Genomic DNA, 44,370 nt, shown 5'->3' on the forward strand with positions numbered 1-44,370 from the left:
CTGCGTGTCTTTTCACGTCTGGAGACGACCATAGCAGGGCGCCAGGCGGTTAGCCCACTACGCCCTGACGACACGCCGGGGCGCGGCAACACCGCTTCAAACACCCCCCACCACCGCGGTGGTGGCCGATCACCCGCCGACCTTCCGGCCTGGTGGTCACCGCGACGGCTGGCCATCTTCGGCGCCGTCCCCGAAGGCTCGCGGCGTGCCCGCTCGCAGGTCGCCTGGCGGCGCGCGGTTCAGGAGCACCCCGATGCCGCCGTGCTGCGTACCGACGCCTACGACAACCTGTCGGCCGTCGTGTGGCTGCTTATGCGGCACGCCGACTGGTCGACGATGACGACCAGGCCCACGTGGGCGGTGCTGATGGAGCGCACCCGGCTGTCGAAGTCGAGCGTCGCCAAGTGGCTGGCCTGGCTGCGTGAGCGCGGTCTGCTGGGCACGGTGGTCAGCGGCTCGACCGTCCGCTACCGCAAGGGCACCGCCTGCGGCTCGATCAACGACGGCCTGGGCAACATCGCCGCCGAGTATGTCCTGGCGATCCCCACCACCCTCGACCCCGCCCCCAACGACGCTCCCAGCGCCGCACAGCCCGCGCCCGCCACCCCCGCCGAGCCCGTGGAGGTCGTCGGCCAGCCCGCCGCGCTGGCCCTTGTGGATATAACTCGGACCCCCTCAGAGTTTCCCTCCGGAGGAGGGGAACTCTCGCCACGCAGGCGTGCGCGCGAGGCCACGGGCCCTGTTGATCATGGGCTGGCCGCCGCAACGAGGGCAGCGAAGCAACATTCCAAGATCATCAAGGATCGGGCGCTGGTCGTCGCCGAGGACGTGCGGGCCCGCAGCCTCGATCTGCGGCGGCTGTCGGCCAAGCACGTCCGGCACCTCATCACCGAGTTCGTGCTGGCCGGATGGACCGCCGCCGACGTCGTGCACGCCATCGACCACACCCCGGACGGCCAGCCCAGGCCGTTCGCTGGATCCGCCAAGCACCCCGCGGGCTGGTTCCGCCACCGCCTGGCCGCCTGGCGCGACGCCGACAGCACGCCGATCCCGTCCCGATCCCAGCACCTGGCGGCCGCCGCCGCCCGCCGCGACATCGAGCGCCAGGCCCTCACCGACCAGCGCGCCACCCTGCGGGCCGCCCGCGTCGACGCCGACGCCGGGCCCGCCGCCAGAGCCCGCGCCCTGCTGGCCGCCACGCAGGCCCGCCTCGCCGCCAAGACCGCCCGTACCGATGTCAACGCCGCACCGGCGGATGCCGAGCGCGCCATGCTCGCCGCCGCCGTCGAACGCCAGGCCCTCACCCGCACCGAGGCCTCCCGCCAGGACCCGCCCCCGCCGTCAGCCGAGCGTGGTGTCCGACGCGGCCAGCTTTACGTCGTAAAGGAGCCCGCACCGGACACCACCACGACGTCGGCCCCCGCCGGTATGGCCGGTCGGCAGGAACGGGCCGCGGCCGCCAGTGAGCCGGAGAGCGCCTTCTACGCCTCGCTCGGCGTGGAGGCCCGCGCCATGGTCGACGGGGCGCTCAGCGAGCGGGAGATCGCCGCACAGCGCCGTTGGCTGGCCCGCACCCAGAACGCCCGCACCATCGCGGCCGACCTGTCCGCCCCCCGCCCGGCCGTAGAGCGCGGCAACGGCGACCCGGACGCCGATCGCGAGCGCGCCTGGTTGGTCCAGATGATGGCCGCTCGCACCCCTCAGGAGGAGACGCGATGATCGTCCCCGCGTTCCGTCGTGCGAAGGCCTTCGGTGGCCACCGCGACGAAACCACCCCGTCGACCATGACCGGCGCAGCAGCGGACGGCGCGCGATGAGCGCGGCATCGGCCAGCCCGGCCTGCCCCGTCTGCGGCGGACCGATCGAACAGGCCCGCACCGGCCGCCCCGCCCGCTACTGCGGCACCCCGTGCCGTCAGGCCGCCCACCGCGCCCGCCGCCGCACCGCCGAGGCCGCCGCGCACGCGGCGTGGCTGCGCGGCCGCCTGGCCGCCGACCTGGCCCGCGCCCGCCAGCTGGCCGCCGAGCTCGCCACGGCGCTGGCCGACATCCCCGCGGGCGTCGACGGCGGCCAGGCCGACATCGAGCCGCCGACCGGCTGGGAAAGCGAGCTCGGCGAGCTGGCCCACCGCCTGGCCACGCTGGCCACCACCGTCAGGACCAGCGCCCGCGACCACCAGGCCGTCACCGCCGACTGGCAGCACGCCGCCCGCACCGCCGGGATACGTCACGTGCCGGCGACCACCGCGGCGGACGACGAAACCCCCGCCGCCAGCCAGAGCACGAGCGACAACACCGCCGCCAGCGACGGCCTGGCCGCCGAGCTGCCCGGCCGGGCCTGGGACGACACCGACGTGTGCCTGGTGCGCGTCGACGGCCAGTGGCACCTGTACGGCCCCGACGGCGAGATCAACGTCGACGGCTTCGGCCTGTTCGGCCACATCCGCGCCGCCGACCAGCACGGCGCCCAGCAAGCCGCAGCCGACGCCGTCACCGCGCTCACCGGCCGCCAGGTGACCAGCTGGGACCGCGACGCCTGGAGCCGCTCCATCTACGGCGAGTCCTCCTGGTACGCCTGCCTGGCCGACTGAGCCCGGTGCACGCCCGAACTCAAGAACGGCCGATGGCGGCGCTGGAAAAGCACGAGGGGTTCGCCGCTGCAACAGCGAACCCCTCACTAGTCCCTTGATTTCCTGCCCTGCCGGTGCAAATGGCATCAAAGGGGCCCCGACGTGGGGCGGAGCAACGAAACAACCCTGGTTGTACGCTGCTTAAGAGTCATTGTGTGGGGCCCTGAACAGCTGCCACAGGATGTCCGGGCATCTTTGAACGACACCGAACGCTGCCGAACACCTTCGTAACGCGGGCGAACAGCGGCGAACTGATCTGACCGGCAGAACATCGTGCAACCAGGGCTAAACCGGGGATAAAAGTAGTTACGACCGTTTTGACGGTTTTCGTGCTCTGGGCGCTTTGCGCGGCGTCGTACGTCATCATGGCTTTACGCGTGGTGACCCGAGGGCTGCAACCCTCCGATCCGCCCCCCGTAATCCCCTGCCCTGCCGGGCTGCAGAACGTCAAAGGAGACGCCCCCATGCTTGCTATGCCCTGCATCGGTCTTCCTCGTTTCGGCGACTCGCCGATGAGGCCGACCATCCTCATCATCATCCTGCTGAGCTTCTCGCTCGCGGCACACACCATGGCCATGACCACTGAGGTGATCGTCTTGCTGATCACCACCGTGATCGGCGCCGTGGTGCAGCTGTCCAAGCCCCAGCCCCAGCCCCAGCCCCTCCAGAAGGCCACGCCCGATGTCGGAGTATGAGGGGCGTAACACCCCGGCCACTCGGTCAGACATGTCCGTGGCGCGAAAGCGCTTCACCCGCCATCTTCGCGACGCCGTCGAGACGACGCCCATCTCCCTGGGGCAGGTTGCTCGACGAACGAACTCTTCGGTCCAAGAGATCACCGAGGTGCTGGAAGGAAATCGAGTCCCGAACAGGGACAACCTGATCCAGCTCCTTGACGCATGCGAGGTCGGGGACATTCGGAAGCAGTTTGTGCTGGACAGCTGGGACGTCTTCCTCAGGGCGGTAGCGAAAGAAGGCCGTAGAGAAGACCGCTCCGCAAGTGTTCGTGCCGTTGTCGGGACGTCGCTGGGCGGTCTGCATCGGCTGCGTGAGGACGTGGCCAGCTTCGACCTGAAACCAGACCCTCTCACGGCCAACACCAAGGAGGAGTTCCTGGCGTGTATGCAGGATTTCCATGTCTGGGCTGGTGAGCTGTCCTATCGGCAGATTGTCATCAACGCGGGCAAGACTGTGGGCGCCAGCACCCTGTGCGAGGCGCTGAAGGGCAAGCAGATGCCCTCGCTCAAGGTCGTGATCGCCTTCATCAAGGGCTGCGGCGGGAGCGAGGACGACCTGGTTCAGTGGACCACCGCTTGGCGGCGCATCCGTATGACCAGAACGGCCAGCAGCAACATCACTCAGCTGCGCGCCACCGACCAGCGACGGATCGGGTAGACGCACACTTCACAGAGTCCCGCCCACGCGGTGATGGCGGGACTCTGTGCACTGAGTGGGGATCACCGCGGTGGGAACGTTGACGGGGAGCACCCGCCGACATTCTGGACGCGACCGCGCGACCGCGCTCTCACAGCAGTGCGGCCAGGCCGCCCAAGGCGCCAACGAACACGCTCATGCCCACCAGCAGAGCGGCCGGCATGGACTTGCCCGCGCGGCGGGCGAGCATCACCGCCGTCCCGCTCAGCAGCAGAGACGCGACAACGACAACGGTCACCGAGAAAGCGGTAGGGGACTGCGACATCGAGCTTTTCTCCGAATCGAAAACAGGCGCCGGAGCTCATGTCGCCACGGCGCGAAAGGTGATGCCATCTATCTATCAAGTATTCGCTCAGTCACAGTCCGTAAGAGGCAAGGCGGAACGCGGCTCTCCCAACCCGGAACAACAAAAGAGCCCGGTAGGACGCGTGCATAGCCATTAAGAGCCAGGGCGCCGCAGCGTTCCGGCTTCGTTTCGCCAGGTGGGAGGCATCCTGCGGAACGGATCCGGAACGGAGGCGAAACGCCGCGCGGAAGGGCTGAGGCCGCTGGCGTCTCATGCCATCTGGTGTTCCGTGCTGTTCCGGATCCGTTCCGCTTCCATGATCAGGATGTGCGCGCGTCACAACTGTCGGTCACGTGGAGGAGAATCGTGACCTTGAGTTCTCACACCTATCCCTTCATTTCATTGGCGATTGGCGGTGGCCCGGTTTTATGTCTGGCCCTCTCCCCGAAGAAGACACCTGGGAAGCGTTCCGCGCTGACCTGCGTGAGGTGCAGCGCGTGGGCGTTAACCCCTCCTACGACAAACTGCGAGTGCTGTCGAAGGGCCTTCCGGTGCAACTCAGCAAGGCGACGTTGACCGCAGTTTTGAAGGGCACGAACCGTGTCGGTCCCCCCAAGTGGGACAAGGTGGTCAGCTACCTGAGAGCTGTCGACCGGTACCAGGAAGAGATGGGGCTCAGGCCGGTTGCGGGCTGTCTTGAGGAGTGGCGAGAGCGATACGTGGCTCTCCAGGCCCAGGACGCCCGGCGCAAGGCGGAACGCCTGCGCGCCCAGGCGCAGCCCACGGTCGAGGAGAAGGCACCCGTGACGGACTCTGTCGATCTCTCGGCAGTCCAGACTGTCCCGACGTCTCAGACCCACGTGGCCCCGACATACCGGCCGGAACCGACCTTCACCTTGTCGGCGGGTGTGGGCTTCTTCTTCCGGGAAGACGCAACGGACGACATGCCTTCGTATGCGTGGCTCGCTTCGCCCTACTCGAAGGGCCCCACCTTCGCTCTGGCGACCTCCCCCAACCCGCCTCCATCGCCAACCGTCGAATCAGCGGCTCCTGAAGGAGCACTCTCGAAGGCGGAGCTGCCGCACAACCTCGGGGTCCCGTCCAGCACGACGATTTCCGTCCCGGCTGATTGGGCCCAGTGGACCGACGCCAGTTGCGAGCTCGAGTTCTTCGAGCCCGGCGACAGGATTTTCCTCTCGGATTGGGACCCGAACGCCACCGACTCCTCCGGCGTTTGGGACGACCTCGTTCAGCCGGTGGAGAAGGAAGCCACCATGGCGGTATTGACCCGACAGGGTACGGGACACAGGACCGTCGACCGGATGACGGAGTGGTTCGGCCCCCGCGGGACGCAACTGGCCTACGACGCCGACGCCGACGATCCGCTGGCTACCTTCGAACTGGGGATCTTGCTGGTCAACTGGGGCTCGATCAGCGAAGGCGGGGAGCTGCTGAGACGCGCGGGCCAGCTCGACGAGCGTCTCGTCCTGGAGACGGGCCTTTTCCGTCCCAACGACCTGCTGTACGGGAAGGTCGTGCAACACGTCTTCTCTCGGGTCGCCTCCGAGTACGAGGCGGCCGGCCTCCTTCAGAAGGCTGACCGTTGGGACCGGATCGCCCGCTCCTACGCAGGCACCAAGGAGGCCATCGCCCTGCTGGCGGCGCCCAGCGGCCGCCACGCGTGCGTCGCCCAGCACGTCTCTCTCGATCCTGTCCAGGTGTCGTCCATCAAGAGCGTCTACTGGCGTTCCTACGCCCTGAACCCTGACGACACCAGGTTCACTCTTCGCGACAAGAACCTGCTGAACGACATGCTCGATGACGAGACCAAGGGCTCCGATCACGCCACAGTCGGCCTGCCCCGGACGGTTGTCGACTCTGTCCTGGACGACTTCCACGAGGTTCTGCGCAAGGGGTACCCCGTGCGTCTCCACGTGGCCGCCATGCCGACAGAGACGGTGATCCTCGTGCCTCAGATGGCATAGCTCACGCGTGCGCACGTCGACCGTCCACGATCGGTCGACGCAGTAGGCGTGTCCTGGGCCGTGGCGTACCGTCGCAGCCGTGAGCCTCGTTTCAGCCCGAGCAGGAGGAGCCCGCATGCTGTTCTGGCACAAGAAGGTGATCGACGGCGTGGTCGTCCGCAAATCGGAGCGACGCATCCTGTCCGCCCTGATCCTTGCTCCACCTGAGGGGCTCTCCTGGCTAAGAGTCCCCGGAAACATGGACAGCGTCGCCATGCTGGAGACGGCGGGTTGGATAGAGAGCGCTTGGAGAGAGCCTCAGGGCCTTAACGGTGTCCGCTATTACTGGCTGACCAGCTATGGCTACCCGCGGGCCCTGCAGGCCGTGGGCAAGGCCGGGCCGGCTGCCCCTGACGTGGAGGACCGCAAGGACGACGACGCATAGACACTGTCCGGTTACCGCCGCGCCTCTCCCGAGCCGCCCACCCCGCTGTGGCCAAGGAGGGGCAGGTGCTGCCACGATGGGCACCCCTCGGGCGCGTGGTCCACCGGGGAGCAACTGGCCGTCGCCCTGGTCCTGCGCGACCGCGCCCACCTGGACGCCGCAGGCTACACCGCCCAGGAAGCCGCCCAGCGCGTCCACGACGGCATGATCAGCCCGCCGGTGGACTTCAACGCCTGGCTGCAGGCCATCCGCTCCGCACTGGACACGAGCTCGTGACGACGACCGAGGAGGAACGAGCGACATGGCCAAGAAGCCGACCGACGCCGAGTAGGCCGACACCGCCGCCGACGCCCATCGCCCGCGCTCTGCAAGAGCGCCGCCCAGCCACCTGGCGCAGGGCCGTCATGAACGAGCTGACCGAGACCCAGCGCGGCCAGGACCTGGGACGCTCAACCTCGCTTGCCAAGCCCCGGCAGGCCGCCGGAGACCGTCCAGACACTCCTGCCCCTGGCTCGGGCCTCCCGCTCGCGCTTGGCCTTCCTGGCCTTGCGTTCAGCGTTGAGTTGAGCCTTGGCGCACGGCCCGGTGTGTCGTCGCCGTCGATTCCCATGCAGGGTAAGTCTGCCGGAATCCGCTCGTACCCTCACGCCGGAGCCGTAAGCATTCACCTTCAGCGCATTTCGAGTTCTGGTGATCGCGCTGTGTGATCGTCTCGGGGCATGCAGGAGTGTGGCTGCTGCCGAAGTATCAGGCCGTTGCCGGATCGGGCGGCATCCAAGGGGCGCCCATGAGCGCGTCGCGAAGGACGGTCATGACGTCCAGGCCGTGCTTGAGCGCGGTGGACAGATAGCCGCGTACGGCGTAGCGGTGCTCGGTGGCCTTCTCCGAGCGAAGCCTGCCGGAGATCTTCTGCTGGGTTTTCGCTGGTCGCAGGTCGCGCTCAGCCTGGTTGTTCGTGGGAGGAATGCGCAGGTCACGGGCGAAGCGCAGGACATCGTCGGCACGGTCGCGCAGCACCTCCAGCAGCACGCGGCCGACCGGTTGGGTGACGGTCTTGGCCGGGCCGGGCAGGCGCTTGACCTGCGACAGGCCGACGGCGACCCCGGGGGCGAGGAACGCAGGAACAGCCATTAGCGGTGAGAAGGATCTTGCTGCCTCAGGGCATGTTGGTCGGCTGGGGTGAGGGCATGAACGGCGCCAAGAGAAGGTTTGTGAGGCTCTGTTTGGCGTGTTCGTCGCCGTCGAGGTGCAGCGAGCTCGAGTCCAGTGCCGCTGCCAGGGTGATCTGGTGGTCGCAGATGGCGCGGAGGGTGTCGAGGTCGGTGGTGAGGGTGGCGTTGGGGGGCTTGGGTGCGCTGTCGCGGCTGATGTGGAGCGAGTCGTCGGTGACCTCGATGTAGTAGGTGTCGGCGTCGATGTGCAGTTCGTAGATGCCATGGAGGTGCGCGGCTTGGGTGAGGTCGAAGGCTGCTTTGATGCTGAGCAGGATGGAGTCGATGCCGAGGAGGCCGTCAGGGGTGGTCGGGGCTTGGCTGCCCCAGCGGCCGAGGTGGAGGAGGAGCGGTTCCAGTGCGCGGCCCCGGTCGGTGAGTTCGTAGAGGCGGACGCGGGTCGGGGGTGGCAGGTCGCGGCGTTGTACGACGCCGTGTTCTGTCAGGTCGCGTAGCCGCTGGGTGAGCACGTTCGGGCTGACGCCCGGCAGGCCGGCGTGCAGGTCGTTGAAGCGTTTGGGGCCCAGCAGCAGGTCGCGTACGACCAGCAGGGCCCAGCGTTCGCCGATGATGTCCAAGCCGCGGGCCACGCCGCACGGGTCTCCATAGCTGCGCATGCCGCTCATGGTCTTCAGGCTACCGCAGAAATCCTAATTCAGGAGCGCTACTTGTTTTCTAGGAGTTCCTCCTCTAGCTTGAAGCCTCATGAACCTCTCTGACACCCAGGCGGCTGGCCTGCCGCAGGGCGACGTGCGACTGCTGGACACCCCCACCGCGCAGCGCCTGCTCAACGACTCGACTCTGGTGGCGCGGCTGGCCTACACCGGCAAAGACGGCACGCCACGGCTGATCCCGGTCAACTTCCTGTGGAACAGCGACGAGGTCGTCATCGCCGCGTTCGCAAGCACCTACAAGGTCCGCGACCTGCATGCCCGCCCCGACGTGGCGATCACCATCGACACCGCCGACGGGGCCCCGCAAGTGCTGATGCTGCGCGGGAAGGTCACCCTGACCGAGGTCGAGGGCGTTCTGCCCGAGTACGCCGTCATGCAGCGCGCCGGACTGGGCGAGGAAGCGGGCGACACCTATGTGGCGGCGATCGACAAGCCCGGCCTGCGGATGGTCCGGATCGCGCTGCGCCCAGCCTGGGTCGGGGTCCTGGACTTCCAGGAACGCTTCCCGGGGCTGACGCCCGAACCCGTTCTCGCAGCTCTCGGTGCCGGCCAGTAGCCGGCGCTCCCTGGGGCTTGGCCCAGAGCGCACCGGCGAGTCCGTGTGCCGGCCCGGCAAGACGCCACGTTCAACGCACCGCGATGGAGGATGGAAGATGCGCAAGATCATTGTGTCGATGTGGACGACGCTCGACGGATTCGTCGCCGGTCCGCGAGACGAGATGGACTGGTTGCAGATCGACGACCAGATGCAGAGGTACGAACGGGAGCTGGTGGAGGGCGCCGGCAGTCTGCTGCTGGGGCGGATCACGCACGCCCACTTCGCCGGCCATTGGCCGCGGGCCGCACAGGACCCTGAGGAGACACAGGAGATGCGGGGGTACGCCCGACGGGTCGACATCATGGAGAAGATCGTCATCTCCGCTTCGGGGAACATCGCGGCGTGGCAGAACACCCGCAGACTCCAACGCGTCGACGCGGACGAGATCATCGAACTCAAGCGCGGCCACGGCGGGGACATCGTGGTCTACGGCAGTCTCGCAGTGATCCGGTCCCTGGTTGAGCTCGGGCTCGTCGATGAGTTCCATCTGCTGGTGCATCCCGTCTACCTGCGCGACGGCAAGGCTCCGTTTGAGGGAGGCCGACCACCGCAACGGCTGGAGCTGGTCTCCGCCGAGCCGTTCACCTCCGGGGTCGTCCTGATGAAGTACCGGCCGGTCGACCGCGCCCCCGCCACCTCCTGAATCCCGGCGCCGCTGGCGACACGGCATTGTCGGCGCGATCGGTCTGGGCGGCCATGCGCGCTGGCGGGGCCTACCAGGCGGACAACACAAGAATCTGATCTTGTCGATAATCGATCGTCTGTCGCCATCGTCAAGGTCATGGCGTCGTAGCAGGTCAAGATTGACGAACACCCGTGACGGGAATCTATGACGTGTCAGGTACGTTAGCCGTCATGAATCTCGGTTATGGGAGGGTCTCCACCCGCGATCAGAATCCCGGCAGCCAGCGTGACCGGCTCACCGCCGCTGGATGCGAACGCGTCTACATCGACACGGTCAGCGGAACGCGGGCCAGCCGACCCGAGTTCGACAAGGCCCTGGACGCGCTGCGCGCCGGTGACGTCCTGGTCTTCACCAAGCTCGACCGGCTCGGCCGGTCGGTGAAGATACTCAAGGACATCGCCGACCGCGTCCAGGCCGCCGGCGCCGGGCTGCGCGCCCTGGACCAGAACATCGACACCACCACCTCCGAGGGGCGGCTGTTCTTCCACATCCTGGCTGCGTTCGCCGAATGGGAGCACGACCTCATCGTCGAGCGGACACGCGACGGCCTGGAGGCCGCCCGGGCCCGCGGCCGGTCCGGGGGACGCAGGCGGAAATTGCGCGACTACCAGGTCGAGCGGGCTCGGGCGATGTACGCCGAAACTGATCAGGACGGCAAGCGCCGCTACACCGTCCAGCAGATCGCCGATGAGATCGGCGTCAAGCGCACCACCCTCAACGGCTACCTGCCTACCTCGTAGGGCAGCTCGACACCGTTTCCCTGGCCGGAGCCGCCACCCCATCGACGGTCACGGCTCGTCGGGGTCCTGGACGTCGGCCGCGCCGATGACCGGGTCGCGCAGCGGCCGCAGCCCGGCAGGCGGCTGGGAGGCAGTGAAGGCATAGCGTCCCAGGACGTTGAGATGGGCATGGCCGAGCGGGGAGAGCCGGGCGACGTCGGCGTCGTCAATCGGAGCGTCGTTGATCTTGTGGCCGATGGTGCGCAGATGGGTCACGATGGCGTCCAGGTAGCGAGAGTTCCACAGGGCGACGGCGTTCAAAACCAGACCCAGCGCGGCTAATTGATCTTCTTGTCCTTCGCGGTAGGCCTTGCGGATCCGGCCGCGGTCGCCGTGGCAGAGCTTGCGGGCCAGCCGGTGGCGGGACTCCTGCACGGTGAGCTGGCGGTTCATGGTGCGCAGGTAGGTGTCGTCGATCGGATCGACCATCGACAGCAGGTGCAGCGTCTTGTCGATGCGGCCGTACTCGGCGAACGCCTGGCCGAGCGGGGTGGGACGGCCATCGCGGCTGAACATGCGCAGCAGGTCGTAGGCGCGGACCTGATTGGTGATCAGGGAACCGGCGACGCGCAGCATGTCCGGCCACTGGGTGATGATCTTCTTGAGGGTCACCTTCTGCCGGGCGATGGCCTCCAAGGGGCCGTAGTCGCTCGCGGTGCCGTCGCTCAGGTCGGCCCGCCAGAAGCGCTGATCGCCCAGGTCGGCGAAGCGGGGCGCGAACCGGTAGCCCAGCAGCGCGAACACGCCGAAGACCATGTCGCTGTCGCTGGCCTGGTCAGCGGTGACGATCTCCGGTTTGGGCCCGGCATCCAGGTTGAGCATGGTGTCCAGGATGTACAGCGAGTCGCGCGGGGTGCCGGGCACCACCATCTGCCCGATCCCGGCTACTTGATCATTTACTGCGTTAAGCCAGGTCAGACCGCGTTTGTAGCCGTAGTATTTCGGGGAGGGGCCGGCGTTGATGGTGCGCACCGGTACGACGAATCGCAGCCCGTCCACTGAGGCGAGCAGGCCGCCGCCCCACAGGGAGACGATCGGCACCTTGGCCTGGTGCTCGATGAGGATGGCGTTGGCGGCGGCGTGGGTGGTGGCGCGCACGTAGAACTGGTCGACGTGGGCGAGGCGGCCGCGCGTCAGCGCGGGGATGTCGGCGTCGATCACCGGGGTCAGCCCGATGTTGCACGCCTCGCTCACCAGCAGGGCTGCCAGGCTGGCCGGCAGGTCGTCCATCTGGGTGGAGATGTCGGCCAGGTGGGTGTAGGCGTGCAGGAACCCGGTCCAGGCGTGCACTTCCAGCAGCAGCTGAGGCAGGTCGATCCGCGGCAGCATCGCCTTGCAGGTGGCGCGCAGCTTCTTGAGCGAATCGCTCTCGCCCAGGGCGCCCAGCTGCTGGACCGACAGCCGGGCCCGGCCGCTGGCCGGGGTGACGATCTGCACCCGGGCGTTCTGCCCGGCGGCCTCCAGCCGGGCGGCCATCTGCTGCCAGGCCGCGTCCAGTGCGGCGACCTTGCTGTTCAGATGCGTCTCGACCGGGTCGGCCAGGCTCAACCCGGCCAGCACCTCCTCGGCCACCGCCTCCCACGCCGCGCCGTCCAGCAACCGGGCCCTCGGATCCGACCAGCGATGCGAGGGGGTGGCGTAGATGTCGCGCCGGCCCAGCGCGCGCATCAACTGCTCCAGCACGCAAACGACGTATGCCTCACGATTCACCGCCCCTTGGGGCAGATCCGGCCCCGAGTACACCGTGCGCTTCCACGCCGGGGTCACCAACGTGGCGTCGATCTCTTTGGGGAGTAACGGCTTTTGCGTCACCCGGCGCCGCGCCAGCTCCGGCAACTTCTTCACCGCCGCCAAGATCTTTCGGCCTCCTGGGGCCGCGCCCAGCGCCGCCGACTCGCCCAGCAACGCCAGGAACGGTCGCACCGTGTTGTACCGAGCGGCCAGCGCCTGGCGCAGCGCCGCCTCGGCCGCCCCATCGTCTTCGGGCACCAGCTCTTCCACCTGCTCCAGCGCCACGCGAACCTGATCGCGGGACGCGACCTCTTCCACCGCCGCCCACAATGCCGCCACATCCAGATCGGCGCCGACCTCCTCCACCAGCTCCAGCTGCGTCACCAGTACCCGTCCGGCCCGCGCCAGCGTCCGCGAGGCGCGCTCCAGTTTGGGCAGCATCGCCAGCCGGTCACCGGCCGAGACCCGCCGGGCCGGGCTGAACAGACGCGTGGCCATCAGCAGGGCGAACAGATCCAGCGCGTCGTCGATCGCGACCGCCTCCAGATGCTGCAGCACCGCCACCAAGGTCGCGGTCTTCTTCGGGTCATCCATCCGGGCCAACGCCGGCGCCTTACTCCCCAGCCCGTAGCGGGCCAGCAACTTCATCCGGTTGACCGGCACCCCGGCCACCTTCACCCGGCCCACTCTCAGCCGCGCGATGTCCTCCACCCGCTCCAGCGCCCGCACCAACTCCGGCCCCGACGTCCGCCGCGGCGCCTGCCTCAGCCGCTCCAGCTCCGAGAACCGTGATCCGGCCGCCACCTCCAGCAACCCCGCCAGCTTGACCGGCAGCCCCGGATCGGCCCGCCGAGTCCGCTTGGCGACCGTGGCATGCAGCCGGGCATCGGCCTGCTCGCGCACCGCGGCCACCTGCCTGGCCAGCACGCTCACCCCCGGCAACAGCACCCGATGGCGTCGCAACCAGGCCACCGACCGATCGAACAACGCCGTCGGCCCCTCGGCGTGCGTCCAGGCCCGCCCGTGTAAGAAGGTGCGAAACTGCCGCGCCCACACCGGGTCCTCGAAGGTGTGGAAGCCGTAGGCGTCACGGATCTCCCAGGCGTGCTCGTAGGCCGTCATCTGCCGCTGGGTGTAGGCCTTGACACACGAAGGGTCGGCGATCTTCAACTGCTCGGCCAGATGGTCCACCACCACCCACGGCACCTCCAGCGGATCTTCCAGGAACAGACCCTTGTATCGCACCGTGGTGATCTGCAAGGCCAGCCCGAGCCGGTGACTATCGGCCCGCCGCAACGCGATCAGATTCCGGTCATCGGTGTCCAGGAAGAAGAACGTCTCCAAGTCCATTGACGACGGCACCTCAGCGAACGCCGAGTACGCGGTGACCTGATCATCGGTCAAGAACTCCACGGGCATGAGCGCCGACTGTAGAGATCACAGGTTGCCACAACATGATCCACCGTTGCACTCAAGATGTCCGGAACCCCACAGCAAGATCCTTCTCACCGCTAATGGCTGTTCCTGCGTTCCTCAACCCCGGACCCCACCACGGAACATCTTGGTGAACATCGCCAGGGTGCCCGCCGGGATCGCGTCCTTGCCTTGCCGGCGGGCGAGGTTGGCGGCGTGGATCAGGCCGCGCAGTGCCATCTGGAGCTGCCGGGGCCAGTGCGCGCCGGGGTAGGTCTCGGCGCAGTCCTCAAGATCGCGAAGCAGATGCGCCGCACACAGCTGGTGATCGCGCAGGCCGAGGTCGGCGGCGTCGTAGTTCTGGTAGCGATCGTGCACCACCACGCCGGTCACCTCCGCCAGCACGAACCGCTTGAAGGTGTCCAGGTCGCGTCCACCGAGCATGTACCAGGTCAGCAGCTGGTCGCAGGCCACCAGCAGGTACTTCTTGGCCTTCTTCGGCCCCACCCGGATCGGGGTCTCATCGCAGCACACCACATACGCCAGCGTGAGCAGCATCCGGATCCGTGCGTTCGCCGCGGCGACCGCAGTAGCGGCCCGGCCGATCAAGGAGTGCACGAACCCCGGCGAGGGCTCGGCGCCGGTCAGCGAGGCCACCAGCTCAGCCACCCGATGCACCGGAATCGCGTGCCCAACCAGCAGATACACACACCACGCCTGCAGATTGACCCCGAGACTGACCGGCGCGGTGGGCACCCCCGCCGGCCTGGGCGCGGTGTGCACGGTGCCGCACCGGCACGCCACCGTGTGCAGGCGATGCTCAAAACGCCGGGCCACCACCAGCGGAATCTCGATCTGCTGATGCCGGGCCGTGACTCCCAGATCGGCGGCAAGGCCGAGATCGGCCCCGCACCCACACGGCCCTTGCGGGAAGTACTCAATGATGTCGCCGTCGGCGACCTCATCCGACCAGGCCAGCGCCTTGCCCCGCGTGCCGGGCTGCTTCCCCGGCCGACGCTCACCCCTGCCGGAGGCACGGTCCTTCGGCTGCTTGCGGCCGGGAAGGTCGTCAACCGACGGCGGCATCCCGGAGTTGCCGCTGTTCCGCGAGACCAGCCGCTCCAGCATGGCCACCCGCTCACGCAGCGCGGCGTTCTCCGCCCGAAGCTCGGCCACCTCCGCCTTCAGGGCGGCATTCTCGGCCATGAGGGCGCGGGTCAGAGCGATCAGCTCCTCGCGCGACATCTCCTCCAGACCGGACACCCGAAGATCGAATCACCCTCGACAGGATTGATCAAACTCACAGACGGTCACACCAGCACGCCCACCGTCACCCAACGTGCAAGAGGTGAATGCTTACCCGGAGCCGTGTCGACGGTGCGGGATTCGCTCGTGGCGCTGCGCGGCTAGGGGTTCAGCGCAGCTCCGATGCCTAGAAGGACTGCACTAAAAGCGAGGAGAGCGAAAGCAGCCTTAATCAACAAGAACTTGCTTGACAGCTGCCGCTCGACTGTGGCCGCTCTTTCAATGGGGCCTACTCGGATACCCAAGCCAATTCTTCCAGTGAACGCGAAAGAGGCAAGAGCAATAACGAACGCAAGAGCGCACAAGGCCACGGAAAAAAGGCATAGAAAAACGACTATATCGGAGTGCTTGGGGAGCGTCATGGCCGCGCTCGCCAGTCCAAGTGCAACCAAGTCCGCTGCCAAGCCCAGTCCGAGCAAGAGTAGGCGGCGGCGTCGAAGTGAAGGAGGAATGTTGTCGACCATAGGTTGCCATTCTGCCAGATATACCATGCGGGCGATGCGGGGTTCGATATCTTCTCATCGCCCGCATGGCTCTATCTGCAGCCTATTCTAGGTTGTCACTGACGGATCCCGATGCTCTTGGCCTTATTGCCGTGGCCGCCAGGGAAGTAGTCGGTTTCGTGGAAGCCGGGAAGCGTGATGATCACAAATCCACTAGCCCCTGTCCCTGAATAGATGTCCAGGTAGTGCGTCCGCTCAAACGGGGACTGGCCGGTGTTAACCGCCGACTCGGCTTTGCTGTAGAAGTCGCGGGGCAGGTTCTGCGTGCCGAAGTCCTTGTACTGAACCATCCTGCCCCCCCACGACACGTCATCGTAGAGGCACTTCCAGTAGGTGACGGTTCCGTACGGGCAGCCCCTCCAGTACTCGACGGGCAGAGCCTTCGCGGCGTCCTGACCGCCGGTACGGTACGCCGGGTCGGTTGACACGGTCTTCTCGCCGGGCAGGGGGAAGGTGACGATAACGCTACCGCCCTTGTACGAGATCTCGGTGGGGCTGATCTGCTGCCCGCCTGGCTCGCTCCGTAGTTGAGCGTCAATCTTCGTCTGCAGCTCCTGCTTTTCTGAGGAGCTAAGCACGCGGCCGGAAGGTGTCGCCTTCTGAATGTTGGCCTTGTCGATTGGCTGCGGGCCGGCGAAGGTGGTGGACTGCTCGGGTGTGGGGTCGGCGAAAGCAGGGCCAGCTGATACTGCCAGCACGCTGCATGCCGCTGCTGCCAAGGCCAGGCGCTTGAGGAACATGCTTGGTAGACTCCCTTGTGCATCTAAAGGTGCTCCACGGGCGGGTGCGTCGCCAAACGGTCCCGTCCGTGGAACTTTGACTTTTACCGCAGATCTAGGATTTCTCCCACTGGTGATCTTACGGCCAAAGGCACTCTAGATCGACAAGTAAGTAAGAATCAATAGCTTGATCATGTCAACTTGCTGTGGTAGCCGCATCTATTGCTTCGATTCGCGATTCATCGCTGTATGCGACCGTCTGGCATGATGCTTAAAAGGCTGCATGGCAATTGAAGCACCAAAAGTGATTGCTAAATTACGCAGAGTCATTTATGGGATAGCGTGAGCTGGGCGCTCTTGAGTATGGGCGGGCGGGTCTCCAGGAGGATCTTGCGCCCATCGTCTAGCTCGTCCCAGCCCTGAAAGTTCCAAAGTCATCGATATCTCCCCCTGTGGTACGACTGACTGGTCGACGAGGGCTTGAGAAAGCTCGCCGAGTCCGCCGCGCATGGGTGCCAAGCGATCATGGTTGCGCATGGTTCTTGCGTACATCTTGTTATCTGCATGTGTCGGGTGCTCGCGAGCTGTGGAACTGGGGGTCAAGGGTTCGTCTGACCCCGCGATGACCACCCCGTCCGTGTTTGCGCGCTCGCCGGCAGTTGGCGGCCCCGCCGTGGCCGACGAAGGTCGCGCCTGCGCCGCTATCCCCGCCCAGGTCGACGACCGTCCCAATAACGGTCGTTTAAAGGACGGTTCCGCGCCGGACGATCAGGCGGCGCGTTCCCCCAGGAACGATCGTCCCGAAACTCGTCCCGAAACTTCGCCCTCCCTTCTTGAGTTCCGGGATGGTTTTAGGGACGATCGGGGGGTGAGCGTCCCCACCACCCCGCCGGGCCCGGCACCGACCGGCCCCACCAACACGATCCGGATCGGCTACGCCCGCATCTCCACCCGCGCCCAAGACCACCTCTCGCAGTTGGAAGCCCTCGCCGCCGCGCACTGCCGCGAGATCGTCGAGGAGACCGCCAGCACCCGCAAAGACCGGCCCAAGCTGCACGCCACCGTCACGCGGATGCACCCCGGCGACACCCTGGTCATCTACAAACCCGACCGCATCGCCCGCTCGGTCAAGGAACTGCTGGTCTTCCTCGAAGACGAGCTCGCCCCCCGCGGCGTCAACCTGGAGATCCTGTCCGGCATCTGCACCGGCCTGCACCGGCCCAGCGGGCAGACCATCGCCGACAAGATGCTGTTCCTGGTCGCCGCCATGGCCGCCGAGATGGAACGCGACCTGATCAGCGAGCGCACCCTGGACGGCCTGGCCGCCGCCCGCGCCCACGGCCGCGTCGGTGGCCGGCCCCCGGCGCTGGACGCCGACAAACTGGCCGCCGCCCGCGCCCGCCGCGCCCGCGGCGAGTCCATCACCGCCATCGCGCGCCACCTCAAGGTCGGCCGCTCCACCCTGTACCGGGCGCTGGAGAACGACGAACCGCCCCTCACCCCAGCCGCCGCCACCGCGCCCAAGGTCGCACGGCCGGGGCCCGCCACGGCCGACATCGGCCAGACCCGTGCTGAGACAGACGCAAGGCCCGCACCTCCACCTGTCGCGCAGGCGGCTGATGGCGTGCCCGCGCCAGCCACACGGCCCACACCGCCCGCGTCGGCACGACCGCCGACAAGGCCGCCGAAAGGGCTGCTGTCGGAGCCGCTGTGGCGCGTCCTGGCGGAGCTGCACGCGGCAGGCCCCGCCGGGCTGGACATCGGCCGCCACATGGGCGCCTGGCAATACCTGGAGGAAGGGCGCGGCCGCGGCTTCGTCACCACGACATGCCCGCCCGACGGGCGGCCGAGCAGAAGTGACCGGCGGTGGCTGAGTGCCGCGGGTCGCGAGCACATCGCCGCGCACGCCGAGCGGTACGCCGCGCTGTACCCCCAGGTCGTGCTGCGCGAACCGGGCTCGCCCGCCCTGGACGAGCTGGACGACGCAGGGCTTTGGCAGACCCTGGTCGACGTGGCCACCGCCGCAGCTGAGCCCACTCCCATCCCCGGCTGGGAGCAGCGCCCCTACCGGGGGGCCTCCCTGTTCCGCGAGCGGCTCCACGACCGTGGCCTGGTCACCGACGAGCCCACCAGCGGCGGCTACCGCCTCACCGAGGCCGGTCGCGTCCACTACGCCGCCCACTGGGCGACCTACGGCACCCGCTACCCCGACATCGACGCCCCACATCCCGACGACGTCCTTCCGGCGACCTCTGAGCAGGCCACCCTTACCGAGGCCACTGAGGCCGTCCAGCAGGACGACAACGACGCGCAAGCCGTACGGCAGGCCCGTCCCGGCGCTGCGTGGGAGGACGCCGACGTGTGCCTGGCCCGCGTCGATGGGCAATGGCACCTGCACGGCCCGGACGGCGAGATCGAGGTGGAAGGGTTCGGCTTCTTCGGCCACATCCCGGCCAAGAACGAGAAGCAGGCGAAGGAAGCGGCGGCCGACACCGTCGCCGCGCTCACCGGCCAGAAGGTGACCAGCTGGGACCCCGACGCGGTGAGCCGCTTCATCCGCCACGGCGAATCCACCTGGTACGCCTGCCTGTCCGAACCCCCCGCCGCGCCTGCCGTACCAGCGCAGAAGGGCGACGACGACGTCCAGGACCACGGCCACGAGGACTCCGGAGCCGCGCGCATTCCGCAGCTGCGCGCCGTCCCCCGGCTCGGCGAGGACTACCAGACCGCCCGCTGGCCCCACCAGCCCGACCGTGTCCACCTCCTCCACCTGGGCCAGCCCATCGGCTACGTGACCGGCTACACCGGCCGTTGGCGCGCTCTGACCCCCGACCATGACCCGATCACCCTGGACGCGATCGGCCCCGACGCCACCCACCGCACCCAAGCCTCAGCCCTGGCCGCCATCGCCCTGCACGCCCGCCACCAGGAGACCCGGCACCCCGCGCAGCCCGGCGAGCTCCCCGCGACGGCGGCGGTCGATGACCGCCAGGCCCTCACCGAGGCCCCCGGCGAAGGCCTCGCCGAGCAGCGCGCGTCAGCCGTTCTACCAGCAGCCCAGCAGGCCCAGACGGCTCCGGACGAGCAAACGCCAGAGCTGTACCTGGCACGGCTTCACGGTCAGACCTTCCTCCTCCTGGCCGACGCCGAACGGGTCGGCTGGCTGCACGCCGAAGGCGACGGCTGGCAGGTCCACGGCCGGGACGGGCGGCTCGTCACCACCCTGCGGGCCGACGGCGTGCTGAACGCCGCCGCACTCGCGGCGGCCGCCCTGAACATCCCCGGCGCCGCGCGCGCGACGGTGACGGCCGGTCCGCTCACCGACGACCGCGGCAGAAGCATGGACACCTCGCCGACGAGCCTGGCGTCGTGGAGCCTGCTCAAGGGCCGCGTCGCGGGCCGTACCGATGTCATCGTGCGCGGCCGCTGCGTCGGCTGGCTCCAGCGCGACGATCGCGGCCGTGACGTCGCCTGCACGCTGGACGGCCCCGTGCCCGGATCGGCCGGCACCAACCGCGTGCAGGCCGTGACCGCGCTGCTGGCCGCGCTCCTGGCCCCCGCGCCCCTGCCTGAGCTCGGGCCCGAGGCCCGCACTGCCCGCAGGCCGCGCGCTCGCTCGCCTCGCGAGCGGCCGATCAGCCCCTTCACCCCGGCGCTGCTGGCCGCCGCCGCGTTCACGGAGAATCTACAGCGGCTGCCCGATGGCTCCTACCGCGTGCACATTGACGACGGCTACGACGACACCGACCTCGGTCGTGTCTTCCGCTCCGGCCGCCGTTGGCAGGCTCTGGCCCCCGATGGGCGCGTGGTCGTGCACCGCGCCGCCACCCGTACCGAGGCCGTCGACCAGTTGCTTGCCACTCCCGGCCCGATCTTCGGCGATGGCACCGACACCATCCTTCACGATCTATGACCGAAGCAAGGCGAACTCCCCCTCAGCTGGCGAGGGGCCGTCCCGAAGGAGACCGCGTGACCAAGAAGAAGCTGACCGACGCCGAATGGGAAGACGTCGCCACCGACGCCATCGCCCGCGCCCTACAAGAGCGCCGCCCGGCCACCTGGCGCGCCGTCATGAACGAGCTGACCGACACCGAGCGCCGCCAGGTCGATAGCGCCCGCATGCGCGCGGTCGCCCGCCGCGACAAGAAGCGCTGAGTGCGGCCGGGACTGTCCGAACCAGCCCCGGCCGCGCACCACCGATCACACCACACCCGCCCCCGCATCACCTCGATGCGGGGGGCCGGCCTCATGTACGGCGAAGCCGCCGCGCTATGCCGCGTAGCCGCCCGTGGTGGACGGCGCCCACCCGCCGACGTCACGGCGAGCGAGCCCGCCCGTTGTCGATGCTGGCGCCCAGCCGCCGGTGTCCGAGGGGGTCCAACCATTGCCGTGCTGCATCCATCCTCCAAGTCAGTCGAAGGGGCGATCATGCAGGGCGCTGGCCACCCAAGGCAAGGCAGAGACACGGGATCTTTACGTCCCGGACGAAAAGAAAGGAGCGGGAGCAAGATAGGCGATCAGGGGCCCTGATCGCGTGTGTCGTCCGGCGCGGCGGCCGACTGCAACCACCTGCCGGTGGTGTCCCCCGGTGGGGTCGCTCCGCTGAGGAAGACCGTGCGCGGCCGTACGGTACCGTCGCCGTCGTGACGATCCGTCCGGGACAAAACGACGACCCGACGCCCCCCGAGTCCGACGACGATCCCGCTGTCGAGATCCGTGTCGAGCACCGCCTGGACAGCCGCAGCTGCGCGTGGTGCCGGTACCCGGTGCCCTACTCCGGACGCGGCCGACCGCCCTCCTACTGCTCCAAGTCCTGCCGTAACCGCGCATGGGAGGTGCGCTCAGCGGAGGCTCGTCTGCAACGCGACATCGCCGCCGGCGTCCTGCGCACCGAGCCGGTGCGCGAGGTGATCCGCGAGACCCGCGTCGAGCCGCTCACGCCGACCACCGCCCGCCAATGGCTCGACCATCTCGAAGAGCTGGCCGGGCAGGTGCGCGAAGACGAGCTGGGCCGCCAGCACTGGCACCACGTCAAGCTCTACGCCGCGCTCGTGGCGGTCGTGGCCGAGCTCGGCGCCGCCTACCCGGGCGGCCTGGCCTATCTGGAGCGCGAGGCCAAGCGCCGACGCTGACCGCCGCGCCATGACGCGGGCGACATCCCCACGAGCCCGTTTTCGTCCCGGACGAAACGGAGCAAGTTAGTAGATAAGACGGTCTTATCTCGCGGGGCGAGCCGTCCGGGGGGACCGGTGGCAGGCCGTACGGCGAGGCCGGGAAGACGCGAAAACCCCGGCGCGGCGGCCGGGGTTGCCCATGTATCGGTGACGATACCCTAGCATTCTTGTTGATCTTGGTCGGCTTCTGTACGGCTACCGGCTTCGCGGTGATCGCTGTGCGGAGCAAGTTAGTGCAGAACTCGGAGTTCACTCCGGAACCGGGTCCTGAGCAGGGTGGAAGCTGTACGGCAATGAGGGCTTGGTCGACGTTGACCAGAGTCGGGTCGACCGCTCCTGAACGCCTCACGATCGCCATGCGCGGGTTGCCGAAACAGCGGGGCCGGGGGCGATCGACGGGTCCGGTACCTCCTTCGTCGGCACCGGCCCACCGAGACCACGGGCTGACGCAGTCGAGGGACCCGGACGTCATGATCGAATGCAAATTTTCTCTACGTCATCAAGCCGCGCCCACTGCGCGGCCGCGGTGGCAATGTCGGTGAGTCTGGGAGCCACGCGGGCATCGCTCCACGACGGTCGCGGTCGCGGCCTGGAGAGCTCACAAAGCCCCCCAGGGCGTCCAGGAGCCCTCCAAGCCCTTCGGCCCGCGACCCGCGACCAGCGCCCGCCACAGGCTGATCAGGAGCCGTTTGATCGGTCGCGGCCCGGGTCGCGGCAACGCGACCGGAGCACTGCCGAAAGAATCAGCCCCGGTTTGTCGGTGAGAACCGACAGCGCCCGCCGGGTACGGCGTGAGCATGGGAAAGCACACGCCGATGAGCAAGCAAGCCGCCGCGCGCATCCAATCCGCGGCCGCCAGAAAGCCCGGCAGCAAGAGCGCCCGGGACGGCTTCGACCGGCGAGCCCAATCCGCCGGCGACACGAACGAGCACCGCCGCCAGGACGACGAAGACGAGTAGCCGCCGCGCGGTTGCCGAAAGACTCGAGAACCCCTCCGGGGCCCTCGGATTCGTCGTGGTGGCCACCAGCTGCCCGCGAGCGACGCAACCCCGAGCCCAGCCGATTGCCGAATTGTTCTCACAGGGGATCAAGAGCCGACCGCGCCGAGACGGGGCGGTCGACGGGCCCGGGCGGATCGACGGCCGGGCGTGCGGCTCTTCAGCCGGTCCCGGCCGCCGCCCGCCCCAGCCCGTCGACCCGAATCTCAGCCCGTATCCCGAACGGCTTCCCCGAGACTTCGTTCACGCCCCTCGAAGCCCTTCAAGCCTCCCGCACACGCCACCACCCACAGCAGCCCACGATCGAGCCCCATCACAGGCCTTCACACCTACGCATTCATCAATGATCAAGGTATGCGTACGTCAGTAAGCGCCCGCTGATTCACGTACAAGATCGCGTTCGGGGGCGTCGCCACGCCGTGGCCGCCGCGATGATTGACAATGTTCCCCCTAGGCGGAACTCTTCGCGGCGGAAGAGGCTCACCGGGAAGGATCATGCATGGCGCAGACCACTGCTTCCCCGGCCACCCTGCCCGAGCTGATCGCCGCGCTGCAGTCCCTGGCCGGCTTGGCCCCTCTGGATCGGGCGCGGCGCGCCCCGGAGCTGATCGAGGCGGCCAAGGGCGTGCTGGCCGACGCTCGCGCCGTGGCTTGTCTGGAGGCGTCCCAGGCGATGCCGCAGGTCGAGATCAGCCGTCGACTCGGTATCAGCCGCAGCAAGATCAGCGAGGCGATCAGCCGGGGCCGAGCGTTGATCCAGGCCGCCGGCGCCGTATCGGCCGGATCGGCGGCATCGCATACCGAGCGAGCACACGCCCGCACCACCGCCCGCCACTCCAGGAAGGATCCCTGATGTACCGCGTGAGGACACTCGGATGGCTCTTGGTAGCAGCGGGAGCGCTGGTGCTGGTCGCCGCGCTCGTGGTGGGCGCGGGCACCGTCGTGCGCAGCGCCGCGGCCCTGGCGTTCGGTCTGGGTGCGTGCATCCTGGCCGCTGCTGAACTCGTCATCGTGACGCGCAACAAGAGGAAGGCCCAAGACGATGCAGATGCATGACCTGGTAACGACCGCGCTGGCGGTCGTATCGCCCGAGACCACGCCTCCCGCCACCGGAGGCCCCGATACCGCGGGCCTGGCTGACTGGGTGCGGAACCTGCTCGGGCCGTTGCTGCTGGTCATCATCAGCGTCGTGGCGATCTTTTTCCTGTTCACCCGGGAGATCACGCGGTTCGTCCAGTTCATCCTGCTGGCCGTCGTCGTGCTGGTGATCTTCTACTTCCCCGACATCATCGTGTCCATCGCCAACGGCGTCGCCAACGCGCTCGGCATCAAAGGCGGCTGACCCACACCGCCCGGCCCAGGGGGTCCGTCAGGCGCGGGCGTTGAGCGCCGCCAGCACCACGACTGCGACCGTGGCGGCCACCGGCAACACCACGTCCAGGCGGCGCGCCAGCGCCAGCACCGTCAGCGCGGGCAAGCCCGGACCGACCCGGATCCGGTAGCCGCCGCGTGCTGCCCGGCGCTCAGCCTGGCCGCCGCCGCCCTTCCCCCGCCGCCCGCGTAGCAGCAGGAGCGGCAGGCCGAACACCGCCGCGCCCATCGCGGCTGTGACGGCCGCGGCCGAGACCCATCCCCACACATCGCCCACACCCGTCATCATGCGACGCGTGCCCCGCCCGCGTCACCGCCTCCTCCTGCGGCCGCAGACGAAGTCAAGCCCGCAGGAGGAGGGCGAAGCCCGTCCAGGCGGTGAGCGGACCGCCTGGTAGACTCACGGGAGTCCCAAAGGGACTCCCGTGTAAACCCAGCGAGTCGACTCCCTTGGCCATCACACGTTTTTGATCATGAATGTCAAGCCCGAGAACGCCCCTGATTCCCCGTCGCGGCCGCGGTCCAGGGTGGCGTGCCTACGGGGTACGGCGGCGCCGGCGACGGCTGGCGTAGGGGTCGCTCGGGTCGTAGGCCGCCCTCGCCGACGGCTCCCCCGACGACTCCACGGGCGGCTCGGCAGGCGCGTCGACGTCCTTGCGCGGGGCCGGCGGCCGCGCCGCTCCGGCCGGGTTCGAGACGGCCGGAGAAGCCGCAAGAGGCGCGGAAGGTGGCGGGCCGGCGGGATCGTCACCCGGCGGGCCCGACGGCCCCACAGGCCGCCGAGAGGCCCGCGGCGGATACAACGGCTCGGCGTCCGGGTGATCGGCAGGGAAGGGCAGCCAGGGCGCCTGCAGCGGCCTCCAGGAGCCCTCCAGCCACGTCAACGCACGACCGGCGATCGGCGCGACGCCCAATGCCTTGTGCCAGTCGTCGCCGATGTCGAAGGCCATCTTCGCCCCGGCCGACGACAGCGGGCCGAAGGTGACGCGGTTGACCAGCTGGTCGCGCAGCGCGCCAGGCACGGCGTCCTTGGCGTCAGGCCGCTGGGTCAGCACCCACAAGATGACGTTCGCTTCGAGGGCCTGGCGGGCGAGCGTGTTGAGCGTGTCGGCCAGGTCGGGGCAAGCCAGCAGCACCTGCTGGATCTCATCCAGGATCAGCAACGCCTTCGGATGCGTCGGCTTCGTGCTGGCCGTCCCGGATCGCCAGGCCAGCATCTCGGCGTAGCGGCGGGCCACCTCCGGGGCCACCGACCCGGCGATCACCGCACGCCACTGATCGGGCTCATGAGCGACGGTGTGCACGCCCTGGCGGTCGGCGAGCGGGGCCAGCGACCCCGACCCTTTGCCGTCGACGCCCCACAGGCCGCCGGGGAAGACGCCGTGGGTCAGGCCGTCGGCGGCCCAGGCGCGCACGCCGGAGCTTTTGCCGTGCTGGGTGGCGCCCACGATGAGGGCATGCGCGTTCGGCCGGTAGAGCGCCAGCGGTCGGCCCTCGTCATCGAGGAGGTCGGCCAGCTCCGGCGTGGTCTGCCCTAAGACGATCGCCCCGGCCGGGCGCGGCCACGGCCGGGCGGGCAGCAGCCGCGGCAGCGGCGCCACCCGCACCACCTCCAGCCGGGTGTGCACGTGATCCCAGGCGGTGGCGTAGTCCGGCCGCACGCGGGCCTGAGCAGGGGAGGCGGGCGGTGGCCCGCACAGCTCCCACATCATCCGCTCCACCAGCTCATCACGCCGGGTGCTCTTGTGCGCGGCCCACTCGGGCGGGTACACCACGTGGATCTGGCGCAGGGTGCGGCCGTCGCGCCCCCACAGTACCCGCCCCACCCGCACGTCATCGGTCCCGGCCACCGTGGCCGCGCCGATCCGCAGTCGGGCCAGCAGCCGGCGCCGCCCGCGCATCGGGATGGTCACCACCGCCAGCCACACCAGGGCCACCACGGCCAGCAGCACTGGAGCCAGCGCGCCCACCAGCACCGCCGGGATCACGCTGGCCAGCACCGCATACAGCGTCAGCCAGCGCCGCACCCCCTGCGCCGCGGCCGTGCTGCGCTCGACGTCGGCGCCGGTGGCCAGGCGCGCGGCCCGCCACCCGCCGGCCGCCGCCCCCACCACCGCAACCCCGGCCGCCGCGGCCGCGGTCACCGGGGAAGGCATGCCGCGGGCGATCCACACCATCACCGCCGCCACCGTCGCCGGCAGCCAGGCGTGATAAGCCCCGTCGCGCAGCGCGTGCCGAGCTTCGCGCGCCCACGGGTTGCGCTCGGCCCAGTCCGCCAGCTCCACCCACACGCTCATCGCCCTCCCCCTACAGCGTCATCGCGGCAGCGGTGCCGAGCTGGGCCAGCGCGGCTCCGGCGATGTCGTAGGCGGCCCGCTCGTGGTCGCGCTCACCCCGCCGGGCCTCACACGGCCCCCACCCAGCCGGGCGACCGCCGCTCTGGCCTTTGGCCGGCCAGAACTCCGGCGGGTAGTCCGCGGTCACCGGTCGGGCCCGCACCAGCCGCCCCGCCCCGTCGCGGTCGTAGTGCCGCTTGCCGTGCCCACCCGGGGCGATGAGCATCACGGTCGGGTCGAAGGCCAGCAGCCCGGCCACGATCTGACGCGGGATCAGCCAATCGGCCAGCGCGATCCGCCCGCCCGGCGGCACCACCACCTCACACGCCAGCCGTACCGGCCTGCCACCGGCCACCTGGTGCGCCTGGACGGTGGCCTCCACGACATCGATGAGCCGCCCCATGTAGCGGGCCCAGGCCGCCAGGTCGTGCACGTTGTCGACGGCGGCCGCCGACGGCCGCCCCGCGACGTCGACCGGGCCGATCGTCCACCCATGCAACGCCCGCTCCCCGGCCCGCAGCACCCCGGCCGTCCATCGCCGGCCCGGGTCGATCCCCAGCACCGCCACCTCGCCGCTCACCAGCACAGCCCCCCTTTGTCCGTCACGTGCCCGGCGCCGCCGGCGGGTCCCACACCGTGACCTTCATCCGTACCTGCGGCGGGCTGGTCAGCTGCGTGGCCGCCACCACCCGCAACAGCGCCACCCGGCCGTCCGAGGTCAGCGCGCACAGCACGTCACCGGCCTGCACACGCTCCACCTGCTGGCCGCCCTCGGCGGCCGCCGCGTCCCGGCAGGTCCGCCAGCTGGGCGAGGCCTCGCCCAGCCGCGCCAGCCGTACCCGGCCGTCGGCCGCCTTGAGCGTGGTCGCGATCCAGTCCCCCACGATGTCTGCGCCCGGCAGATCACGCGCCGAGCGCGGCGGCGCGCTGTCCAGGTCGGTGTGGTCGTACAGGCCGGTCACGACGACCGTGCCCCGCCAGCGCACCACCGGCCGCGACGGCGAAGGTGATGTTGACGAAGGCTGCGCCGACGATGGCGTCGACGGCTTCGACGTGCTGGCCGCCCAGGGCGAGGCCGACGCGGTCGCCGGCGGAAGCGAGGATGGCGGCGGTTGCGATGCGACCTGCGACGGCGGCGCGCTGGCGGCCGCCGACGTCGGCGGTTCCGGGTCCGACGAAGGCCATCCCCAGATCGCGAAGACCAACACACCGATGAAGATCACGCCGGTGATCACGGCCACGACCTCCAGGTGACGGGACGGAATCTCCTCATCGTCGCGTGGGCCAGGGGGTGAGGTCACAGAGACGAACTTAACCCGCTGTGGCGAAATATCACGAGAGTGATCCAGAGAGAGCGCAGGTCGACCAGGCGCGGAGCCAGCCTCAACCCGGATCAAACCGCCGTCAGCCAGGCGAGCAGGCCGATACCGTTCGGTCCCATGAGAGGCGAGATCCCCATCTTGAACAACAGCGACTTGCGCGCCGTGCTGAAGAAGTTCGGCCTGTCGGGCGACCACCTGGACAAAGACGCCAAGGCGCTGGTCCGGCTGCGCATGTGCCACGCGCTGCTGGGCGCCGTCGAAGCCCAGGCGCTCCAGGCCGAAAGCGGCGCGCTGGAAGCCGGGATCGACCCGGAGAAGGTTCAGCATGCGCACGCCACCGCCTACATCGGCGCCAACGCCACCGACGGCGCCGACGCGTTGTTGCTGCTGCAGGCCCGCGCGATGAGCCTGGTGACGATGATCCTGCAGCTGGAACCGGACCCGCGCGCCATGGTCTCCGACGCCGTCCTGGGCGCTTCGGTGAAGGCCGCTGCAGGCCTGGCCGGACTGCTGCACTTCCGCTACGAGGCGGCCACCGGCGGCGATGAGGCCGCCGCAGAACGGACGCTCGCCGAGTCCGCCGCGAACCTCCAGGCCGCCGCCGAAGAGATCAACGCGTTGTTCGAGATGGCCGCCCGGCTCCGCAGCGGCGGTAGCCCGAACTGATCAGCTGACCTGTCTCTTTCGAGCCGCCGTCGGATGCTGAGCCCGACCGATATCAGTGCCACCCGGCCTGTACGCTGCCGAGCGTCATGGCGCGGGTCGTTGCGCGTCCTGGGCTTCCCAGCGGTCCAGCGCTTTCTCCAGCGCCTCGTACAGCGGCGCGTCCAGTTCGGCTGCCTCTTCCCACGAGGGCCCGGTGTAGGTCTCGCCGGGCGGCAGGTAGCCGTACGGCGTGGCCGTCCAGCCAGGGCGAAGCCGCCGGTTGTCCCGCCCGAAGACCGCGCGGGCGGCCTCCAGTGCGTCGGCAAAGTCCCGATCTTCCCGGCAGCGGGCATACACCCGTTTATTGGTCACTCCGGCCGCTTTGGCGGCCCGGTTGACATAGCCGTGCTTACCCAGCTCGGCGAGGAACACCTGGGGCCAGTCGGCTCCTGTCTCTGTTCTCGACACCGACCCATGATCCCCGCACCACCAGGCACTCCTCAGGCCCAATCCGCAATCCCCGCCACCCCTTGAGCCCCCGTTTCCTTGTCAACCCAGTTCACCATTTCTGATCTACAGTCGAAACGAACCGTCGGAGATCGATGGACCAAGGTATCTGCGATACGAAGATCATCTCAGCGGGGTTGCCAGGGCCCAGTATGTCGACGTGCCAGCATGTCAGCGTGGCTGGCACATCCATGATCGAGAGGGTCAGGACAACATCTCCCCCAGGCCAGCCAGCCATGCCTAGCCACCTGGCCTGAAGCTTCGTACCTTCCGGTACAAACGGCGCAAGTCTCGGCACCCGACAGGCGAGGGGCAGCATGGGGCGGTTCTGGGCATGGCTCACGACGGACAAGGGCAGCGTCAACGGACAATCTCCCGCCCCGCCACCGCCACCAGACGCCCCGCGCATCGAGCCCCGCATGGCAACCGACCTCGGCGAAGCCCTGGCGGCCTACTGGCATAACAGACACTGGCTGGGCATGGACGGCTTCATCAAATGGCTGTACGACACCGGCCAGATCTCCGAGGCCAGGTTCGCGCTCAAGGAGATCAAGAAGATGCCGGACCCTCCTGACAGCCTGCTAAAGCGACTGCGCCCGATCGAGAAACTGCTGGAGGCCCGGCTACACGAGCAGCTGCCGCTCCCCCCGCCTGACTCCCATGCTCGCGGTGACCTGGCCGACGCCGAAGGAATCCCGTGAATGGATCCCGGCGATGGGGCCGACCAGGACAGCCGCCTTTACCGCCGCCTGCGAGGCAGCAGGAACGCCTCCAACGCACAGGAGACCAGCTCACTTCGAGAACGCGCTCCAACGTCGTCGACGAGCTTGTCGAGAACGGCGGTCTCGGCTTCTGTCGCCTGGAACGCCCACAGGCGGCGACGGCCATCACGAGCTGCTGAGGCTGTCGTCGACGCCCCGCGCCGTGGTGGAAAGAGGCTGTCCTCGCGGCGGCCAGGCCCTGACTGTCGCCGGGCGACGAGAGCAGGCAACTCATCACGCAGCGAGTCGATCGCGTCGACCACCAACTCGTAGTTGTCGACCCGCCGGGAGCGTCGCCGGCGACTGGCCTCGGTGATGGCCGCGGGCAGCAGGTAGACGTTCACCGGAAAGGTGTCATCCTCGGTGCCGAGGCGGCTCGTGTCCGCAGATGGGGCACGCCGTCTGGTCGACGGGGTGGCCTCGGCTGTCTCCCCTGCGGTTGAGGAGGCGTCCTCCACTGGAGGGGGTGGTGGGGCGGGTGGGCGGTTGGGTGGAAGGAGGCCACCCAGCCCGGCCGCGCTGGTGCCGAACGCGTCGCCGAGACTGCCCGGCTTGTTGATGTTGGGCTGGTTCACGACTGGCTCTCCACGGCGGCCAGCAGCTGCAGGATCTCGGCACCGAGCTGGCGGTAGTCCTCGGCGACGTTGCCCGCCGTGGCGGCGATGCGAGCCTGAGGCGCAGCACCGGCCCGTAGCGTCTCCCACCACGCGGGTTGGTTGGCCGCGTCGCTTTCCAGTTCGTGCGCGACCCGGCCCGCCTCGCGCGCGTCGTTGGCCAGCTTCTCGGAGTGTCCGATCTTGGCCGTCAGCACCGGCGAGGATCCGACACCGAACGCGGTCTCAACGCGGGACCGTACGGTGCGGTGGATCGCTGTGGCGGTGCGCGAGGTCGCGAACAGGACCACGCCGAGCAGCGCGAGAGCAGGGTTGATCTCGCGGGCGATGGCGTAGCGCTGTGCAAGCAGCTGCATGCCCACCAGGCCGCCCTTGTCCGTCTTGGTCGGCATCAAGAGCCAGCGTCCGGCGCCAAGCGCGAGGTCGACCAACAGCGTGTTCTCCGGCGGGGTGTCGATGAGCACGACGTCGAACTCTCCGGCGATGGGCGCCAGGATGCTGGCCAGGGTGAGCATGGCGTCTCTGCCCTGCTGCTGAACACGGCCCACCATGACGCCGGTGAGGTCGGTCAGTGCGGTGCCGCCGGGGACGACGAACAGGTTCGGACGGCCGAGCACGGCGACCGCCTGCAGCGTCTTGCCGGTCATGAGCGACATGAGGAATCCGGCGCCCTGGTCGTCGATGTCGCTGTCGCGGTAGCCGAGATCGTCGGCCAGGTTCGCCTGCCGATTCAGGTCGATCAGCAGAACCCTGTAGCCGGCGGCCGCGAACAGCGCGCCCAGGTTCGCGGTGATGGTGGTCTTGCCGACTCCGCCCTTGTCGTTGGCCACCACGATGACGCGGGCCAAGGCGACGAGAGCACCGTGAGCGGGTGTGTTGACCGTTGGTGCAGCCACGTTGATCACTTTCATAGGCGTAACGCTGGGATCAACACCGCAGTCTCCCACGCATCCGCTCCCCCCGACGGCGGCCACCAGGCGTGCGTGTCCTCACATCTCCCCGCTACTCCCGAATCCCCTGATGCAGGCACCATCGCACTCCTCCCCCATGCATTGGTGCCTGCCTTCCATCAGTCGGTCTATCACTCTGTCTATCGGTCTATCGGTCGGTTCTGCCGCTATCTACCTGGGACTTTGTGGTGGCACAGCGAAGGGGCTTCAGCCGAGCCCCTTTCGTTGGCTCGTTATCAGGTCGGGAGCACTTCCAGAGAGACGTTGGGGAAGAGCGCCGTCCACCGGTCCGGGTCAGCGGTCAGGATCGGCCACTCACGCGCGACCGCCAGGACCAGAGTGTGCGCGTGCCCCACGTCAGCGTCCTTGGCCTCTCGCAAGACGTCGGCGACGTGGAAGGCCATGGACGGGGTGAGGTCACCCGCCGGCGGTGGCACGGTCATCCCCATCTCCACCAGGTGGCCGATCGTTTCCACCTCATGCAGGGTCTGCGCGTCGGCCAGCGCGCGCGCCAGTTCGCTGGCTGCGATCAGCAGCGGGCGGGCAGCGTCTTCGGCGCGCATCATCCACGCCACCATGTGCTGATCGAGTCGGGCCCAGGCCGCGATGGCGCTGCGATCCAGGACCACCCCGATCACGCGGCACCCTGCTGAGAGCCGCCCTGGGCTTCGAGCCCGTTAAAGACCGTGTTCGCCCACGCTCGAGCCTGTTCCCAACCCTCAGGATCGGCTTGGCCGACCTGTTCCGCGGCCCGATGCAGGAACTGCGAGGCCCGTTGCTGGCGTTCCATCCGGTCTTGTACAGCTTGACTGACGTAGCCGGATACCGAATCGATGAGGCCGGTCTCTGACATCGAGCGCAGACGGACGGCCAGGTCTTTCGGCAGGCTAACAGTGATCTTCTCCACGCTTGCCATACCAAAATCATACCGACCATGGTCGTGCGCGCCAGTGAGGCGCACGGTCTTCTCTGAACCTGCTGAACAGCGTCAGCACGCTGGCAAGTCGAAGGAGAGAGACGAGATCCCGCGCTGTCATCCATGTATGTCGACGACGACCAGGGTGATGTTGTCCGGGCCGCCGTGGTCGATGGCCAATGCGATTAGGCGGTCGGCCGTGTCTTCTGGGCTGCGGATCGAGCTCAAGGCGTCTCGAACGAGCTCGTGAGGTACGACTGAGCTCAGCCCGTCCGAGCAGAGCAGTACCCGGTCACCGGGACGGAGGTCTCGGGTGGTGAGGTCGGGAGAGCGACCATCGATCCGGCCATCGAGGAAGCGGGAAATGCGCTCAAGCAGGTTCGGCACGCTGGCGGCCTCGGCCACCAGATTTCCGTAGGTGTGATCCTCGGTGAGCTGGGTGAGTTGCGAGGTGTCGCAGCTATGAGAGTCTGCAGAACGCAGCAGGTAGGCGCGGGAGTCACCCACATTCGCCAAGACCGCCGTTGCCTCGGACAACAGCATCGCCACCAGCGTGGTGCCCATGCCGACCAGTGCTGGCTCGGCTTCGATCCTGCGGCGCAGGGCCTCGTTGGCCGCATGGACTGCCTTGCCGAGGATGTTGGGGAGGTCGGCCGCCTTGGCCTGGTGGTCGTGGAGTCGCAGGACATCAATCACGGTGGCGCTGGCAATGTCGCCAGCGATATGGCCGCCTAGGCCATCGGCCACTGCAAACAGCGATTTACCTGCGTAAAAGCGATCCTCATTGCGTTGGCGCACGAGCCCGACATGAGTACGGGCGGCAGCTTGAACAGTGAGGGACATGATCGTTCACCTGCCCGTCTCGATGTCCTCGGGCCCCTCGTCGTCATCCGGCTCAGGCCAGGGACTTTGCGCTGATTCGTCGCGGTGCAGGACGTGGACAGTCTCGACTCGGTCGCTCGCCACGATGTACTCGGTTACCTCGATGGGCTTGCCATCGCGCCCAGACGTTCCCACCCGCACGATCTCCAACACGGGCAGGCTGGTCGGAATCTCAAGCAGTCCGGCCTCGTCTTTGGTGGGCATTCGCGCCCTGTGGATCTCCATCCAACTGATGGGCCAGTGGCCGGCCTTCTCCAACCGGTACAGCCAATCCCCGGGCCCAGGGGCCTGGGCGTCGACGTCGGGGGCGTCGTCGACGCCACGTGGGTGGATCCACGAGATGTTGATCTGAAATGGAGGTTCAGACTCGGGTCCGGTGACCCGGAATCGGCGCATCGCCGAACTGCCCACCGGAACCCCAAGCAGTTTTGCGATTCGTGGATCGGTCAGCGGCTCAAGAGACGCTACCGGCGGGATGTGGTGCTTCCATACCTCCTGGCCTGATGCTGAAGGGAAGGAATAGCCAGGGTTGTCGGTGGCGATGTTCCGCTTCACCAGATTCCCGCGCGGCCTGCGCAGTCGCATCATGCCGTGGCGAACGATGATTCCCCGGCCCTGCACCGCCCAGACAAAGCCCTCCGACTCAAGGACTCCGATCGCCCGTCCGATCGTGTCTCGGTTCGCTTCGTACTGCTTGGCGAAGTCATCTAGGCGCGGAAGCTTGGCTCCTGGCTCCCACTCGCCAGCCTCAATCCGCGCTCGGATCTGACCGGCGATGTCCAAGTAGCGAGAGTGCACAGCCATCGCAAGGTCCCCTTCGCCAGGAACTGTCTTGGGACAATTGACAAGCCCCAACTGTAGGCCGAATATTGTCCCAAGACTATCGCCCCTTGTGGGGCATGAGTCACCCGGGCGTCTCGTGTCCGAATTGGAGGAGTCCGGGCGGCGGATGGCCTGTCCAACCATCTGCTGCGTTGCAAGGTGTTCACCGGGAACACGCGCGGCCCCGGTGTGTCCAGCACCGAGGCCGCGATGAGTCGAGACCTTGAAGGAGAACCGACTCGTGTCCATCATCGCTGATCTGTCCACGTCTACGGAACGGCTGCTGACCTCAAAAGAGGTCGCCATCGTCTTCCGCGTCGATCCCAAGTCCGTGGCCCGATGGGCCCGCATCGGCCGTCTGGCCGCCATCAGAACTCCGGGCGGTCGCGAACTTCGGTACCGAGAGTCCGACGTTCATGCGGCCCTGCGCAGTCCCGCTGAGGTTCCGCAGGCGGCGAGCGCCTGATGGCCACCTACTTCGACCACAAGGCCGCCCGTACTGCGGCGGCCGCCGACGCCCAGGCCCGTCTGGCCGAAGCCGAGGCCATCCGCGCCCAGACCGCGCTGCACGCCGAGGCTGAGCGGCGCCGGATGCAGCGCGAGGACGCCGAGGACCGCCGCCGCGACCAGGCCACCCGCACCGCCGCCAAGGCCCTCGCCAAGGCCAACCGCGCCGCCCGCCGCCGCACAGCCGCCCAGGCGCTGAGTGCCGGGGTGCGGGCACGCAGCCACGCCATCATCGGCGCGCTGGCGATGGGCTCGCCGATGTTCATCGCCTGGGGCGGCCAGTACGCCTTCGGCGACGACGTGATGCAGCTCGGCGCGGCCGCCGTCACGCTGCCGATCGCGATGGAGGGATCGGTCCTCTACACCGCCTACCTGACCCACCGCGCGATCGAGGCGGGCCTGCCGACCGGCCGCTACCGCGCGCTGACGTGGGTGATGGCGGCGGTGGCCGCCTCGATGAACCTGTGGCACCAGGTCGACAAGCACCAGACCCCGGCCGACGCGTGGGCGGGACTGCAGGTCGGCGTGATCTACGCGGTCGCCTCGGTGCTGGGCATCGTGCTGTGGGAGCTGACCGCCGGCCTCAAGAGCCAGGTCAAGTCCAAGCGCACCGCCGCCGACATCCGGCGCGCGGCCTGGCGTCGCCTGCGGTATCCGCGCCTGTCGTGGGCGGCGGCCTCGATCCGGGGCGCGCAGGGGTGCTCGATCGAGGACGCCTGGCAGCAGGCGTGGATCGACCGCTACGGCGTCGGCCCGGCCGCCACGCGCCGCGAGCGCAGGCTGGCCCGCTCGATCGTGCGCTACCAGCGCAAGGCCGATCGGACCGCCGCCAAGCACGGCATGGTGCGGATCATCGACGGCTCGATCGTCCGTCTCGGCGCTGAGTCCTCTCGATCGACGGAGGGCGAGCAGGCCATGGCGAGCCTGCGCGACTTCCAGGCCCGCCGCCCCGGAATCCTTCGATCGGTCGCGATGCGCTCCCGCTCGATCGGTTCGGAGGCGATCGGGGGCTCGGCTCGATCGGATGCCGATCCTGCCGTCTCGATTGAGCGGCCGGAGTCGATCGAGGACCGCCCTACCGAGTCGCTTGAGCGTCCGTCAATCGAGCCGCCCAAGGCCGTCGATCGAGCACCCGCATCCCGTCGATCGATCGAGGCGGCCCCAGACGGGGAGATCGAGCCCGCGCCGCGCCGCTCGATCGAAGAGCACCGGGCCACGCTGCAGGAGCTGATCGAGGCCGGGGAGATCGAGCCCGCCACCGTCACCGCCGAGGCGATCCGCCGCACGCTGCGGTGCGCCCCCAAGACCGCCCAGAAGCTCCGCGACGAACTGGTAGGGGAGGAGGCAGCATGACCGCGATCACCCACGCCCCCGCCCGATCCGGCGCGCTGACGCTGTCCGACCGGGACCGGCTGGCGCTGCTGCTGGCCGACTACGTCGCTCTGCTGGCCCACGCCCGCGCCGCTGTGGCGGCCGCCGAGCTCGGCGAGGCCGACCCGACCGGCTACCTGCGGGACCTGTTGGCCGAGCGTGGCCAGCGCCCGGCCGCCGGAGCCAGCCCCGCCCAGCTCATGGCGTGCGCCATGCCCGCCCCGCGCATGCTCGGAGGTGCGGCGTGAAGCAGACCTCGGTGGTGCGGAACCTGACGCTGTGGTCGGTCGACCGGCAGCCGATCGACACCTTCATCCGCTACGACATCGCCGACCCGTACGCGGTCACGCTCGAGTTCGTCGACGACCACGGCCGGACCACGGTGTCCTACCTGTTCGGCCGGGAGCTGCTGATCGACGGCTTGCACGAACTGGTCGGCCAGGACCTGGTCGTGGTGGGCCCCCACGACGCCGACGGTTACACCACCCTCAGCCTCACCCCCGAGCACGGCGCCCTGCCGATGGACTTCTACGTCGCCACCGCCGTGCTGACCGAGTTCGTCGAGGCCAGCTGCCAGCTGGTGGCCTCGGGGAGCGAGCGGTTCCACCTGTCGATCGACCAGGTCATCGCTCACCTGCTGCACGGGAGGTGGGCGGCATGAGCGCCAGCGAGATCGCCAAGGGCCTGACCCTCTGGCCCGCCGACCGGCCCGACTACCCGATGGGCGCCACCGTCCACTACCAGGCCAGCGACCCCTACGCGATCCGCCTGGCCTTCGTGCAGGGCTCCCGCGAGACCCGGTCCTGGACGTTCGGCCGGGAGCTGTTGGCCGAGGGCCTGTCCTGCCGCGCGGGCGAGGGCGACGTCACGGTGGCCCCGCACGAGGACGTCGACGACTACCTGACCTTGACCTTTACCCCCGCACCCGAGGACGGCGGCTACCCGATCGCGCTGTACGCCAAGCGTGAGGCCGTCGAGCGCCTGGTGGATGAGGTCTACGGCCTGGTGCCGGTCGGCCGTGAGCACCGGCACATCGACGTCGACGCTGTGATCGACCGGATTCTGGCGGAGGTGGCGTGATGGCGATCACCGTGACCTGCCGTACCGCCCGCTCCTTCGCCGGACGTCCCGAGGCGATCGGGCAGGCCCGCGCCTGGACGCTGGCCCTGCTGCCGGAGGCGTGCCCGCGCGCCGACGACGTCGCCCTGGTCGTCAGCGAGCTGGCCACCAACGCGATCCTCCACACCGCGTCCGGCGCCCCGCACGGCCGCTACGCCCTGGTGGTCGAGGTCGGCGTCGACAACGTCGAGATCACCGTCGCCGACCAGGGCAAAGCCCTGGTGCCGGTCCCGCGCGGCGACGGCGAGTTCGGGCGCGGGCTGGAGCTCGTTCGCGAGCTGGCCGAGGACTACGACGCCGTCGACACCGAGAGCGGGCGCACCGTGTGGTGCCGCCTGGACTGGCCGGCCCCCGGCCAGCAGCATCCGCCCCCGTCACGCGCAGATCAGCGTTCGTGACCCGTCTGACAAGGAGTTTTCGATGAGCAACTCGACCGGCCCCTGGTCGGGGGACATGCTGGACAGCCCGGAGATGGTCGAGGCGTTCTCCGGCCAGCTCCGGGTGGCCCTGGCCGAGTACGTCGACTACGTGGCCCGCATCCGCCGGGACGCGGAGGCGATGTGGCGGGCCAACCCTCCCGCCGAGTTCGGCACCTTCGAGGCGTGGTGGCGCCACCACAAGGTCACCGCGCCGTTCGCCAAGCTCCAGGAGCACCTGGAGGCCGCGGTGAAGCTCACCTTCGAGGTCGCGGCGCAGCACCGGCGGCAGCGTCACGAGCTGCCCGCCGTCCGCAAGGCCTCCGTTGAGGCCAGGCAGGAGGCCGCCGCGCTCAGCCGTGGAAGCGCCACCCCCCGCCGGTTGAGCGGCGGGGGGCAGCCCTACCCGAAGCCCCGTCCGGCGGCCCCGGCCGCTGACGACGGCAGCTTCCTGGACATGGTCCGCCGTGAGCGGTCGGCATGACCGCACGCACGACTGCACGGTCCACTGCCGCCGCCCTGGCCTCCGCCGGGGTGGCGGCACCCGGCCCCGACCCGACGCGAGCTGAGGAGGCGTAGTGAACCGGCCGATGACCAAGGAAGAGCGACGCGCCTACAACCAGCGGCGGCACGCTGAACAGCGCCAGGCGCTGGTCGCCGACCGTGGCCCGCAGGGGCTCGCCGAACTGTGGTGGGACCAGGCCCGGAAGATCGCCCGGGAGCGGGCTGCCGACGGCGACCAGCGCGTGTGGAACGACCTGGCGCTGTGGCTGTCCAACTTCTGCGATCGCTACGGAGCGTGACGCGCGATGTTCATGTTCATCTTCATCTTCACCCGGGTTCCGGCCCGAGCCTCGCGTAATGCGAGCGCGCGAGCGCCCGCGCGCACGAGCGCGCGAGAGTACGCCATCCCGTCACTGTCCGTCAACGCCTGAAAGGAGCGCACACCGTGGCTGACGACCCCACCAAGGACGGCACGGACGCCAAGATCGTGTCCTTCCGGCCGCGGTCGGACGGGCCCGTTTCGCCCCCGCCGCTGCCGCCGCTGCCTCCCGCGCCCCGACCTTCGGTCCTGGCGGCCGCGGACGCTCCCGCCGACCAGGAGATGGTCCCGGCCGCCTTCCTGTCCGAGGGCCTGCCACGTGCCGGGACGATGGGCCCGCCGCTGGCCCTGATGATGCCGCCGCCCCCGGCCCTTCCCGCCCTGCCGGATGCCGAGGCCACCGAAGATGGCGAGGGCGAGTTCATGCCGCCGGCGCCGGAGGACCCCGCCAACCCGACCGCGCGCGAGACGTTGCAGATGTGCATGGCGCTGGTGACCGCGCTGGGTGTGGCCGCCGCGCAGGGCATGTGGCACCGGGCCCGGCACCGCCAGGCGCTGGCGGATCAGGCCCGCGCGAGTGCTGACAAGGCGCACGCCAAGGCGGCCGGTCACCAGCATGGCGGCGGTTCTCGGGGGGCTGGCAAGGGCGGCGGTGGTGGTCTGCTCACCCGGTCCCACCACCAAGCCCCGCACCGCAAGCGCCGCGGGGGCGGCCACGGCTCCGGAGGCGGAGGCGGCAGGAAGGACCCCAAGGGACCTAAGGGCCCCAAGGGTTCTGACAAGGGCGGCCACGGCGGTCCCGGCGGGCACGGGCCCGGCGCGGGCGGTAAGGGCTCTCACGGCCCTGGCAGGGGCTCTCGCAAGGCGCCCAAGACCAAGAACGGCAAGCAGCCCAAGGGCGGACTCGGCACGGCGCCCTGCATCAAGAACCGCAAGCCGCGCAAGCCGGTCGATGGCAAGACGGACGGCAAGATGCCCAAGGCGCCCAGGGCGACCAAGGACGGCAAGCCGCGGGACGGCAAGGACACCCCGGCGCCGAAGCGGCCGCGCCCGCTGCGGTGGAAGGCCCCGCGTAAGAGTCGCCCTGGCCCCGGCGGGGACAAGGCGCTGCCGCCCGGCCGCAAGCGCTGGACCCGGCCCGCGGGGCCCGGGGCGGACAAGCAGGGCGGCAAGGCCGCCGCCACGCCCAAGGCCGCCAAGGGCGCCAAGGGCGGTAAGGGGAGCAAGCGTCGGTGGAAGAGCACCACCAGGTGGCTCAAGAGCTGGCGAGCCCGCCACGCGGCATCCACCACGGCGGCGCGCTCAGCGACCGACTCGACGGCGGGCACGTCAGGCGCGTCGGGCGCGCAGCAGGCAGGCCAGGCGGGCCGGGAGTCGCGGAAGCGGTCGACGCCGCCCCCGCCTCCCCGGGGAGCCGAGTGGATGCGGCCGCCGCCCGGGGCCGACCGCAGGGTGAAGGTCACCGTCGAGCGCGTGGACGAGCGACGCCAACCGCGCCAGGAGTCCGCCGTCTCGGCCATGGCTGTCGCGGGAGCACCCGCGGCCGGGTGGCCAGCACTGTCCCCGGCGGCCGCCGCCAGCTCGCCGGCCCCAGGCCCGGCCTCGTCAACGTCAGCACCAGCCCAGTCGAACGGAGCCCAGATCGGAGCCCAGATGAGTCCGCTCGTACCCGCACCTCGCAGCACGCAGTGCCGCGACGCCGACCTGACCATCTACGACGTCATCGACGCCGACGCCGACATGGCAGAGGAGATCGTCGACGGGGTCGCCGAGGCCCAGTCGGCCGCCGACGGCTGCGAGCTGCTGCTGACCAAGTTGGAGGCCCTGCACGCCAAGGTCGTCGAGCTGCGGGTGCCCGGCGTGCTGGCGGGCATGGTGCTGCGGCTCATGGAGCACACCGCCACGGTCAAGGCCAAGGCCGAAGCCATCGCCGCGACCCTGCCCCGCGCCGCCGAGGCGATCTCGGTCGCCGGGACCAACGCCGAGGCCCGCCACAGGCCGCTGGCTGATGCGGTCCGCGACGCCGGCCACATCCGGCCCGCCGAGCGCGACTACCACAACGACTGACGACAGGGAGGACCCGATGGGAGAGCTGACCAGGAGCGAGACGACCGGCGGGGCGGTCGCGGCCACCGGCGGCGTGCTGGAGACGGTGGTGCGCTACGGCATCGTCATCGCCCAGCTCACCGCGGCCGGACTCCGGCTGCGCGGGCTAAGCCAGCAGGTTCGCTCCACCTACCGCTACGTCGAGGGTTGCTCGGACTCGGTCGACCGCCTGGCCGACCAGATGGCGGGCCTGGCCGTCGACCGCGACACCGTCAACGAGCACCACCAGGCCGCGCTCGTCATGCGGTCGGTGCTGGGCCACGCCGAAGCGATGGCCGCCGCCACCGAAGACCTGGCGACGCTGTTCGGAGCGGCCGCCGCCGCCCACCAGGCCGACTACGGGACGGTCGCCGACGCCGCCAATCACATGCCCGTCCCGATGGCCGAAGCCGAGTTCTACAGCAACCGCTGACCCGCTGACCTGGAAGGAGATGACCGTGAACCGGACCACCACGCCCCCGCCTCTGCCGAAAGTCGACGTCGAGCTCCCGGCCTGGCCCGCCGTCGACCGGGCGCGCCGCCGTCTGGATGCCGTGCGCAGCGCCGCGGGGCGCGTGGCGACCCTCGCCGGTGGCGTCGCGGCGGCCGTCGGCCTGTTCACGCCCGCGTTCGCCGGCGCCTGCCTGCTGGCGACCGCGGCGCTGTCCATCATCGGGCTGGGGACCTTGCGGCTATGGAAGCCCGAGGGCCATCAGAAGACGACCGCGACCGTGCTGTACCTGGCGCCCGGCACCGCCCTGGCCGCGCTGCTGATCGCCGAACAGCTCGTGGCGGGCATCCACTGGGGCGAGGCCCTCGCGCTGCTGGTCTGGACGACCGCGACGGGGCTGCTGCGCCCGGCCCGCCTGGCCCGCCGCATGCTCTGCCCACCGCCGCCCCCCGCGCCGACGACCGCCCCGGCCCCGATGGAGGTAGTCGACGGGCACCCGGCCGCCCGCTGGTGGGCACAGCACGTCGCCGTCGACGGCGGCACGGCGCCCGACACCGTGCTGGAGGACATCGAGCGGACCGGCGAGACCTCGATGCGGGCCGTCATCCGCTCCGCGATCGCTGGCCACCCAGTGCCGGACATCTCGATCAAGCGCCTGTCGGCGCTGATGGACGTCCCCGAAGAGGCGATCACGATCGGCCCCGTGCCCGGCCGGGGCGCATCCGTGCGCCTGCTGACCGTCGGCAAGCCGGATGAGGCGAGCGACCCCGCGACGGTATGGGCGCAGCGGATCGCGCCGACGGCGATGCCCGGGGCCGTCCTGACCGGCGTCCGGGTCGGCCGCCCGGGTGCCGGCCACACCACCACGACGTCGACCAGCACCTTGGAGGAGGCGTGAGCGTGCCCGTCCTGACCGCCCCTGATGACGTGGTCGAGCTGGAGCTTGAGGTTCCCCAAGGCGAGGTCATCCGCTACGACCTGGCCGCGCTGTGCTCGGCGCTGGACATCAACGACCCGACCCGGATCGCCGTCGAGACCGACGGCCTGCGCCGCGCGCTCGTCACGATCTACCCGTCCAACCCGCTGGCTGAGGTCCGGGCCGTGACCCGCGAGGACCTGGTGATGGACCGGCACGGCCGGATCATCACCGGGCTCTACCACAACGGCCGCCCGGTCAAGAAGCGGCTGTATGACCCGTCGACCGGCAGCGCTCAGCGGTTCCTGCTGTTCGGCACCACGGGTGCGGGCAAGTCACGCGCTCTGCAGATCGAGCTGATCGCCGAGAAGCTGAACGGGATCTGCACGTGGCTGGCGGACCTGAAGCTGGGCCAGTCGGTGCCAGAAGCCGAAGGCAACGTCGACTGGTACGCCCGCAGCCAGGAAGAGGCGATCTTGATGCTGCTGGCAGCGGCCGCCGTCGCTCAGGACCGGATGCGCCGCTACAGCGCCGCCGGGCGCAACTCCTTCGCTCTCGGCACCGACCCGCTGCTGCACGTCCGCATCGACGAGGCCAACCGCCTGCTGGAGCGAGGCGCGCCCTACCGGGACATGGCGACCCACCTGATCAAGGAGCTGGGCCGAACCGGCCGCAGCGTTGGTGTCGGCATCGGCCTGGCCGCCCAGGCCTCCCACCTGGAGGAGCTCGGCGGTAGCGACACGTTGAGGGCCATGCTCAAGGAGGGCGAGGTCACGCTGCTGCGCTGGTCGTCGTCCATGATGCGGCAGTTGGTCGGCGACGGGCTGCTGCCCGCCGGCGAACAGCTCATGCCCATCCCCAGGACGCTCGCCCCGCGCGTGCTGCGCTCGCAGTTCGAGGCGGCCCCCGACGACGACCAGGACGACGCCCCGGGCACGCAGGGCACCGGCTACCTGCTGTCCGGGCCGCGCCCCACCGCGATGATGCGACACCTGCGGGTCGGCTCCATCGCCCCGATGCCCGGCCTGGACCCGGAGATCCTGGCCCTGTACGGGACTGACGAGCCCGCCCGCCTGGAGGACATCTCCCACCAGGCCGCCGGGGAGGCCTACGCCCTCCGTCACGACCCGGTCGCCATGGAGGGGCTGTGCCAGGCCCTTCGGGACGCACAGGACCAGCAGAGCCAGCAGGGCCAGGCGGCGGGCGGCTCGACCGGCCGCACCGCGGGCGGCCAGAGCAAGCCCCGCCTGGAGGACCGTGTCCTGGCCGTCCTGGCCGCCGCCGAGGACCCGCTGTCCGCCGAGGACGTCCTGGAAGCCGTCAACGCCGACGGCGGCCGGGAGGTCAAGGTCGGCTCGGTCCGCAACACGCTCGGCGCGCTCGCCGACGCCGACGGCGGCGCCGTCGTCCGCACCGGGCACGGCCTGTATGCCCTTGCCCCACGCTGACCTGCCGATTCGACGGTAGCCGCGCCCGCTGCTACCGGTCCTCCTCCGAAGATCAACTCCAATCACCACCCGCTCCCACCAAGGAGAAGCACATGAACACCAGCGACGCCTTCCGCCGCTACACCGACGCTCTCGATGTCATCGCCGACATGCAGTTCGAGCAGGCACCCGCCGACCTGGACGCCGACAAGCTGGCCGCGGCCGTGGCCGACAGCTTCCAGACCGTCTTGGAGCAGGCGGCGGCCGACTGGCCCGACCGGATGCGGGACCTGATCGCCGACATCATCACCCGGCGCGCGTTCGGCGAGGTCGACGACAAGCTGGGCCCGTTCAGCGACGGGTTCGAGATGGCCCTGCGGGCGTTCGACGAGCGGGACAAGCAGGGCGCCCCCGACCACTTCTTCACCCGCATAGGCCGGTTGTGCCAGCTCCTGGAGAGGCGGCTGTCCGGCAGCCCCGCGGGTTCCTGAACGGCCAAGGGGCGCGCTCCTGGGTGGTCAACCGACCAAGTCCGGCCACCTGGGAACGCGCCCCCACCCCAATCCCAACCAGAGACGGAGGAGTCTCCATGATGCCCGCTCCATCCACGATGTCATCCACCCAGGCCGCCGAGCTGGCCCGGATCCTGGCCGAGGCCGCGCCGTTGCTCACGCTGGTCGACCAGGAACTGGCCACCATGCGCCGAGGCCTTGCGGCCATGCAGGCGATCGTCGACGGCACCGCCGACGCTCCCGCCACTCGTGGCCAGCGGCTCAGGAGAGCCGCGTGAGCGACAACCAGCTGCCCGACGCCACCGTCGCCGAGCTGGTCACCCTGGCCGTCACCTGCCCGGCGAGCAACGTACAGGCGCTGCTGCCTCGCCTGGAGCGCGTGCTGGCCGAACTGCGCCACCGGCTGACCGAGGTGATCGCCGAGGCGTACCGCGAGGCGCGAGCGGCTGAGGAGTGGATCGCCTCGCTGGAGGCTCTGGCCGAAGCCGAGCTCGCGGTGGCATCGGCATGAGCGTTTCCCGCCCCATCCCCTCGCCCGCCTGGCCGGGCGAGGGCCCTCACACACTCCCGGCCCGTACGGCGGCGCGCGGGTTCGTCGTCGCGGCCGCCGGCAGCTGGCGACGCGCGACGCAACTCGTGGTCTGGTGCCGACGTGGGATGACGAGCGGGCAGGGCGCGGCGCGGCCCCTGCCTGCCCGCCCTCCCGCGTCGGCACCCGATCAGGGCCCCTTGCGACCCGATTGTGATCAACTTCTGCGACACACCCGGGGTTTTCGGCGCGTCTGGCTGTGCTCACAGCCTGTCAAGGTGGAAAGATGCGGCGTTGACTACCCAGTCTCAAACGTCGTCAGGAGAAACTCCCGGCAAAAAGAAAACGCCCCGCAGTGCGGGGCGCCTCTCACGCAAACAACTTCATATGACGCGCTTCCGTCGTCAGCTCCTAGGTTTGGCCGCCGAGTTGAGCTGATCGGCTTCTGCGTGTCTTTTCACGTCTGGAGACGACCATAGCAGGGCGCCAGGCGGTTAGCCCACTACGCCCTGACGACACGCCGGGGCGCGGCAACACCGC

General features: G+C 69.4%; 51 protein-coding genes. 34 read left to right on the top strand and 17 right to left on the bottom strand.

Annotation, left to right across the window (positions count from 1 at the left end; genetic code table 11):
- The 4 genes from ACFXJ8_RS39125 to ACFXJ8_RS39140 form a co-directional block, all read left to right on the top strand.
- Positions 1-1,719: hypothetical protein (locus tag ACFXJ8_RS39125; protein WP_379649861.1), on the top strand; the 1,719-nt coding region annotated here is incomplete at its 5' end.
- 94 nt (positions 1,720-1,813) lie between these two features.
- Entirely contained in the window at positions 1,814-2,590 is a 777-nt protein-coding gene (locus ACFXJ8_RS39130; RefSeq protein ID WP_379649863.1) for a hypothetical protein, read from the top strand.
- Positions 2,591-2,946: 356 nt separating this feature from the next.
- On the top strand, positions 2,947-3,324 hold the full coding sequence (locus tag ACFXJ8_RS39135) for a hypothetical protein (protein WP_379649865.1): 378 nt from the start codon (positions 2,947-2,949) through the stop codon (positions 3,322-3,324).
- 31 nt (positions 3,325-3,355) lie between these two features.
- Positions 3,356-4,024, top strand: a complete 669-nt coding sequence (locus tag ACFXJ8_RS39140) for a hypothetical protein (protein ID WP_379649867.1) — start codon at positions 3,356-3,358, stop codon at positions 4,022-4,024.
- Positions 4,025-4,154: 130 nt separating this feature from the next.
- Here ACFXJ8_RS39140 and ACFXJ8_RS39145 read toward each other — a convergent pair whose 3' ends face one another.
- Positions 4,155-4,301: a hypothetical protein gene (locus tag ACFXJ8_RS39145; protein WP_379649869.1), complete on the bottom strand. Its 147-nt coding sequence runs from the start codon at positions 4,299-4,301 to the stop codon at positions 4,155-4,157.
- A gap of 545 nt (positions 4,302-4,846) precedes the next feature.
- On the opposite strand from ACFXJ8_RS39145, the gene ACFXJ8_RS39150 reads away from it, so the two are divergent.
- On the top strand, positions 4,847-6,334 hold the full coding sequence (locus tag ACFXJ8_RS39150) for a hypothetical protein (protein WP_379649871.1): 1,488 nt from the start codon (positions 4,847-4,849) through the stop codon (positions 6,332-6,334).
- Positions 6,335-6,449: 115 nt separating this feature from the next.
- Entirely contained in the window at positions 6,450-6,758 is a 309-nt protein-coding gene (locus tag ACFXJ8_RS39155) for a hypothetical protein (protein ID WP_379649873.1), read from the top strand.
- Positions 6,759-7,505: 747 nt separating this feature from the next.
- Here ACFXJ8_RS39155 and ACFXJ8_RS39160 read toward each other — a convergent pair.
- Both ACFXJ8_RS39160 and ACFXJ8_RS39165 read right to left on the bottom strand, forming a co-directional pair.
- Positions 7,506-7,889: a transposase gene (locus ACFXJ8_RS39160; RefSeq protein WP_379649875.1), complete on the bottom strand. Its 384-nt coding sequence runs from the start codon at positions 7,887-7,889 to the stop codon at positions 7,506-7,508.
- Positions 7,890-7,914: 25 nt separating this feature from the next.
- A complete protein-coding gene (locus ACFXJ8_RS39165; protein WP_379649877.1) occupies positions 7,915-8,586 on the bottom strand; it encodes a winged helix-turn-helix transcriptional regulator in 672 nt (223 codons plus the stop codon).
- A gap of 88 nt (positions 8,587-8,674) precedes the next feature.
- Between ACFXJ8_RS39165 and ACFXJ8_RS39170 the strand changes: the two genes are divergently transcribed.
- From ACFXJ8_RS39170 to ACFXJ8_RS39180, 3 genes are all read left to right on the top strand, one after another.
- A complete protein-coding gene (locus ACFXJ8_RS39170) occupies positions 8,675-9,199 on the top strand; it encodes a pyridoxamine 5'-phosphate oxidase family protein (RefSeq protein ID WP_379649879.1) in 525 nt (174 codons plus the stop codon).
- Between the two features lie 97 nt (positions 9,200-9,296).
- Positions 9,297-9,884 carry a dihydrofolate reductase family protein gene (locus ACFXJ8_RS39175; RefSeq protein ID WP_379649881.1) on the top strand — a complete coding sequence of 196 codons (588 nt, stop codon included), beginning with the start codon at positions 9,297-9,299 and terminating at the stop codon, positions 9,882-9,884.
- Positions 9,885-10,096: 212 nt separating this feature from the next.
- A complete protein-coding gene (locus ACFXJ8_RS39180) occupies positions 10,097-10,666 on the top strand; it encodes a recombinase family protein (protein ID WP_379649883.1) in 570 nt (189 codons plus the stop codon).
- Positions 10,667-10,714: 48 nt separating this feature from the next.
- Here ACFXJ8_RS39180 and ACFXJ8_RS39185 read toward each other — a convergent pair whose 3' ends face one another.
- From ACFXJ8_RS39185 to ACFXJ8_RS39195, 3 genes are all read right to left on the bottom strand, one after another.
- A complete protein-coding gene (locus ACFXJ8_RS39185; RefSeq protein WP_379649885.1) occupies positions 10,715-13,855 on the bottom strand; it encodes a Tn3 family transposase in 3,141 nt (1,046 codons plus the stop codon).
- A 114-nt stretch (positions 13,856-13,969) separates the two neighbouring features.
- Complete coding sequence (locus tag ACFXJ8_RS39190; protein WP_379649887.1) at positions 13,970-15,112, bottom strand: transposase; 1,143 nt, start codon at positions 15,110-15,112, stop codon at positions 13,970-13,972.
- Positions 15,113-15,713: 601 nt separating this feature from the next.
- Positions 15,714-16,397 (bottom strand): hypothetical protein, encoded by a 684-nt coding sequence (locus ACFXJ8_RS39195; RefSeq protein WP_379649889.1) that lies wholly within the window; start codon positions 16,395-16,397, stop codon positions 15,714-15,716.
- 847 nt (positions 16,398-17,244) lie between these two features.
- Between ACFXJ8_RS39195 and ACFXJ8_RS39200 the strand changes: the two genes are divergently transcribed.
- The 7 genes from ACFXJ8_RS39200 (at position 17,245) to ACFXJ8_RS39230 (ending at position 23,890) form a co-directional block, all read left to right on the top strand.
- A complete protein-coding gene (locus ACFXJ8_RS39200; protein WP_379649891.1) occupies positions 17,245-20,289 on the top strand; it encodes a recombinase family protein in 3,045 nt (1,014 codons plus the stop codon).
- Positions 20,290-20,345: 56 nt separating this feature from the next.
- Positions 20,346-20,531: a hypothetical protein gene (locus tag ACFXJ8_RS39205; RefSeq protein ID WP_379649893.1), complete on the top strand. Its 186-nt coding sequence runs from the start codon at positions 20,346-20,348 to the stop codon at positions 20,529-20,531.
- A gap of 488 nt (positions 20,532-21,019) precedes the next feature.
- On the top strand, positions 21,020-21,508 hold the full coding sequence (locus tag ACFXJ8_RS39210) for a hypothetical protein (protein ID WP_379649895.1): 489 nt from the start codon (positions 21,020-21,022) through the stop codon (positions 21,506-21,508).
- A gap of 857 nt (positions 21,509-22,365) precedes the next feature.
- Entirely contained in the window at positions 22,366-22,509 is a 144-nt protein-coding gene (locus ACFXJ8_RS39215; protein WP_379649897.1) for a hypothetical protein, read from the top strand.
- A gap of 538 nt (positions 22,510-23,047) precedes the next feature.
- Positions 23,048-23,401 carry a hypothetical protein gene (locus tag ACFXJ8_RS39220; protein WP_379649899.1) on the top strand — a complete coding sequence of 118 codons (354 nt, stop codon included), beginning with the start codon at positions 23,048-23,050 and terminating at the stop codon, positions 23,399-23,401.
- Between the two features lie 50 nt (positions 23,402-23,451).
- A complete protein-coding gene (locus ACFXJ8_RS39225) occupies positions 23,452-23,604 on the top strand; it encodes a hypothetical protein (RefSeq protein WP_379649901.1) in 153 nt (50 codons plus the stop codon).
- A complete protein-coding gene (locus tag ACFXJ8_RS39230) occupies positions 23,597-23,890 on the top strand; it encodes a hypothetical protein (RefSeq protein WP_379649903.1) in 294 nt (97 codons plus the stop codon). Before ACFXJ8_RS39225 ends, ACFXJ8_RS39230 begins: the two co-directional genes overlap by 8 nt.
- Positions 23,891-23,917: 27 nt before the next feature.
- Here the strand turns inward: ACFXJ8_RS39230 and ACFXJ8_RS39235 are convergent, their stop codons facing one another.
- From ACFXJ8_RS39235 to ACFXJ8_RS39250, 4 genes are all read right to left on the bottom strand, one after another.
- A complete protein-coding gene (locus ACFXJ8_RS39235) occupies positions 23,918-24,196 on the bottom strand; it encodes a hypothetical protein (RefSeq protein WP_379649905.1) in 279 nt (92 codons plus the stop codon).
- Between the two features lie 259 nt (positions 24,197-24,455).
- A complete protein-coding gene (locus tag ACFXJ8_RS39240; RefSeq protein ID WP_379649907.1) occupies positions 24,456-26,216 on the bottom strand; it encodes a hypothetical protein in 1,761 nt (586 codons plus the stop codon).
- Positions 26,217-26,226: 10 nt separating this feature from the next.
- On the bottom strand, positions 26,227-26,835 hold the full coding sequence (locus tag ACFXJ8_RS39245) for a hypothetical protein (RefSeq protein WP_379649909.1): 609 nt from the start codon (positions 26,833-26,835) through the stop codon (positions 26,227-26,229).
- A 22-nt stretch (positions 26,836-26,857) separates the two neighbouring features.
- Entirely contained in the window at positions 26,858-27,244 is a 387-nt protein-coding gene (locus ACFXJ8_RS39250; protein WP_379649910.1) for a hypothetical protein, read from the bottom strand.
- On the opposite strand from ACFXJ8_RS39250, the gene ACFXJ8_RS39255 reads away from it, so the two are divergent.
- Complete coding sequence (locus tag ACFXJ8_RS39255) at positions 27,225-27,509, top strand: hypothetical protein (protein ID WP_379649912.1); 285 nt, start codon at positions 27,225-27,227, stop codon at positions 27,507-27,509. The two genes, ACFXJ8_RS39250 and ACFXJ8_RS39255, sit on opposite strands and share 20 nt — an antisense overlap.
- 185 nt (positions 27,510-27,694) lie before the next feature.
- Positions 27,695-28,243: a hypothetical protein gene (locus tag ACFXJ8_RS39260; protein ID WP_379649913.1), complete on the top strand. Its 549-nt coding sequence runs from the start codon at positions 27,695-27,697 to the stop codon at positions 28,241-28,243.
- Positions 28,244-28,327: 84 nt separating this feature from the next.
- On the opposite strand, the gene ACFXJ8_RS39265 is transcribed toward ACFXJ8_RS39260, so the two are convergent.
- Complete coding sequence (locus tag ACFXJ8_RS39265) at positions 28,328-28,690, bottom strand: hypothetical protein (RefSeq protein WP_379649915.1); 363 nt, start codon at positions 28,688-28,690, stop codon at positions 28,328-28,330.
- 458 nt (positions 28,691-29,148) lie between these two features.
- On the opposite strand from ACFXJ8_RS39265, the gene ACFXJ8_RS39270 reads away from it, so the two are divergent.
- On the top strand, positions 29,149-29,430 hold the full coding sequence (locus ACFXJ8_RS39270) for a hypothetical protein (RefSeq protein ID WP_379649917.1): 282 nt from the start codon (positions 29,149-29,151) through the stop codon (positions 29,428-29,430).
- 38 nt (positions 29,431-29,468) lie between these two features.
- Here the strand turns inward: ACFXJ8_RS39270 and ACFXJ8_RS39275 are convergent, their stop codons facing one another.
- From ACFXJ8_RS39275 to ACFXJ8_RS39300, 6 genes are all read right to left on the bottom strand, one after another.
- Entirely contained in the window at positions 29,469-30,065 is a 597-nt protein-coding gene (locus ACFXJ8_RS39275; RefSeq protein WP_379649919.1) for a hypothetical protein, read from the bottom strand.
- Positions 30,062-31,000: a ParA family protein gene (locus ACFXJ8_RS39280; RefSeq protein WP_379649920.1), complete on the bottom strand. Its 939-nt coding sequence runs from the start codon at positions 30,998-31,000 to the stop codon at positions 30,062-30,064. The genes ACFXJ8_RS39275 and ACFXJ8_RS39280 overlap by 4 nt, the downstream gene beginning before the upstream one ends.
- A gap of 290 nt (positions 31,001-31,290) precedes the next feature.
- A complete protein-coding gene (locus ACFXJ8_RS39285; RefSeq protein WP_379649922.1) occupies positions 31,291-31,692 on the bottom strand; it encodes a hypothetical protein in 402 nt (133 codons plus the stop codon).
- On the bottom strand, positions 31,689-31,970 hold the full coding sequence (locus ACFXJ8_RS39290) for a hypothetical protein (RefSeq protein WP_379649924.1): 282 nt from the start codon (positions 31,968-31,970) through the stop codon (positions 31,689-31,691). The genes ACFXJ8_RS39285 and ACFXJ8_RS39290 overlap by 4 nt, the downstream gene beginning before the upstream one ends.
- Before the next feature lie 117 nt (positions 31,971-32,087).
- Positions 32,088-32,813 carry a PP2C family protein-serine/threonine phosphatase gene (locus ACFXJ8_RS39295; protein WP_379649926.1) on the bottom strand — a complete coding sequence of 242 codons (726 nt, stop codon included), beginning with the start codon at positions 32,811-32,813 and terminating at the stop codon, positions 32,088-32,090.
- Between the two features lie 6 nt (positions 32,814-32,819).
- Entirely contained in the window at positions 32,820-33,635 is an 816-nt protein-coding gene (locus tag ACFXJ8_RS39300) for a GntR family transcriptional regulator (protein ID WP_379649928.1), read from the bottom strand.
- A 280-nt stretch (positions 33,636-33,915) separates the two neighbouring features.
- Between ACFXJ8_RS39300 and ACFXJ8_RS39305 the strand changes: the two genes are divergently transcribed.
- The 15 genes from ACFXJ8_RS39305 (at position 33,916) to ACFXJ8_RS39375 (ending at position 43,812) form a co-directional block, all read left to right on the top strand.
- Positions 33,916-34,140: a BldC family transcriptional regulator gene (locus ACFXJ8_RS39305; protein ID WP_379649930.1), complete on the top strand. Its 225-nt coding sequence runs from the start codon at positions 33,916-33,918 to the stop codon at positions 34,138-34,140.
- The gene (locus ACFXJ8_RS39310; protein ID WP_379649932.1) at positions 34,140-35,534 is read left to right on the top strand and encodes a DUF2637 domain-containing protein; all 1,395 of its coding nucleotides are present in this window, start codon (positions 34,140-34,142) and stop codon (positions 35,532-35,534) included. The genes ACFXJ8_RS39305 and ACFXJ8_RS39310 overlap by 1 nt, the downstream gene beginning before the upstream one ends.
- On the top strand, positions 35,531-35,800 hold the full coding sequence (locus ACFXJ8_RS39315; RefSeq protein WP_379649934.1) for a hypothetical protein: 270 nt from the start codon (positions 35,531-35,533) through the stop codon (positions 35,798-35,800). Before ACFXJ8_RS39310 ends, ACFXJ8_RS39315 begins: the two co-directional genes overlap by 4 nt.
- Positions 35,797-36,213 (top strand): SsgA family sporulation/cell division regulator, encoded by a 417-nt coding sequence (locus tag ACFXJ8_RS39320; protein WP_379649936.1) that lies wholly within the window; start codon positions 35,797-35,799, stop codon positions 36,211-36,213. Before ACFXJ8_RS39315 ends, ACFXJ8_RS39320 begins: the two co-directional genes overlap by 4 nt.
- Positions 36,210-36,632, top strand: coding sequence for an SsgA family sporulation/cell division regulator (locus ACFXJ8_RS39325; protein WP_379649938.1), 423 nt, complete (start codon positions 36,210-36,212; stop codon positions 36,630-36,632). Before ACFXJ8_RS39320 ends, ACFXJ8_RS39325 begins: the two co-directional genes overlap by 4 nt.
- Entirely contained in the window at positions 36,632-37,069 is a 438-nt protein-coding gene (locus ACFXJ8_RS39330) for an ATP-binding protein (RefSeq protein WP_379649939.1), read from the top strand. Before ACFXJ8_RS39325 ends, ACFXJ8_RS39330 begins: the two co-directional genes overlap by 1 nt.
- A gap of 22 nt (positions 37,070-37,091) precedes the next feature.
- Positions 37,092-37,571, top strand: coding sequence for a hypothetical protein (locus ACFXJ8_RS39335; protein WP_379649941.1), 480 nt, complete (start codon positions 37,092-37,094; stop codon positions 37,569-37,571).
- 94 nt (positions 37,572-37,665) lie between these two features.
- A complete protein-coding gene (locus ACFXJ8_RS39340; protein ID WP_379649943.1) occupies positions 37,666-37,890 on the top strand; it encodes a hypothetical protein in 225 nt (74 codons plus the stop codon).
- Positions 37,891-38,036: 146 nt separating this feature from the next.
- The gene (locus ACFXJ8_RS39345; protein WP_379649945.1) at positions 38,037-39,977 is read left to right on the top strand and encodes a hypothetical protein; all 1,941 of its coding nucleotides are present in this window, start codon (positions 38,037-38,039) and stop codon (positions 39,975-39,977) included.
- 16 nt (positions 39,978-39,993) lie between these two features.
- Positions 39,994-40,428, top strand: coding sequence for a hypothetical protein (locus tag ACFXJ8_RS39350; RefSeq protein WP_379649947.1), 435 nt, complete (start codon positions 39,994-39,996; stop codon positions 40,426-40,428).
- 25 nt (positions 40,429-40,453) lie between these two features.
- Positions 40,454-41,344, top strand: a complete 891-nt coding sequence (locus ACFXJ8_RS39355; RefSeq protein WP_379649949.1) for a hypothetical protein — start codon at positions 40,454-40,456, stop codon at positions 41,342-41,344.
- Complete coding sequence (locus ACFXJ8_RS39360) at positions 41,341-42,810, top strand: hypothetical protein (protein WP_379649950.1); 1,470 nt, start codon at positions 41,341-41,343, stop codon at positions 42,808-42,810. Before ACFXJ8_RS39355 ends, ACFXJ8_RS39360 begins: the two co-directional genes overlap by 4 nt.
- 92 nt (positions 42,811-42,902) lie before the next feature.
- Entirely contained in the window at positions 42,903-43,280 is a 378-nt protein-coding gene (locus ACFXJ8_RS39365) for a hypothetical protein (protein ID WP_379649951.1), read from the top strand.
- A 98-nt stretch (positions 43,281-43,378) separates the two neighbouring features.
- A complete protein-coding gene (locus ACFXJ8_RS39370; protein WP_379649952.1) occupies positions 43,379-43,579 on the top strand; it encodes a hypothetical protein in 201 nt (66 codons plus the stop codon).
- On the top strand, positions 43,576-43,812 hold the full coding sequence (locus tag ACFXJ8_RS39375) for a hypothetical protein (RefSeq protein WP_379649954.1): 237 nt from the start codon (positions 43,576-43,578) through the stop codon (positions 43,810-43,812). The genes ACFXJ8_RS39370 and ACFXJ8_RS39375 overlap by 4 nt, the downstream gene beginning before the upstream one ends.
- The last annotated feature ends 558 nt before the right edge of the window (positions 43,813-44,370 follow it).

Origin of the sequence: Nonomuraea sp. NPDC059194 (genome assembly GCF_042754765.1) — a bacterium.
Classification (GTDB): Bacteria; Actinomycetota; Actinomycetes; order Streptosporangiales; family Streptosporangiaceae; genus Nonomuraea.

Bases quoted from the DNA above. Each gene is read 5' to 3' on its own strand.
- ACFXJ8_RS39335 (WP_379649941.1), top strand. From the start codon at position 37,092: ATGAGCAACTCGACCGGCCCCTGGTCGGGGGACATGCTGGACAGCCCG.
- ACFXJ8_RS39130 (WP_379649863.1), top strand. From the start codon at position 1,814: ATGAGCGCGGCATCGGCCAGCCCGGCCTGCCCCGTCTGCGGCGGACCG.
- ACFXJ8_RS39365 (WP_379649951.1), top strand. From the start codon at position 42,903: ATGAACACCAGCGACGCCTTCCGCCGCTACACCGACGCTCTCGATGTC.
- ACFXJ8_RS39170 (WP_379649879.1), top strand. From the start codon at position 8,675: ATGAACCTCTCTGACACCCAGGCGGCTGGCCTGCCGCAGGGCGACGTG.
- ACFXJ8_RS39270 (WP_379649917.1), top strand. From the start codon at position 29,149: ATGGCAACCGACCTCGGCGAAGCCCTGGCGGCCTACTGGCATAACAGA.
- ACFXJ8_RS39370 (WP_379649952.1), top strand. From the start codon at position 43,379: ATGATGCCCGCTCCATCCACGATGTCATCCACCCAGGCCGCCGAGCTG.
- ACFXJ8_RS39155 (WP_379649873.1), top strand. From the start codon at position 6,450: ATGCTGTTCTGGCACAAGAAGGTGATCGACGGCGTGGTCGTCCGCAAA.
- ACFXJ8_RS39295 (WP_379649926.1), bottom strand. From the start codon at position 32,813: ATGTCCCTCACTGTTCAAGCTGCCGCCCGTACTCATGTCGGGCTCGTG.
- ACFXJ8_RS39175 (WP_379649881.1), top strand. From the start codon at position 9,297: ATGCGCAAGATCATTGTGTCGATGTGGACGACGCTCGACGGATTCGTC.
- ACFXJ8_RS39260 (WP_379649913.1), top strand. From the start codon at position 27,695: ATGAGAGGCGAGATCCCCATCTTGAACAACAGCGACTTGCGCGCCGTG.
- ACFXJ8_RS39220 (WP_379649899.1), top strand. From the start codon at position 23,048: ATGGCGCAGACCACTGCTTCCCCGGCCACCCTGCCCGAGCTGATCGCC.
- ACFXJ8_RS39350 (WP_379649947.1), top strand. From the start codon at position 39,994: ATGGGAGAGCTGACCAGGAGCGAGACGACCGGCGGGGCGGTCGCGGCC.
- ACFXJ8_RS39230 (WP_379649903.1), top strand. From the start codon at position 23,597: ATGCATGACCTGGTAACGACCGCGCTGGCGGTCGTATCGCCCGAGACC.
- ACFXJ8_RS39290 (WP_379649924.1), bottom strand. From the start codon at position 31,970: ATGGCAAGCGTGGAGAAGATCACTGTTAGCCTGCCGAAAGACCTGGCC.
- ACFXJ8_RS39330 (WP_379649939.1), top strand. From the start codon at position 36,632: ATGGCGATCACCGTGACCTGCCGTACCGCCCGCTCCTTCGCCGGACGT.
- ACFXJ8_RS39315 (WP_379649934.1), top strand. From the start codon at position 35,531: ATGACCGCGATCACCCACGCCCCCGCCCGATCCGGCGCGCTGACGCTG.
- ACFXJ8_RS39240 (WP_379649907.1), bottom strand. From the start codon at position 26,216: ATGAGCGTGTGGGTGGAGCTGGCGGACTGGGCCGAGCGCAACCCGTGG.
- ACFXJ8_RS39180 (WP_379649883.1), top strand. From the start codon at position 10,097: ATGAATCTCGGTTATGGGAGGGTCTCCACCCGCGATCAGAATCCCGGC.
- ACFXJ8_RS39325 (WP_379649938.1), top strand. From the start codon at position 36,210: ATGAGCGCCAGCGAGATCGCCAAGGGCCTGACCCTCTGGCCCGCCGAC.
- ACFXJ8_RS39185 (WP_379649885.1), bottom strand. From the start codon at position 13,855: ATGCCCGTGGAGTTCTTGACCGATGATCAGGTCACCGCGTACTCGGCG.
- ACFXJ8_RS39165 (WP_379649877.1), bottom strand. From the start codon at position 8,586: ATGCGCAGCTATGGAGACCCGTGCGGCGTGGCCCGCGGCTTGGACATC.
- ACFXJ8_RS39195 (WP_379649889.1), bottom strand. From the start codon at position 16,397: ATGTTCCTCAAGCGCCTGGCCTTGGCAGCAGCGGCATGCAGCGTGCTG.
- ACFXJ8_RS39140 (WP_379649867.1), top strand. From the start codon at position 3,356: ATGTCCGTGGCGCGAAAGCGCTTCACCCGCCATCTTCGCGACGCCGTC.
- ACFXJ8_RS39160 (WP_379649875.1), bottom strand. From the start codon at position 7,889: ATGGCTGTTCCTGCGTTCCTCGCCCCCGGGGTCGCCGTCGGCCTGTCG.
- ACFXJ8_RS39215 (WP_379649897.1), top strand. From the start codon at position 22,366: ATGAGCAAGCAAGCCGCCGCGCGCATCCAATCCGCGGCCGCCAGAAAG.
- ACFXJ8_RS39310 (WP_379649932.1), top strand. From the start codon at position 34,140: ATGGCCACCTACTTCGACCACAAGGCCGCCCGTACTGCGGCGGCCGCC.